The sequence below is a fragment of the Aeromonas sp. 601039 genome (assembly GCF_049174415.1).
In the GTDB taxonomy this organism is placed as follows: Bacteria; Pseudomonadota; Gammaproteobacteria; order Enterobacterales; family Aeromonadaceae; genus Aeromonas; species Aeromonas veronii_A.
The window spans coordinates 1-56269 of record NZ_JAAKTL010000025.1; the positions used below are offsets into that span (position 1 = coordinate 1).

Here is a 56269-nt window from a genome sequence, read left to right on the forward strand (position 1 = left end):
CCCGATGCGGTACATAGGGGGTTCTGAGTAGAGAAATGCTAGTTGAAAATGTGTAAACCTATTTCAGGACTAGACATGTTTTTCTCCTCTGCGGAATGATCCACTGGCCATTCCCCGACATCCTTCCCTTTTGTCTCATGGTCGCAGCGGCAAGTCATTGAATGTTAATAGCTGGTTGAAATGTATGACTGTTCTGGTCAGATAAAGCCGTGGACAAGCGTTATGAAGCGGGTTAAGTTGTTTTTTCACCCGATTTTCGGGTCAATGATGGAAAAATCCTTTTTTTCTACTGTCGACGGGGCTGAATTGGGCCGATCTGCATTCAGATAACAACAAGAAACGGATCGGGCCGTGCCGGGAAGCACGGCATCGTCGGCGGGATTCGCTAAACGGAGCAAAGCCTGGAGGGCTTTATCATGGAGATGTTATCAGGCGCCCAGATGGTGGTTAGAGCGCTGGAAGATCAGGGAGTTGAGCACGTCTTCGGCTACCCTGGTGGCTCAGTGCTCGACATCTATGACGCTCTCTTCGAAAACGGCAAGATGGAGCATGTCTTGGTGCGGCATGAGCAAGCCGCGGTTCACATGGCGGACGGTTACGCCCGTTCCACCGGCAAGGTGGGGACTGTGCTGGTGACCTCGGGCCCGGGAGCGACCAACTGCATTACCGGTATTGCCACCGCCTATATGGATTCCATTCCGCTGGTGATCCTCTCCGGCCAGGTGCCGACCAGCATGATCGGTGAGGATGCGTTCCAGGAGACCGACATGATCGGTATCTCCCGCCCGGTGGTGAAGCACAGCTTCCTGTGCAAGAAGGCGAGCGATATTCCCGAGGCCATCAAGAAGGCCTACTACATTGCCGCCAGCGGCCGCCCGGGGCCGGTGGTGGTGGATCTGCCCAAAGATGTGCAGAACCCGAAAGAGAAATTCCCCTACCAGTATCCCGAGACGGTCTCCCTGCGCTCCTACAACCCGACCAAGTCTGGTCATAAGGGGCAGATCAAGCGGGCAGCCAAGCTGCTGGTGGATGCCCAGCGCCCGGTGATGTACGTGGGCGGTGGCGCCATCAATGCCAACGCGGATCATCTGGTGACCAAACTGGCGGAGCTGCTGAACCTGCCGGTGACCACCACCCTGATGGGGCTGGGGGCCTTCTCCGGCGTCCATCCGCAATTTATCGGCATGCTGGGGATGCACGGCACCTTCGAAGCCAACAAGACCATGCACAACGCGGATCTCATCTTCGCTGTCGGTGCCCGCTTCGATGACCGCGTCACCAACAACGTGGCCAAGTTCTGCCCCAATGCTACCGTGGTTCATATCGATATCGACCCCACCTCCATCTCCAAGACGGTGCAGGCCCATGTGCCCATCGTCGGCTCGGTGGAAACCGTGCTGGAGCAGATGCTGGAAGTGATCCGCGAGTGTGGCTTCGATAACGACAAGGAGGCGCTGGCGGACTGGTGGAGCCAGATCAACCAATGGCGCTCCCGTCACTGTCTGGCCTACGAAAAGTCGGCCACCCAGATCAAGCCGCAACAGGTTATCGAGACCCTCTACAAGGTGACTCAGGGTCAGGCGTTCGTTGCCTCCGACGTGGGCCAGCACCAGATGTTTGCTGCCCTCTACTACCCGTTTGCCAAACCGCGCCAGTGGATCAACTCAGGGGGCCTCGGCACCATGGGCTTCGGCATTCCGGCCGCCATGGGGGCCCAGTTTGCCAACCCGGATGCGGTGGTCTGCTGCGTCACCGGCGATGGTTCGGTGCAGATGAACATTCAGGAGCTCTCTACCTGCATGCAGTACGGGGTGCCCATCAAGATCATCTCCATCAACAACCGTGCGCTGGGCATGGTCAAGCAGTGGCAGAAGATGTTCTACGGCGGTCGTCACAGCCACTCCTACATGGAGTCCCTGCCGGACTTCGTCAAACTGGCGGAAGCCTACGGCCACGTCGGTATCGCGGTGAGCGATCCGGCCGAGCTGGAGAGCGCCATGGAGAAAGCCTTCGCCATGAAGGATCGGCTGGTGTTCATGGATATCTCGGTCGACCCGGATGAGCACGTCTATCCGATGCAGATCAAGTTTGGCGCCATGGATGAGATGTGGCTGAGCAAGACGGAGAGAACCTGATGAGACACATCATTTCAGTACTGCTGGAGAACGAATCCGGCGCCCTGAGCCGCGTGGTGGGTCTCTTCTCCCAGCGCGGCTACAACATCGAGACCCTGACGGTAGCGCCGACCGAGGATCCCACCCTGTCACGCATGACCATAGTCACCATGGGGGACGAGCGGGTGCTGGAGCAGATCCAGAAGCAGCTGCACAAGCTGGTGGATGTGCTCAAGGTGTGCGACCTGAGTGAAGGGGAGCATATCGAGCGGGAGATTGCGCTGGTCAAGGCGCGCGCCGCCGGTGGGGCCCGTGACGAGCTGAAACGGCTGGCGGATATCTTCCGTGGCCAGATCGTCGACGTCACCCCCGAGCAGTACACGGTACAGCTGGTGGGCACCAGCGAGAAGCTGGATGCCTTTATCAAGACTGCCGCCCAGACCAACGAGATCATCGAAGTGGTGCGCTCCGGCGTCTGCGGCATCTCGCGGGCGGACAAGGCGCTGCGGCCCTGATGGCTGGCGGAACAGCTGATGACGCGTCAGCTGCCGCAGAGTGAAAGAAAAGAGGGCTCTGCGGAGCCCTTTTTGTTTGGTTTTTCTTTACGAGGGGAGGGGTGATGTTCGGTATTCATGATCTTGCACTGTTTATGGTCTCGGGGCTGCTGCTCAACATCATGCCGGGGCCGGATTCCCTGCTGGTTATGCTGCGCAGCGGCTCGCAAGGGTGGCGTGCCGGTTCAGTCACGACGTTGGGTATCGGCACAGGTGTCATGGTGCATGTGCTGGCGGCGGCCCTCGGTCTGTCGGCCCTGCTTAGCGCGTCGGCCGAACTGTTTGCCCTCATCAAGCTGGCTGGTGCCATCTACCTCATCTATCTGGGGTTCTCCCTGCTGCGCCAGCAGGCTACGGGTGCAATGGAGAGAGGGGCCACCCTGCCTGCCCTCTCATATGGCCAGATTTACCGGCAGGGAGTGCTGACCAATGTGCTCAACCCCAAGGTGGCGCTCTTTTTCCTCGCCTTCGTGCCCCAGTTCATCGCACCGGATGCCCCCGACAAGGCGTTCGCTTTTATCCTGCTCGGCTGCATCTTCAACCTGGGCGGTATCATCTGGTGTCACCTGCTGGTCTTTACCACCGTCTATGCCAGCCACAGGGTACGCTTGTCACAGCGTCTCGGCCGCTGGCTCAACCGGGGCATCGGCACCCTGTTTGTCGGGCTCGGGATCAAGCTCGCCAGCGACTAGCTCGCCGCTTTCTGACCTGAGGCAGATTATCGTGCACCGCGCTGTGGTATGGTCGGCAGTCAGCTGCGGGGCCAGCCCCGCTCTCTCTTTTTCAGGTCAGCCCCACTGGCCGCAGCAGCGAGATCCCTTGCCCAGATGAACATCGCCCGGCTCAAGAACTTTACCGAGATCGTGAAGAACAACTTCAACATCTCGGCGACGGCGGAGAAGCTCTATACCTCCCAGCCGACCCTCAGCAAGCAGATGAAGATGCTGGAAGATGAGCTGGGATTCGCCCTCTTTACCCGCAAGGGGAAGAATCTGGTCGGCTTGACCAGCGCAGGCGAGCAGGTGATGGAGCTGGCCAAGGGGGTAGTGGCGCAGGTGGAGCAGATCAACCAGCTGTCGCTCGGGGAGCAACTGGCTACCAGCGGGGTGCTGCGTATCGCCACCACCCACACCCAGGCGCGCTACAAGCTGCCAACGGTGATCACCGAGTTCAGCCGTCGTTATCCCGATGTGGCGATCCAGCTCCATCAGGGGGCACCTGCCCAACTGGCTCAGATGGTGCAAAGCGGCGATGTGGATATGGCGATCGCCACCGAGTCCATGTATTTGTTCGACGAGCTGGCCGCCGTCCCCTGTTATCGCTGGGGGCGCAGCGTGGTGGTGCCCCATGGTCATCCGCTGATCGACTGCCAGCCGCTGTCGATGGCAGATCTGGCCCGCTATCCCCTCATCACCTATGTGTTCGGTTTCACCGGACGCTCCAAGATGGACAAGGCCTTCAGCCGCCACGGTCTCTCGCCGAAAACAGTGCTGACCGCCACCGATACCGATGTGATCAAGCACTACGTCCGGCTTGGTATGGGGGTCGGGGTGATCGCCAGTGTGGCCTTCGACGAGGGGGATCGGGAGGATCTGGTGAGTTTCAACATCGACCACCTGATCGCCTCGAGCGCCACCCACATCTGCCTGCGCAAGCATGCCCATCTGCGTGACTACATGTACGACTTTATCCACCTCTACGCCCCCCATATCAGCCGGGAGACGGTGCAACTGCACCTTATCAACCAGCCGCCGACTGCCAATATGGCGGAGTTGCCGTGGCTCTAGCCGCGGGTTGTTTGTCGTACACAGAGCAAGAATGCAGAGACAAAAAAGAGAGGCTGTTGCCTCTCTTCTGGTTTTATCGGGATGCGAGATTAAGCGCTGCGGGTCGCTAGGTTGATAAAGATCTGGGCTCCGACCAGCAGGCAGTCGTCATCGAGGTAGTAGGGGTTTGCATGCAGATAGTTGCAGATCCCCTTGGCCTGACAGCCGCTGCCGAGGAAGAACATGGCCCCCTTGCGGCCACGGCAGGCGTTGACCATGTAGCTGAAATCCTCGCTGCCGGTCATCGGCTGACCCTGAGCGTTGATCCCCTCAGAGGGCAATACGTCGGCGGCCGCTTGCAACAGGCGGGCACAGGCATCGGCGTGGTTCTCGACCGCCGGATACCCGGCATAGACCATCTTGGTCTTGAAGCCGCGCAGCTCGCTCTGGGCCACGATCTCCTTGAAGCTGTTCTTCAGGATCTGGTCTGTCTCGGCATCCATGGCACGGATGGTGCCGCGCGCCTGCACATGGTCGGCGATGGCGTTGGGGATGGTGCCGCCGTTGATCATGCCGCAGCCAAACACCGCCGGGCTGAACGGGCTGGTGCGCTTGGCGACGATGTAGTCCATGTCTTCGATGATCCGCACCGCTTCGCGGATGGCATCCAGCCCCTTGTGGGGGGTGGATCCGTGGGCGGATATACCGTGCACATCCAACGTCCAGGCGGAGCCCCAGGAGGACATGACACCGTGGTTGAACTTGATGGTGCCGGTCTCCATGGCGCCGTCGTTATGGAGGGCATAGATCTCGTCCACCCCCTTCATGCAGCCCAGTTCGACCATCTTCTCGGCGCCCGGCACCCGCATATCCTCTTCCGCCATCTGGAAGATAAAGCGGACGTTGTACTGCAGGCGATCGCGGTTGGCGGCCAGAAACTTGGCTGCGGTCAGGGCGATCGCCATATGGGAGTCGTGACCGCAGTTGTGGGCCATTCCCTCGTGGGTCGACTTGAACGCAACCTCGCTCATGTCGTGCATCTCGAGGCCATCCATGTCGGCACGGAAGGCGATGGTCGGCAGCACAGGATCAACTACCAGATCGCCGTGGAAACCGGTGAAGCCCGGGTAGTCGGTGAGACGGTAGCCAAAGCCTGCCATCAGCTCGCGGCAGTAGGCCGAGGTCTTGAACTCGACGCCGGAGGCTTCCGGAATGGTGTGCAGATGGTGGCGCACTTCCTGACTGAAGTCGCGCAGGGCCAGCAGGGCCGGTTCAATGTGGATGTTGTTCATCAGATGATCCCTTGAATGGAGAAGCCGAGCTGGGCCACCAGCGAGGCGCCGAAGAAGCAGCAGGTGGAGACGATCATGAAGATCAGGATCACTTTCCAGGACATCTTCTTCAGCTCTTCCAGCTGACCGCCCACCGAGAGACCGGCAAAGGCCAGCAGCGGTACGCAGCAGGAGAGGAAGGAGATCTTGGCTACGGCGTCAATGAAGAGGCCGCGCACCGGGGTTTCCGGCAGGCAGATGAGAATGCCGATGATGGTGGCATAGGCAAATGCCGGCAGGGAGGAGGGCAGGTAGCGCTTGGCAATCAGCGAGGCGAACACCACCAGCGACATGGCGATAAAGCTGTCACCCATCAGCCAGAGCGGGGTGCCGGTGGTCAGGGTCTGGGTAAACATAGCCAGCAGGATCGCCAGAAAGACGAATCGCATATCCATTACGATGCTTTTCATGCTTTCTCTCCTTTGGCAGTCAGGGCATAGATTTTTTCAGCGAGCGGCAGACCCAGATAGGTGAGGGAGAGGGCGCCGAGGGCAGACGAGAGCAGGTTCGAGGCTGCCGCGATACTCAGCACCTGCTGAGCCAGTGCTTCGTCGAGACCGTTGATCAGGGCGCCGGAAGCGGCACTCAGCATGGAGCCTGAGCCCACACCGGAGCCGGCAGCCAGCGCCAGCGGGTGCAGACCGGTGAGCGGGGCTATACTGCCCAGCACGCTGAACCAGAGGGTACCGATGACGGAGCCGCACAGGTAGATGGCCAGCACGCCGATGTACTCCTGGGAGCCGGTGCCGAACTTGCCCTGAATTACCGCAACGGACGGCTCACGGCTGATGGAGGAGCAGGCCCCGATGGCGCGGCGGCCAAAGCCGAACTTCACCGCCAGCGGAATGGCGATCAGGATCGGCAGCAGGTTGCCAATCTCCTGCAAGAACAGCGGCACGCCGACGCTCAGGATCATCTTCAGGTTAGGGATGATCATCCCCGCGTACTGGGTACCCAGGATCAGCAGGCTGAAGCCCACCATCTTGCCGCAGAAGCCCTCTTCTTTTTCGGTGAAGAGCTGTTTCCAGCCGGGGATGCGATCCTTGACCGGTTTGGCGGAGACAATCATGCCGATGATGACGGCAAAGAGCATCGGCAGGATCGGGATGATGGCGATGCCTATCTTGATCTCCTGTTTACCTATCAGGTACTGGGCCACAAAGATCAGCATGGCGGTTGCCAATATGCTGACCGTGACCGTCTTGAGGGGGCTGGTTTGCTGCATAGTTTTTTCTCTTGTTATTCCCATGTGTGGCCATCGTCAGGATTGTCCAGACCGATGATGGGGGCATCATAAGGAGCGAAGAGGGGCAGGAATGTGACCTTCATCAAGCTGGCCATATGGCATTTTTTCATGGGGTATGCCCTTTAACCCTCTGGATACCAAGGGTTAAAGGCCGTTAACAGAACGTCAGCATTGGCAGGACAAGATAAGCAAACAGGAGGGAAATGGTGACACCGCCCCGCAGGGCGGTGACGCGGATCAGACGGGCGTTTTGAGCCGTGCACTGCGCAGCAGCAGGGGGAGCTGGTAGAGCACCAGGGCGCCGAGTACCAGTCCGGCACCGGCCAGTTTGGCGCCGCCGAGGGGTTCGTTGTAGAAGAGGGTGCTCAGCAGCAGGGTCCAGACCGGTTCCAGCAGCATCATCAGGGCGGCGTGGGCGGTGGTCATCTTGCTCAATGCATGGGTGAGCAGCCAGTAGCGCAATGTGGTGGCGATCAAGACGCTCGCCACAAACCAGCCCCAGATGCCGTGGCTGACTCCAGCCTCGGGCCACTGTTCGGTCAGCAGGGAGAGCAGGGTGCCGAGCAGGCCGGTCATCGCCAGCTGGATGCAGGTGAGCCAGGTGGGGGCAATGGATTGGGCGAAGTGGCGATGGACGGCAAGCTGGATACCGAGGGTGGTGGCCGCCGCCAGAAACCAGAACAGCGAGAGCGACACGCCCCAGTGGGTACTGCTGGAGAGCAGCAGCAAACCGGCGATGGCGATGGGCAGGGTGAGCCAGTAGTGGCGGCCGGGTTTGGCCCGAAAGGCGGCCCATGCGGCCAGCGGGGCCATCAGGGTCGCAACGCTCATGATAAAGGCGCCGCTGCCGAGCGCATTGCTCTGGCTGATGGCGGTGACCCACAGCAGCAGGCTGGCACCGAGCAATGTGCCGCAACCGGCGGCGCGCACCAGTTGGGCGCGAGTCGGCGGCGGTTCACGCAACCAAGCCAAGGGGAGCAACAGCAGCGCCGCCAGCAGGAAGCGGCTGCCGATAAAGGCGGCAGGGGGCAGTTCGCGGATCGCCTCTTTCGAGAAGAGCCAGCCAGCGGCGGCCAGCAGGGTGACCAGTACCATCAGCAGCAGGGGAGTGCGGTTCATCGGGGTCATCATGGTGAAATGGAGAGGAGAGCATAAAGGAAAGGCGCCAGGTATTGCTACCTGGCGCCTTTCGCATCTGCCTTGAACCGCCGTCGCGGCTCGCGGCCAGCAATCAGTTCATGCCGTAACGCTTGAGCTTCTTGCGCAGGGTGCCACGGTTGATACCCATCATCACGGCAGCGCGAGTCTGGTTACCACGGGTGTACTGCATGATCACGTCCAGCATCGGCGCTTCGACTTCGGAGAGAACCATATCGTACAGATCAATCACTTCCTGACCGTTCAACTGGGCCAGGTAGTTACGCAGGGCCTGTTGCACAGAGTCACGCAGGGGGCGCTGGGTCGGCTCGGCAGCGTGATTGTGAGTAGTTGTTACCAATGCATCAGAAGTCAGGGTTTGTTCGAACATATTCGGTCGGCTCTTTAGTTATCTTGTTAACCTAATCCATCGAAATACGCTTCGAGTGCCTCAAGTTGCGCGTCTGCGCAATCCAGGGCATTGAAGTGCTTACGGAATTCTCGGCCCGTCTCTTCTTCATCCAGATACCAGCCCACGTGTTTACGGGCTATGCGCGCTCCCAGATATGCACCATAAAACCGGTGCAGGTTGGTTACATGCTCGTTCATCAGGGTGCGAACCTCTTCCCTCTCGGGAGGCGGCAGCTTGGTGCCCGTCTCAAGAAAATGACGGATTTCCCGGAAAATCCAGGGTCGTCCTTGCGCAGCTCGGCCGATCATCACGGCGTCAACACCGGTATAGTCGAGGACATACCGGGCTTTCTCCGGGCTGTTGATGTCACCATTGGCGACAACAGGAATCGATACGGCCTGCTTAATCGCCCTGATCGTGTCGTACTCCGCTTCGCCCTTGTAGAGGCAGGCACGGGTACGACCATGCACGGCAAGGGCCGCGATACCGCAATCTTCGGCGATTCGGGCGATCTCCACGCCATTGCGGTTATCCGGATCCCATCCTGTGCGGATCTTCAAGGTGACAGGCACCTCCACTGCATCCACCACGGCCCGGCAAATTGCTTTGACCTGATCGGGGGCACGCAGCAGGGCAGAACCTGCCAACTTCTTATTCACTTTTTTTGCCGGACATCCCATGTTGATGTCGACGATCTGTGCGCCCTGCTCCACGTTGTAGCGGGCAGCAAACGCCATCATCTCGGGGTCGGCTCCGGCAATCTGGACCGATCGCAATCCGCCTTCTGCAGAGTGATCCATCCTCATCCGGGTTTTCTGGGTATCCCAGACATCCGGGTTGGCCAGCAGCATCTCGGAAACGGCCATGCCAGCCCCCAATCGCAAACAAAGTTCACGGAATGGTCGGTCAGTTACACCGGCCATGGGAGCCACAATCAAGGGAGTTTCAAGCGTGTGGGGACCTATCTGCATTCCACGGTTACCATCGGCTTAGGGCGGCGTATATTACGCATTTTTTAGGCAGGAGAAAAGGTTAGTATTTGAGCGTCAGCCATTTTTTTCTGAAAAAAACGTCGCGCCAAGGCTTGCAAATTCTGGAGTTATTGAAAAACGGCCAGATTGCCGGAGAGTGAGCGCTGTACCATTCGGGTCGGACGCCTGCATAATTGTCAGTCCACTTGCAGGCCCGCTTTGCGTTATGATAGCGGGCTTAAGTCGAGCAAATGCTCCAAACATTTATGCAACAAAAGCGGATTGGGGATCTATGACGTCAAGGTTCATTAAATCACTCTGGCCGTGTCTGATGGGGGCCGTGCTGGGGTCGGCGCAGGCGCAAACTATCAGCTTCGGTGAAGCCTGGACCAGGGTCATCCAGCAGGATGAAGGGCTGGCTGCCGAGCAGGCCGGGGTCGATCGGGCCAAGCAGCTGCGCGAGGCGGCCAAGGATATGTATCTGCCCAAGGTGGATCTGGGGGCCAGCTATACCCATCTTGATCAGCCGATTGAACTTGATGCCCTCGATCTCAATCCGCTGGCCAAGCAGAAAGATCTGATCCTGGCACTCGGCAGCCTGTTCGGGGTCGGGGCCAACGCATTTGTCACTCCCCTGACCAAACAGAATGTGGTGACCAGCTCGGTCAAGATGCTCTGGCCGCTCTTTGCCGGTGGCCGCATCGATGCGGCGCAGGATATCCGTCAGGCGCAGGTGAGCGAGGCGCAGCAGCTGCTGGTGCTCAAGCAGCAATCCACCTTCGAGAGCCTCTCCCAGACCTATTTCGGTGTGGTGCTGGCTGCTCAGGTGGTGCAGACCAAACAGGAGATCGAAGAGGGGCTGGCCCACCATCTGGATCACGCCAAGAAGCTCGAAGCGCAGGGGCAGATAGCCAGGGTGGAGTGCCTCTCCGCCCAGTCGGCCTATGATCGGGCCCGCATCGATACCCAGAAGGCGCGCCGCAGCCTCGAGATCGCCGAGCTGGCCCTTGGCCGCATGCTGAAGTTGCCAAATGCCCAGCCGGGCAGCGGCCTGTTCGTCAACAAGGAGCTGCCGCGCCTTGAGGGGTTGGTGAGCCAGACCCTGGAGGTGCACCCCGGTCTCAAGCTGCTCACTGCCAAGAAGGAGCAGGCCAAGGGGCTGATCCGAGTCGAGCAGGGCAAATATGCCCCCGAGGTGTTCCTGTTCGGCAACTACAACCTCTATGAAGATGATTCACTCGCCTCCAAGACTGCGCCGGACTGGCTGGTGGGGGTGGGGGTCAGCATGCCGCTGGTGAGCCGCGATGGCCGCTCCGAGACGGTGCAGGCCGCCAAGAGTGCCGAGTTGCAGGTCAATCTGCTGCAGGCCAAGACCCGTCAGGATCTGGAGTTGCTCGTTGAGAAGACCTGGCGTGAAGCGGCGCAGGGGCTGGAGGAGTATCAATCCCTCTCTTCCACCCAGGCGCTGGCAGAGGAGAACGTGCTGCTGCGGGACAAAGCCTTCGGGCAGGGGCTCTCGACCTCCCTCGATGTGGTGGATGCCCAGAACCAGCTGGCGGGGGTCAAGACCCAGCGTGCGGCGGCGGCTTATCAATATGTGGTGTCTCTGGCCCGTCTGCTGGCGCTCTCCGGCCAGATGAACAGTTTCAATCAATATCAGCACGGTCAGGTGATCGAGGTGAACTCATGATCGCACTCCAGCCCGTTCCTTTTTCTATCTCTGTTTCGACCGCCAAGGGTCGCCCGTTTGTCGAGGTGAAGTGATGAGCCATCCCCCCATCAAAAAGAAGATGAGCCAGGGTAAACCGCTGTTGTTGCCGCTGGTGCTGGTGATCCTGGTGGTCTGGCTGGGCTGGCGCTTCTGGCTCGCTTATCAGCCGGAGCCGGTGCATCTGCAAGGGCAGATTGAAGCGCAGCAATATTCGGTCTCCTCCAAGGTGCCGGGTCGTATCGACGAAGTGTTGGTGAAAAAGGGTGATCAGCTGACCAAGGATCAGCTGGTCTTTACCCTGGCGAGCCCCGAGATCGAAGCCAAGCTGAGCCAGGCCAAGGCCGGTGAGGCCGCTGCGGGGGCGCTGGCGCAAGAGGCAGAGAAAGGGGCCCGAGCCCAACAGATCGCTGCCGCCAAGGATCAGTGGCAAAAAGCCAAGGCTGCCGCCCAACTGCGTGGCAAGACCTATGAGCGGGTCGCCAGCCTGCACCGCGACGGCGTAATGCCGCTGCAAAAACGCGACGAGGCCTGGACCGCGTGGCAAGCTGCACGCTACAGCGAAGGGATGGCGTGGCAACAGTACCAGATGGCGTTGGAAGGGGCGCGGGAAGAGACCAAGATCGCCGCTCGCGAGAAGGCCAAGATGGCGGCGGGTTCTGTTGCCGAGGTTGAGGCCTATCTGGCCGACACCCGCATCACCAGCCCCCACAATGGTGAAGTGAGTCAGGTACTGCTGCGTAGCGGCGAGCTGGCGCCACAAGGCTTCCCGGTGGTGACCCTGCTCGACATGAGCGATGCCTGGGCCCAGTTCCACGTTCGCGAGGATCTGCTGCCCCGCTTCCCGGTCGGTACCGAGTTTGATGCCCGCATCCCGGGCCTTGGCGATCAGACCGTGCGCTTCAAGGTGACCCATGTGGCCGTGATGGGGGATTTCGCCACCTGGCGTGCCACCGATACCCGTCAGGGCTTCGACATGAAGAGCTTCCTGGTGGAGGCTCGCCCGCTGCAACCGGTTGAGGGGTTGCGGGTTGGCATGAGTGTGCTGGTTGAACTCTGATGGGACGTGAATTTCGGCTGCTGTGGCAGGATCCCTTCAGTCGTGCCCTGATGAGCTGGGTGCCGCTGCTGCTGATGGGGATCCTCTGCTGGATCTTCTCGGCAGGATTGGCCCGCGACCTCAAGGTGGGGCTGGTGGATCTCGACCACAGCATGCTCTCGCGCCAGCTCGCCTTCTCGCTGGATGGCTCGGCGGGGCTCAAGGTGGCGCAACAGTTCGACTCCATCGATGCCGGTGCCCACGCCCTGCGCGGTGGCGACATCTATGCGCTGGTGGTGATCCCCAACCATCTGGAGCGGGATGCCCGTCAGGGCACCCAGCCGCAGGTGACGGTGTTCAACAACGGCCAGTTCATCCTGATCGCCAAGCTGGTCAACTCTGCGCTGGCGCAGGTGGTAGGCACCCTTAACGGTCAGGTCGGCGTGCTGGAGGCGATGGCCGATGGCAAGGCGCTGCCCGGCGCGCTCGGGCAGTCGGTGCCCATCAGCAGTCAGGTCACTGCGCTCTATAACCTCAACTCCAGCTATGCCCAATTTCTGCTGAGCGCCATTCTGCCCGCGGTGTGGCAGATCCTGGTGGTGCTGTTCGGCCTCAATGCACTGGCCCGTAATGATCGGCTGGGGCTGGACTGGACCACTCGCGGTGTCTGGTTTGGCCTCTGGCGCACCCTGCTGCCCCACATGCTGATTGGCTGGGGCTGGGGAATTGTCTGGACACTGCTGCTGTTCAAGGGCTTCTCCTACCCCATGCACGGTAGCTGGCTGGTATTGCTGGTGGGGCTGGGGCTCGCCTCGGCAGCCTGCGTCACCATGGGGGCTTTTTTCTACGGCATCATTCGGGATCCGGCCCGCGCCCTGTCGCTGGCGGGGGCTTACACTGCGCCCGGTTTTGCCTTTATGGGGGTCACCTTTCCGGTGAGTGCCATGGGGGATTTCGCCCGCTTCTGGCGCAGCCTGTTGCCGGTCTCTCACTATGTCGAGCTGCAGATTGGTCAGAGCAATTATGGTCTGCCCCTCGCATCCGCCCTGCCGCAACTGGGGGCGCTGCTGCTGTTTCTGCTCCCCCTGCTGCTGGTGGTACGTCGTTACAAGCAGCAGGCCGAGCTGGCCCGTCAATCAGCCGCAGTGGCAGTCGCCGAAAAGGAGCCTGAGTGATGCTGGGATTTGTCGATCTGTTGCGCCTAGAGCTGCGCACCCTGCTGGCGGATCGCGCCATCATGCTGACCCTGTTTGGCGGGGTGATCTTCTACTCGTTTCTCTATCCCCAGCCCTATCTGCATCAGCTGCCGCGGGAAGAGGCGGTGGTGATGGTCAACGAGGATGGCAGTCAGTTGTCCCGTCAGCTGGAGTTTATGGCCGATGCCACGCCGCAGGTGAAGCTGGTGGCGCGGGCCAATTCACTGGATGAAGCGCGGCAGCTGATGATGGCCGGGAAGGCGAGCGGGATCCTGCATATCCCCAACCACTTCTATCGGGATCTGATGCTGGGCAAGAGCGTCACCCTGAGCTATGCCGGTGATGCCTCCTACTTTCTGGTCTACGGTACCATTGCCGAGGGATTGGCGCAGGCTGGCGGCACTCTCGCCGCGCAGGTGAAGGTGGCGCGGCTGTTGAGCCACGGCGAGGCACTGCCACAAGCGGCCATGGGCTGGAATGCGGTGGCCCTCAACGTGGTGCCGGTGTTCAACCCCACCATGGGCTACGTCAACTACGTGGTGCCGGCGGTGTTCGTGCTGATCCTCCATCAGGTGTTGCTGATGGGGGCGGGGATCCTGGGTGCGACCCAGAACCAGCGCAGTTGCCGCGGCGAGCACGGTTACTGGCAAAGCGCGCCGGTGTTGCCGCTGCTGCTGGCCAGAACCCTGGTGCTGGCGGGGTTGTTTCTGTTACCGGTGAGCTACTTCCTCGGCTTCTGCTTCGATCACTACAATATCGCTCGTCATGCAGACCCTGTGCAGCTATGGCTGTTCGCCCTGCCGTTCCTGCTGGCGACCTGCTGGTTCGGTATTGTGCTGGGGGCGATCTTTACCCGGCGGGATCTGCCCACTCAGGTGGTGTTGATCTCCTCCCTGCCGCTGGTCTTTCTGGCGGGCTTTATCTGGCCGCTCGAGCTGATCCCGGCGCCCCTCAACTGGCTGGCTCAGTGGGTGCCCACTATCCCGGCCATCGAGGGTTTTCTGCGCCTTAACCAGATGGGGGCCGACTTCGCGCAGGTTTCCCGTTACTGGTGGCAGCTGTGGGGACTGGCGCTGCTCTACGGCGTGCTGGCTTGCCTGCTGCTGCGTTGGCGGCAGCAGTCGCTGCCGGTGGCCAGTCAGCCGGTCGTACAGAGTGAGACGACCGCCGGTTAAGCGGGATGGTGCAAGCGCGAGCAAGATGGCGTGTGCGGTAAGGCGAAAACGGTCAGCCCTTGGGCTGACCGTTTTGCTATGTGGTGGGGTTAAGCGGTTTTACTGCTGCTTTAGCCACGCTGGAGCGTGGGATCCCCGATGGCGTAGATCTGCCCCACCGCCGTCTCATCCGCCAGCAGACGCAGCCCTTGGGCGGCCACATCGGCACGGCGCACCAGTCCGTGTACTTCCTTGCCCTGACTCAGTTCGGCGCGGCCGGTGGCGTCGCCATCCTGCAGGCCCGCCGGGCGCAGAATGGTCCATGCAAGGGCGCTGGTCTGCAGCCAGCTCTCCGCCAGACTCTTGAGACGTACCTCGTGACCGAAGGCGGCGCGGGCCCGCTCCGGCAGATACTGCCAGCTGTCGCCACAGCCGAGGGAGGTGACCAGCAGCAGCCGTTTCAGGCCTACCTGCTCCATGGCATCGATCACATGGCGGTTGCCCTGATAGTCCACCGGCGCGGCTTGACGGAAGCTGCCGAGGGTAGAGACGACCTGTGCATCTTGTCCCGCCAGAACACATGCCTGCTGCACCGCAGCCAGATCCAGCGCATCCCCCTCGATCACCTCAACTCCCAGCGCACCTAGTTCTGTGGCCATCTCGGGGTTGCGTACCAGCGCAACGACCCGGTGACCCTGGCTCAGGGCGTGATGAGTAAAGGCGCGGCCCAGCCCGCGGCTGGCTCCGAAAATCAGTGTGGTTGGCATAGCTGAGCTCCCTTGGCAAAAGGGGCTAGCCTAGTGGCTTGTTCGCCTGCTGTAAATGAGAGTTTTTTCTATTTGTGAGCTGGCAGGGAGGAGAGAGTGCGAGCCGTCAGCGACTCGCACTCTTTGAGAGGGATCAGCCGTTGTAGTTGCCGATGCTGGGGCGACGGCTTGGGCCGCTCAGGTGGATATCCACCGGATTGAATGCCTTGATCGCCTCATAGCTGAAATCACCGATCGCCTGATGCAGGCTCTGGGGCGTGTGGTTGGTGATGATGATGACGCTCTTTGACAGGTTGCGACGGCGGCGCAGCAGGTGGCCGAGGAAGCTGGACTGGCTCTCCGCCATCTTGGCGCGGTTGGCCGATACCTCGTCGATGATCAGCAGATCCACCTCTTCCAGTGCGCGGCGGTACTGGTTGCGCTCGTCCTGATCGGGGATGACGTTGAAGAACAGCCGATCGACGATGGAGGCCCACTGCTGGAAGATCACCGATTTCTGGTGACGGGCGATCAGCTCATGCGCTACCGCCCCCGCGAGGGTCGACTTGCCGGTGCCGTAGTCGCCGTAGATCAGCATGCAGCCGCCACCGCTCTTCTCCCAGTGCTCGAAGCCGCTGATAAAGTAACGGGCGGTTTCGATAGGGTATTGCAGCGCCGGGTCACCGGCATCCATTTTGTCGAACACCCAGTCGGGGTTGAGGTCGGCCTGGGCGATCAGTTTCTGAATCCGTTCCTGGCGGGCTGCCTTCTGCAGCTCGCGCACCTCGGCGTTGGCCTTGGCGTCGTACTCCTTGCGCAGGGTCTCGTAGTCATACTGGCCGCCACCGGTCTCTTGTTGCAGGCGACGAATGCGCTCCAGCAGGCCACCCACATGGCGACTCAATTCCGGGTCGTGAATGCGGTGATCCTGCTTGGCCTTGGCGATCTTCTGGCGCTTGGCTTCGATCTCTTCCAGCTCCTGGCGCAGGGGATCTTGCGGGTCAGTCATGGAATGCTCCTTCTGCTCGATCAGGGATGGGTAGACAAGGGGTTGATTCTGCCTGCAGGCGGGGGCCGCTATCAATCATTATCCGGCTCCTGCTGCGCTGCGGGTTCTTGCGTCTGCTGTTGGGCCAGTCGTTTGGCCTCTTCAATCATCTGTTGGGCCCGTTTGCTGGGGCCCGACTCTGCCGGGGCCGGCGTCACCTGCTGGTAGCCCTGCACCTCCATCGGCTTGCGACGGGTATAGCGGCGGGTCTTGAGGGCGCGAATGAACTTGAGCATCCATTGATGCTGGGAGTCGAACACCTCGGGGCGCCCCAGCCAGTAGGCGATAAACTCCCCCAGATCCTCTTCGCTGTAACTGGCATCGATCACCCCGCACAGACGGGCGAGGGCGGGCAGCTCTTCGTCCGGTCGCCACTGCAGATGCATCTGGAAAGGGCGCTCCGGCAGCGGGCTGCGCAGTTTCTGGGTCAGCAGCGGCAACTGAAACGGGCACTGGTGGTAGTGCTCACTCTCGGGCTGAGCCTCGACTTGCAGCAGGCCCGCCTCCATCAATTCATCGAACAGCTCGGTGAGCTGGCGGGCATTGACCTGAAACGAGAAGCCGCAGGGATCGCCCGGGTCGACCACTGCCAGCGCCCGACCCAGCTCGGGATAGTTGAGCCGGGCCGCCTGATTTTCCAGCACCAGTCGGCGCAGCTGCAGGGTATAGAGACTGCGAGCCGGATGGGACAATCTTGGGTGGGCAAGGGCGCTGTATTCGGCTGGGGTCATGGTCTTCTTCACGAGCTGGAGTGGGGGGCATTATCCCCTATGGTGCTCTCCTGCACAATTCGTCACACTGCAAGTGAGTGCCCTGCATGGTCGGGTGGTGAAAATTGAGCGTACCGCGGAGCGTTGAGCAGGGAGAGCGGGATTGTGTCGATAATCCAGCAGCTTGCACTATTTTGGTATGCAGATTAGCCAATCCGGCTATTTGTGACGCAAGGCACGCGGCATTTCTGCTGATTTAGACTAGTCTTATTACTTAAATAAACAATTGACTCATAAGGTTTTTGTCAACATGCCAAAACCCGGACTGCGGATCCTGGTGGTGGAAGACGAAGCAGTTTTTCGCCATTCGTTAGTGAGTTACCTCGCGCGGGACGGGGCAACGGTGTTTCAGGCTGAGGATGGAATTGAAGGGTTGTCAGCTGCAGCGATTTATCATCCCGACGTGGTACTGTGCGATCTCAATATGCCCAATATGGATGGCCGCGAGGTAATCGCCTGTCTCTCTGCGCGCTATCCCCATATTCCGGTTATCGTCATTTCGGCCCAGAGCTCCATGGAGGCGGTCGCCAGTGCCTTGCGTGCCGGTGCTCGGGACTACCTGCTCAAGCCCCTCGAGAACTTCGCACTGGTCGATCGCAGTATCGACCAGTGCCTGAATGGGAGTTCCACGCGAGCTCAGCAGCTCGAATTGATGGCGCATATGGATTACTTCAGTGCGCATGATCGGGCTGCCAGCCGTTTGCTCGCCGGGCTGAAGCCACCGGGATTGCAGGAGTGGGGCCCCTGGCAGGTCACGTTCAAGGGGCTTGGGCACCTCTTCATTCCCGATACCTTCAAGGTGGAAGACAAGCTGCTGGTGCTGGTGATGGAGATGCCCATCATGGGGACGGATGCAGGATTTTGCGGGGCGCTGGTGCGCTCTCTGATGAACGTGCCCTATCGCCAGTTTCAGCAGAACGAGAGCCGTTTGCTGAGCCAACCGCACCGGTTGCTCGACTACCTAAACCATCAGTTGATGGAGTCCGGGTTGCGCCACGCTTTTGCCATGGCTGCTCTGCTGTTTGATCAGCACGATGGGCTGGTATTTGCCAATGCCGGGCTCACTTCCCCCCACTGGTTGATGCGCTCGGGTGGATTACCGCTTGGTCTGATGCGCAACAGCCACTACGCTCTGCACAAACGCAGCTGGCATGAACCATTCGATCTGCAGTTTCGCAGCGACAGCGGTAGTGCGCTCAATGTGCAGGTGCGTCATCACTGAGGCTGCTTGACTAGAGACCAAAACAGACAAGGCGCCCGATGGGCGCCCTGTCTGTTGTCTACAATCCTGACCGTTTAGACGGTGGCGGAGTGTAGTTTCTTCTCTTGAGCTTGCGGCTCTTTGGCCGGGCCTTCGGCACCGTGCATCCAGTAAACCAGACGATTAGCCATGGTCAGCAGCAACAGGGCGCTCAGCACCGCAGCCAGGGCGATGCCACCGAAGATGGCGATCGGGCCGGCTTCACCAACAATGGAGCCGATAAAGCCCGCAGCATAGTTGGCGATGGCGATAAAGCCCATCCAGGCACCCATCATGAGGGAAGCCAGACGCAGCGGAGCCAGTTTGGTCACCATGGAGAGGCCGATCGGGGAGAGGCAGAGCTCGCCCAGGGTGTGGAACAGGTATGCGCCAACCAGCCAGAACATGGAGGTCTTGACGGTGTTGTCACCACCCTGCTGTAGCACGGCACCCACCATGAACAGGAAGCCGATAGCCAGGAACAGCAGACCCATGGCGAATTTCACCGGAGAGTTCGGCTCTTTCTTGCCGAGCTTGATCCAGATGGCCGCAACGACCGGTGCCAGAGTGATGATGAAGAAGGGGTTCAGGGACTGGAACCAGGCAGTCGGCACTTCGAAGCTGCCGATCATGCGGTCGGTATACTCCTGGGTGTAGAGGTTCATCAGACCACCGGCCTGCTCGAAGCCGGCCCAGAAGATGATGGTGAACAGACCCAGTACCAGAATAACCTTGATGCGATCCACTTCCTGCTTGGTCAGCGGTGCTTTCTGCTCGGTAGTACGCAGGGCGGCTGCGCGCTGGGCGGCAGTGACACGACCGATGTCACCCAGGAAACGTTGGGCCATGGTGGCCTGGATCACCAGAGAGAGCAGCATGCCGATACCGGCGCCGACGAAGGCTGCTTGCCAGCCGTAGGCGGTGGCGGCAGCACCACAGATCACACCTGCCAGCAGGGAACCCAGGTTGATGCCCATGTAGAAGATGGTGAAAGCACCATCACGGCGGTGATCGCCCTCTTCATAGAGGTCACCCACCATGGTGGAGATGTTCGGTTTGAACAGGCCGTTACCCACGATCAGCAACGCGAGGCCCGTGTAGAACATGGTGTTGACCATATCCGGGAACATGGCGTGGGGCAGTGCCAGAGTGAACTGACCTGCGGCCATCAGCACGGCACCGATCAGGATGGCGCGACGTTGACCCAGGAAGGTGTCAGCCAGCCAGCCGCCGATCAGCGGAGTGATATAAACCAGACCGGTATAGATACCGTAGAGTTTGAGGGCATCTGCCTGACTCCAGCCCAGACCGCCGTTGGCAGTCAGGTCGGTCAGATAGAGCACCAGTACGGCACGCATGCCGTAATAGGAGAATCTCTCCCACAGTTCGGTACTAAAGAGCAAAAAAAGCCCTTTAGGGTGACCTAAAAAGGTCCCTTTTGACGGGTTATTCATTGGAACTTCCACCTGTGTCTTATATTTTTTTGAGTTTTTTATGCAAGGGCGAGAAACACGCCTCAACCCTTATAGAACATGCGTGAATAAATTACAACATTATGATTTGCTGAGAGTTTATTTACTCTTGATTGATTTTTTGTTGCGCAAATGAAAAAGGAGCATCATTTGATGCTCCTCGAATACCTCTACAAAAAACAGATTTTTTAGCGATTACAACTGTTTGACGAACTGCTTCAGCCAACCGATGAACTCGCCGTTCAGCTCACGATGGCGTACGGCATATTCCACATTGGCTTTCATATAGCCGAGTTTGCTGCCGCAATCGTGGCTCTTGCCCTTCATGAAGTAGGCGTTGACCTGCTCCTGCTCCATCAGCATGGCGATGGCGTCAGTCAGCTGGATCTCGTCACCGGCACCGGCCGGGGTCTTCTCCAGCAGCGGCCAGATATTGGAGGAGAGGACGTAACGACCCACCACCGCCAGATTGGAGGGGGCTTCGTCACGGGGCGGCTTCTCGACAATGGCCTGCATTGGCAGGGACATCCCCTCGCTCAGGGCCTCGCCCTTGATGTCGGCGATGCCGTACTTGTCCACTTCGCTTTCGGGAACCGCTTCCACCATGATCTGGCTGATCTGGTTCTCTTCGAACATATGCACCATCTCGGCCAGGTTGTCTTTTTTCGGGTCGCTGGCCACTTCATCAATCAGCACATCAGGCAGCAGCACGGCGAAGGGGTTGTCACCGATCAGCGGGCGGGCACAGAGGACCGCGTGGCCCAGCCCTTTGGCCTCCCCTTGGCGGACGTGCATAATGGTGACGTCTTTCGGGCAGATCTGTTGCACCTCTTCCAGCAGCTGACGCTTGACTCGCTTCTCGAGGGTCGCTTCCAGTTCGAAACTCTTGTCGAAGTGGTTTTCGATGGAGTTCTTGCTCGAGTGGGTGACCAGCACGATCTCTTTGATACCGGCGGCGATGGCTTCGCGCACTACGTACTGGATCAGCGGTTTGTCGACCACCGGCAGCATCTCTTTCGGGATGGCCTTGGTGGCTGGCAGCATACGGGTACCCAGACCGGCTACCGGGAGCACGGCCTTGCGAACTGTCAGAGGAGTCTTTTTCATGGAAAACTATCCAGCGGGATTAAAGTGCGGCCATGATACTCCAAGAAAAATGGGGCAGCCACAGGCTACCCCATTCGTATATGCAGAGCTCGGACGTTATTTGACGATGATCATGTCACGGTTGGCTTCCAGCGTGGCAGGGCCAATTCCATTGACATCTGCCAGCTGATCGACCGAGGTGAACTTTCCCTGTTTCTCCCGATAGTCGACGATGGCTTGTGCCTTCTTGTCGCCAATCCCTTTCAGGCTGGTGAGTTCGGCAAGGGTGGCCGTATTGATATTCAGCTTGCCGGCTTCCTTGGCGACCTCGGCTGTGGTGGTTTGCTTCGGCGCTGCTTTATCAGCGGCCAACACAGGTTGGCTGAACAGGGGCAAGCAGGCTAACAGCATGATTGCAGAGAGCTTCTTCATCAGCATTTCCATTCCTCCATGATGTTGGATTTTGCCGAGTAGGCAGTTTGAGAAATAGCGTATCGAACGGGTCTTTTTCACTGCTATTTCTAACAGGTCAAATTCTCATGCCGATGGTGGCGGATTTGCTATAAGCGCTTAGCCATGAATGCCGCCGTATAGCCAACCTTATGATCTGGAATGTATTTCAGATGCATCTTTGATTTGACGAGCAAACTTCTCCGAGATGCTCTGCTCAAACCGTTGTGGAGGTGCCGGATGGAATTATTCTGCGCAACAAAGTGCGGATGGCATGTTTCACTGGTCTTCAAAGAGAGAACCAATAAAAAAGGCTGCTCACCTGGGGTGAGCAGCCTTTGTGATCGGTTTTTTCAGGCGGATGCTGATTAGGCTTGTTCGTCAGCCTGAGCAGCCTGGATACCGGTCAGGGCGATGGTGTAGACGATGTCGTCAACTAGGGCACCACGGGAGAGGTCGTTGACCGGCTTGCGCATGCCTTGCAGCATCGGGCCGATGGAGACCAGGTCAGCAGAACGCTGCACCGCTTTGTAAGTGGTGTTACCTGTGTTCAGGTCAGGGAAGACGAACACGGTAGCTTTACCGGCAACCGGTGAGTTCGGTGCCTTGGACTTGGCTACGTTCTCCATGATGGCCGCATCGTACTGCAGCGGGCCGTCGATGATGAGGTCGGGGCGCTTGGCCTTGGCCAGCTCGGTCGCTTCACGCACTTTCTCTACATCGGCACCGGCGCCGGAGGTGCCGGTAGAGTAGGAGATCATGGCGACGCGCGGCTCGATGCCGAACGCGGCTGCGGAGTCGGCGGACTGGATGGCGATCTCGGCCAGCTGCTCGGCAGTCGGGTCCGGGTTGATCGCGCAGTCACCGTAGACCAGCACCTGGTCAGGCAGCAGCATGAAGAAGATGGAGGAGATCAGTGAAGAGCCCGGAGCGGTCTTGATGATCTGCATCGGCGGACGGATGGTGTTGGCAGTGGTGTGCACCGCGCCGGATACCAGGCCGTCAACTTCATTGCGCTCCAGCATCATGGTACCCAGTACCACGTTGTCTTCAAGCTGCTCGCGGGCAACCACTTCGGTCATGCCCTTGTTCTTGCGCAGCTCGACCAGACGCGGCACATAGCGCTCGCGCACAACGGCCGGATCGATGATTTCGACGCGATCGGTCAGTACCACACCCTGCTGTTCGGCAACGCGACGGATCTCTTCCGGGTTACCCAGCAGCACCGGACGGGCAATGCCACGCTCGGCACAGATGGCGGCAGCCTTGATGGTGCGCGGCTCGTCACCTTCCGGCAGCACGACACGCTTGTTGGCCTGACGGGCCAGCTCGGTCAGCTGATAACGGAATGCCGGCGGGCTCAGACGACGGGAACGGGTAGAGCTGACGGTCAGTGACTCGATCCAGTGTTTGTCGATGTGGCCAGCGACGTAGTCCTGTACCAGCTCGATACGCTCGCGGTCATCTTCCGGAATATCGACGTTGAAGTTCTGCAGGCTTACGGCGGTCTGCCAGGTGTTGGTACCGGTCATCATGATCGGCAGGCCGGTGGCCATGGCCTGTTGGCACAGCGCCATTACCTGCGGCTCCGGATGATAGTTACCGGTCAGCAGCAGGGCGCCCAGCTTGACGCCGTTCATGGCGGAGAGGCAGGCGGAGACGATGACGTCAGAGCGGTCGCCGGAGGTCACCAGCAGGCTGCCCGGACGGAAGTGCTCAACCATGTTGTGGATGGAGCGGGCACAGAAGGTCACGGTCTGCAAACGGCGGCTGTCCAGCTCGCCTTTGTGCAGGATCTTGGCGGCCAGATGCTTGGCAAGATCCTTGGCGCGCGGGGCGATCAGCTGGGTGTTCCAGGGGATGCAACCCAGGATGCGCAGCGGGCTCTTGCCAAACACTTGCAGCACTTCCAGGTTGTGAGCCGCGTCAGAAGCGTGGTGATGGGCCTCGAACATCTCGGTCAGGTCAGGGCGGGTTACGCCATGCTCGTCAACCGGCGCGCCCACCTTGTTGATCACGCAACCAACGATGCGGGGGTTGTTGACACCACCGAAGTTGGAGCAGGCCAGCTCAATGCGCTCTTTCAGCTTCTGGCTGGAGTCATGGCCCGGGTGGGTCACGAATACCATGTCAGCGTCCAGCGCCTTGGCGACGTCGTAGTTCAGCTTGTTGGCAAAGGGCTGCTTGTCGGTCGGCACCATACCTTCGACAACCAGCACTTCGGCACCACTGGATTTCACGTGCTCTTCGAAGCGGGCAACGATCTCTTCCAGCAGGATATCGGTGTTGCTGGAGCTGATCATGTTCTCGGCGTAGGAGAGGGTGAAGGGCTCGGGCGGGTTGATGTTGGCAGCTGCGCGGATAACGGCGGTTGAGCGCTCTGCGCCGGTTTCACCCGGACGCGGCTGGGCAACCGGTTTGAAGAAGCTGACATTGACACCGTGACGCTCCATGGCGCGAACAACGCCAAGACTCACGGAAGTTACGCCGACACCAGTGCCGACCGGGATAAGCATAATAGTGCGTGCCACTTTATACCCCTTGTTCATTTTTTGGGATCAGGAAAAGGCCGCCCTGTGGGCGGCCTCGAGTTACTGCGTCAATTAAGCGCCGACCAGTTCCAGCGCGTCGTGGGCGATAACCCACTCTTCGTTGGTCGGGATAACCAGGGCCTTGGTAGAGCCAGCCTTGGTGATCTCGCCACCCTTGCCGAAACGAGCCTTCAGGTTGGCGTCGTGATCAACGTCAAAGCCCAGCAGACCCAGCTTGTTCAGGGTGATTTCACGGATCGGGGCGGAGTTTTCACCGATACCACCGGTGAAAACAACGGCGTCCAGACGACCGTCCATGGCGGCAGCGTAGGCGCCGATGTACTTGGCCAGGCGATAGCAGTAAACGTCCATAGCACGCTTGGCTTCTTCTTTGCTGTCGTAGTTGTCTTCAACGAAACGGCAGTCGGAGGTCACTTCAGTCAGACCCTGCAGGCCGGACTCTTTGGTCAGCATGGTGTTGATATCGGCAACGCTCATGCCCAGCTTGTCGTGCAGGAAGAAGATGATGGCCGGGTCCAGATCACCGGAACGGGTACCCATCACCAGACCTTCCAGCGGGGTCAGGCCCATGGAGGTATCAACAGACTTGCCGTTCTTGATGGCGCAGACGGAACCGCCGTTGCCCAGGTGGCAGTTGATGATGTTCAGCTCTTCAACCGGCTTGTTCAGCTGCTTGGCAGCTTCCAGGCTGATGTAGTAGTGGCTGGTGCCGTGAGCGCCGTAGCGACGGATGCCGTTCTCTTTGTAGAGCTTGTACGGCAGGGCGTACAGGAAGGCTTCTTCCGGCATGGTCTGGTGGAACGCGGTATCGAATACGGCCACGTTCTTGTCAGCCAGCGCCGGGAATACGCGGCGAGCTTCACGGATACCGATCAGGTGAGCCGGGTTGTGCAGCGGAGCGTACGGAACAGCAGCTTCGATGCCGGCAATCACGTCTTCGCAGATGACCACGGAAGAGGTGAAGCGCTCGCCACCGTGAACAACACGGTGACCGATGGCGATCAGGTTCTTGGACAGTTCCGGATTGAGCGGCAGGATCTTGTTGACGATGAAGTCCAGCGCTTCCTGGTGAGCGGCACCCGCGCCCAGATCGGCACTGCCTTTCTCGCCATTCAGTTTCCACTTGATGCGGGCGTCGTCGAGGTTGAAGCACTCGGCCAGGCCGGACAGCAGGTCATCACCGGTGGTTGCGTCAATGACGGCAAACTTCAGGGAAGAGCTGCCACAGTTAAGAACAAGAACCAGCTTACTCATGAATAAATCCTATCGCAGATTGGGTTGTGTAGGCGGATGCGTTGGACGCGGTGCGACCAAAAACTTTCAACTTATCCTTATGAGGGTTGGCAATCTGTTGCTTGCCCCTTGTATAGTGATACAAGACCCGAAATCCAGACGTCCCTGACAGGTCAATAGCAAGAAGCTTTTGACGCAAAAATGGGCGTACAAAGGATAACCCGATTGTTGAAAAATAACAAAGTCATCCTCAACCTTTGTTACTTTGCATCAAATTTTGTCGAGGTTTTGCCGTTAGTACGTTCAAAAAGCGCTCGGAGGTAGTATGAGCATGAACATTTTTGGAACTAAGTTACAGCAAGGCCGCCATTATATGACGCTTTGGCCGCGCCGTCCCGAGCTCAATTCGATGTTTCCTGAAAATCGGGTGATCAAGGCGACCGAGTTCGCCCTCAAGGTGATCCCCGCGCTGGCGGTGCTGAGCGTGATGTTGCAGTTCCAGTTTGGGGAGCAGCACTACTGGCCTTCAGTCATCACTTCCGTGCTGTTTCTGCTCAGTTTGCCGCTGCAAGGTTATTACTGGCTCGGCCAGCGCGCCGACACCCGCTTGCCCCCGTCGCTGGCGAGCTGGTATCGGGAGATCAACGGCAAGATGAACGAGCAGGGTGGCCGTCGTCAGCTGGTGTCACAGCCGCGCTATGAAGAGCTGGCCGATACCCTCAAGGCCGCCTTCCAGCAGCTCGATAAATCCTTTCTCTACGAATAACCCGTATCAGATGCAAAAAGGCGCCAGTGGCGCCTTTTTGTTGCGGTCGGTGTGTGGATCAGGCCGCCAGCACCTTGCGGATCTCCTGGATGGAGAGCTTGTACTGACGTGGACACTGACGCCACACCTGCAGCATCCGCTGGTACTTGTCGCGCATGGCGATGTCGCTGGAGAGCTCGTCGCACGGGCACTTGAGCTCGGGGAAGCGCTTGTCCACCTCCAGCAGGAAGCAGACGTAGTCAGCCAGCTCACGCTCTTGGCTGCGGCTGTAGCCGTTGAACTCCAGACGGCTGGCGTTGATCTCGCCCTGATCGGCGGCATCCAGATTACCCCATGAGATGGCCAGTGCGTGATGCAGCTCCAGGGTGTCGATCACCTCCTGGCAGGTCGCCAGATCCAGATGGCCGAAGCTCTTCTCCAGCTCGAGGATCTGCAGGCAGTAGCCGCGCTCGATGATGGTGCTGGCGCGCTGGTAGATGTCCGCCTTCTCCGGGTTGAGTTTCGCCAGAATTTCGTACTGGTTGCTCAGGATCAAACGTTCTGTGTTGCTCATGTTCATGGGATATCTCGCTGGAAGATGATTCTGGGGTCACGTTAACCCATATATAAAATGAATTTTTTGATCTGGGCGGGGGAGTTGGTGAGAAAAATCCACTGGCAAGGGCTTGCTGGCCAGACAAAAAAGGCCTGCATGGCAGGCCTTTCAATGACGCAGGGGAGGGTTATCCCTTGAGGAAATCCAGTACCACCTGATGGTGATCGCTGGTTTTGAACTTGTCGAAGTGGTGGGCAATCTTGCCCTCTTCATCGATCAGGAAGCTCTGACGGTGAATGCCGTCATACTCTTTGCCCATGAATTTCTTCGGGCCCCAGACGCCAAAAGCATCGGCGACGGCGTGGTCTTCATCGGCCAGCAGGGTGAAGTTGAGCTGGTCCCGCTCTTCGAACTTTTTCAGCCGTTTGGCCGGATCCGGGCTGATGCCAAGCACCACCACATTGAGGGCGGCCAGCTCGGCGTTCACATCGCGCATGCCGCAGGCCTGGGTGGTGCAGCCGGGGGTCATTGCCTTGGGATAGAAATAGACCAGCACCTTCCTGCCGCGCAGGCCAGCGAGGCTGACCTGATTACCATTCTGGTCGGGCAGGGAGAAATCGGGGGCGGGGCTGCCAGCTTGTAGTGGTTGCATGGGGTCTCCTCGGGTAAAACGCCCTCAGGCGTGTTTGCGATTGACGATAAACTCGAACGATTCGGCACCCAGTTGACGACAGAATTCGGCGAAGGCGGTTTGCGAACCTTCCACTTCACCCTCTCTGGCCAGATTGAGCTGAAAACTGATCTTCAGCAGGTTGAACGGCTGCTGCTCCAGGGTCATGGATTGCATCGCCTGAATGTTCCAGCCATGTTCGCTGAAGAACTGGGTGCACTGGCTTACGATGCCGGGCTCGTCGCGGATCAACAGGTCGGCACTGGCGCGGATGTCATACTGCAGGGACTGGTGGCGTTCGGTGCGTTTCATCATGGTGATGAGATCCCACTCCTGGCTACGCAGGGGCAGGCTGATTTCGAGTTGCATCATGCTGTTCCAGTCGCCCGAGAGCAGCATGATAAAGGTAAATTCATTGCCGAAGATGCCAAGGCGGCTGTCTACAATGTTGCAACCACAGCCACTGACGTGGCGGGTCACTTCATTGACGATGCCAGGCCTGTCCGTGCCGATGGCCGTTACGACCAGGTAGTGAGTCATAAATCTTCTCTCGTCCGTTATTTCGTTGCGAAAGCCGCGCTGGCAAGCCAACCCTCCGGCCCTGATGACCACTCCCTGAGGGACGCTGCCGACTTTCGTCCATTACTTTTTGTTCCGGATGGTATCACGGCTTGCCCCCTCTCTCCCTTGTTTTTCAAAGGGGTCAGCTTTACCATTACGCCCCTGAAAATCGGGAGAAAAGTCCATGTTACGCGGTAGTATTGTTGCGCTCGTTACCCCCATGCTGGCTTCAGGTGAAGTCGATTGGGCCAGTCTGGCCAAACTGGTCGACTATCATGTCAGCGCCGGGACCAGCACCATTGTTGCGGTGGGTACCACGGGGGAATCGGTGACCCTGAGCGAGCAGGAGCATATCGCCGTCGTTGAAAAGACCGTTGAGTATGCCGCCGGACGCATTCCCGTCATCGCTGGTTGCGGCTCCAACAATACCGCTCACGCCATCGAACTGAGCAAACGCTTGGCCAAAACCGGCGTGGTGGCGGGCCTCTCGGTGACTCCTTACTACAACAAGCCCACTCAGGAAGGTCTCTATCGCCACTATTGTGCGATCGCCGAGGCTAGTGGTCTGCCCCAAATTCTTTATAATGTGCCCGGTCGCACTTGTTGCGATCTCAAACCGGAGACCGTGGCCCGTCTGGCCAAGGTTCCCGGCATTATCGGTTTGAAAGAGGCAACCGGCGATTTGAGCCGCACCCCGCTGCTGCGCGAGCTGTGCGGGCCGGAGTTTGCTCTCTACAGTGGCGACGATGCCACTGGTTGTGATTTTATGCTGCAAGGTGGCGATGGCGTGATTTCGGTCACCACCAATATTGCAGCGGCCCAGATGGCCGACATGTGTCGTGCTGCGCTGGCCGGTGATGCCGGGCAGGCGCATGACATCAACAATCTCTTGATGCCGTTGCACAAGACTCTGTTCTGCGAACCGAGCCCCACCCCGGTGAAATGGGCCTGTGCCCAACTGGGGTTGATTGCAACAGCCACCTTGCGCCTGCCGCTGGTTGACCTCACCCCCGAGGGCGAGCAGCTGATGGCGCGAGCACTGACCACAGCGGAGTTGATGGCGAGTGTTTAAATCTAATGGAAAGGGAAATAGAGCCCGTCTGGTGCTGAGCGTTGCGACTGTGGCCGTCTTGGCCGGTTGCAGCACCCCCCAGGATCGCAAAATGGCCAACCGCGACTTCGGTTATGAAGATGCCCGCCTCGAGGGCCGCGCGTTCTTGATCCCCGCAGGATTGAGTGCCCCCACCTTCAACAGCCAGTACGATATTCCGCCGCTTCCCGAGAGCAGCCGTGAAGGTGCCCTCGGCGCTCAAGTTGATGTGCGCCCACCCGCTCAACTGCTGACCGTGGTACCGGGCAGCCAGGTGGTGCAGAGCGCAACCGAACCGACCGTTGCCTTCTATGCCCTGAGCACCAGCCAGAGCGTGGAGCGCGATACCTGGTCGTTCCTGATGAACTTCCTGGCCAAATACAAGGTCACCACCGAGAAGCTTGATCAGCAGGATGGCGTATTGCAGACCGGCTGGTTTGACAACACTGTCGCCCTCGATGGCTGGGGTGAAGATGACGAAGACTTCAAAATCCGTCAGCGTTACCAGTTCACCGTACGCAACGATGCCCAGCGCCACGCCGTCAACATGTCGGTCCGGGTACTGGATCACGAAGAGACCATCGACGGCGAGACCAGCAACAAGCTGACCCCTGCCGATGCCCAGCGCTATGCCGCGCGAGTGCTGAACCAGTTCTCTCTCTATTACGACAGCCAGCTGAAAGCCCGCGAGCAGCACAAGTCCAACGATGGCATGGGTCTGCAACTGGGTCTGGACAACAACGAGCTGAGCGCCTGGATTGCCGAAGGTTCCTTTGATCAGGTGTGGCGTCGCCTTAATCAGGTACTGCCTGCTTACGGTTTCACCATCAAGGATACCCAGCAGTCTCTGGGCTGGATCGACGTCGAGTACGAAGAGCCGGGTGCCGAGTTCTGGAAGGCGAAAGGGAGCGAGCCGTTCAAACTGGAGGAGGAGAAATACCGCTTCCAGCTTGGCGAAATGGCGGGAGGCAAGACCTCCATCACCCTGTTCGACAAGGACAAGAAGCCGGTATCGTCCGGGGTTATCTCCCAGATGTATATCAGCCTGTCCGAGGCGTTCGCCAAGGGGCTGGCCGATCAGGCAGCAGCAAAAGCAGAATAAATACAGGGGCCTTGTGCCCCTGTTTTGTTATCAAAATCCCCCTGAAAACGCGGGGATTCCGAGCGGTTTTCGATGATGCGAGCCCCCTTGCCAGTCCGTTGCAAACAGAGCGCGCGGGTGAGGGACTCGCGATGTTTACCCCCCACAAACAGGAAGTGTTATTAGCCATGAGTCTTGCAGATCAAGTATTGGCGGTGAATGACGATTTGCCGATCCGTACCGATAAACCTGTCCATTCCGGCAAAGTGCGCAGCGTCTACTGGTTGACCCCCGAAGACAGTGCCCGGCTCATAAAAGAGAAAGGCTATGATGTGCCGGCCGATGCGCCCCTCGCCCTCATGGTGATCAGCGATCGCATCTCGGCCTTCGATTGCATCTGGCAAGGTGTGGATGGCCTGAACGGCGTACCGGGCAAAGGGGCTGCGCTTAATGCCATCTCTAGCCACTGGTTCAAGCTGTTCAAGGAGAAGGGACTGGCCGACAGCCACATTCTGGATATTCCGCACCCCTTCGTTTGGATCGTGCAAAAAGCTCGTCCGGTGATGATCGAGGCGATTGCCCGTCAGTACATCACCGGCTCCATGTGGCGTGCCTACAAGGATGGCGAGCGCGAGTTCTGCGGCATCACCCTGCCGGAAGGGCTCAAAAAGGATCAGAAGCTGCCGGAAATTCTCATCACTCCCTCCACCAAGGGCGTGCTGAAAGGGCTGGATGGCGTGCCGGAAGCTGATGACGTCAACGTTTCCCGTGCCGATATCGAGCGCCACTACAAGGGCTTCAACTTCAGCAAACCGGCTGACATCGACCGTTACGAAGTGCTGCTCAAAGAGGGCTTCAACGTCATCAGCGACGCGCTGGCCGGGCTGGATCAGATCTTCGTCGATACCAAGTTCGAGTTTGGCTACGTCCACGATGCCGCCGGCAACGAAAAGCTCATCTACATGGATGAAGTGGGCACCCCCGACAGCTCCCGTATCTGGGATGGCGCGGCCCTGCGCGACGGTCAGATTGTCGAGAAGTCGAAAGAGGGTTTCCGTCAGTGGCTGCTCAACCACTTCCCGGATCCGGACATCCTGCTCAACAAGAACCGCATGCCGGAACGTTTCGCCCTGGCCCGCGACAACAAGCTGCCGACCGAAGTAATGATGGACATATCCAACACCTACGTCGGGATCGCCGAGAAGATCATCGGCCACAAGCTGGCGCGTTCTGCCAATCCCAAGCAGGAGATCATCGAGGTGCTGCGTGATCAGTACGGTCTGATCGACTAAGGGTTGCTCTTTTTTTGTCGCCTATAAACAAACGTTTGCTGGTGGTGAAAGATAGAGGCAAATAAACAGACGGGCCCCATTGCGGGGCCCGTTTTTATTGCTGGTCTGGCGGCAAGCGAGCGGCGATCAGCCGTTGACCCTGAACACCTGACCGGTCTGGATGCCCAACACCGACTTCTTGTAAGCCTGCGCTACCTTGGCGGCAGGCACCGGCACGAACCCCGGGAAGAAGTCGGCGTATTTGTCCATCGACTCCGCCAGCACGGTAGGGCTCACCACGTTGATGCGAAGGCCGCGGGGCAGCTCGCAGGCGGCCGCTTTCACAAAGTGATCGATGGCGCCGTTGACGGTGCTGGCGCTCACGCCCCAGTTGATCGGCTCCTCGCTCAGGATGCCGCTGATCAGGGTGATGGAACCTTTGTCGCTCAGGTGGGGGATAGCGGCACGGGTCAGGTTGATCTGGCCCATCAGCTTGCTCTGAAGCCCCACCTGCCACTGCTCGTCGGTCATCTCGGTCAGGCCGTTGAAGGCCACACTGCCGCTGGCGACGACCAGCGCATCGAACTGCCCCAGCTTGGCAAACAGCGCCTTGATGGAGGCGGGATCGCGCATGTCGACCGTGGCATCGCCACGGCTGTGGCCGACCCGGATCACCTGATGATCTTTGGCAAGCAGTTCACTGACCGCGGAGCCGATGGTGCCGGAGGCACCCACAATCACAATTTTCATCTGCATCACTCCTGGTTGGGATGTATCGATTCTAGCGCAACAGAAAATGCGAAAAAGCGCGTAAAATAAACCCATTGTTTCCATATTGGAGCTAATGATGGATATCGCCCATCTGGCCAGCTTTTACGAGGTGGTGCTGCGCGGCAGTTTCTCGGCTGCTGCCGATACGCTGGGAGTGAGCAAGGGGATGCTGAGCCGCCACGTCAGCGCGCTGGAGTCCTCCCTCAATGCGCAACTGTTGCAGCGCACCACCCGCCGCCTCAGCCTGACCGAGGCGGGCAAGACCCTCTACCAGCAGGCGGGGGAGATCTTCGCGCTGGCGCGGCAAGCGGAGCAGGATATTCAGGCGCTGACCGAAGAGGATGGCGGTCGGCTGCGTTTTACCTGCCCGGTCAGTACCGGTGATCGCATGGTGAGCGAGCTGCTGACCAGCTTTGCCGCGCTTTGCCCGGGAGTGGAGGTGGAGCTCAACTTCACCAACCAGATGGTCGACATGAGCCAGGGGGAGAACGACATCGCCCTGCGCGCCATGAACGAGGTGCCGGACAATCTGGTCGCACTTCCTCTTGGCCGACTCAAGGATGTGGTGGTGGCGAGCCCCGCACTGGTGGCGCGAGAGGGGCGTCCTGCCACTCCCTATGAGCTGAGCGGGCGCAGCTGCCTGTTGCAGGGGCACAATCCGGCCTGGGAGCAGTGGCACTTTATCCGTGAGGGTGAAGAGGCCCACATTCTGGTGCAGGGCAGGGTGCGAGCCAACCACTACAGCACAGTGTTGCAACTGGCGCGTGCCGGTATGGGCTATGCCAAGTGCCCGCTGATGCTGGTGGAATCGCTGCTGACGGCTGGGGAGTTGGTGACCGTGCTCGACGACTGGCAGAGCGGTCTGCATCAGCTTCATGTGTTGCATGCCCAGCAGCGACGGGTGCCGCGCAAGATCCGGCTGTTCAAGCAGGTGTTGGCCCAGTGGTTTGCCGAGCGACCCCACTACCTGCTCTGAGCGGCGTTATTTTTCTGTCATCTTCGGCTGCTACCTTGCGCCCATCATCGGCATCAGGAAGATCAGCGGGAATGAAGAACAATAGAGGGTTGACCGGGTTTGTGCTGCTCTGTGCAGTGTTGGGGGCTGGCAGTGTGCAGGCCATGGTGGAAGTGAAGGTGCCGGAGAATTTCCGCATCCTCGCGGTGAGCAACGGCACCTTGCAGGATGAGCAGCATGCCACCCTGGCGGATGGCGAACAGCAACTGCTGGTGCGTTTCGAGGGGGTGATCCCCAGCCGCAGCAGCAGCGAGAATGATCGGCAGGTACGCTCCGAGCCGCAGGTGGTGCGCTATCAGGGCAGCAATCAGCATTTGCAGCTGACGGCCAGCGTACCGGGAGACGAGCGGGGGATGCAGGCGTATGCCAAGGCTCCTGTGGTGACGTTGCAGGAGAATGGCCGCGCGCTTGCCATCCAGCAGGATGCGCTGGTGACCAGCGGCATGCTGCTCGGGGTGGATTGGAACGGCAAACTGGCTGAATACAACCGCAGAGGCGGCAAGGCAGCGCTGACGGCGGGAGCAATATCCGCACAGCCAACTGCCACGATCGCCAGCGGGGCGAAACCCGTTGTGGTTGCCAGCGAGCTGGAAGGGCAGTTGCAGCAGCTGTTCCTCAAGGCAGACCCGGCCCTGCGCAAGCGCTTTATCGGTTGGGCCGTGCCGCAGCTTTAAGTTTGTCGCCCGTTGCAGTAACGTGGGCATCCCTGTCGGATGCCCTCTTCATCGTACTCAACGAGGTGTTCATGTTTGAATTGCATTCCCGCCTGCAGGCAGATACCTGCTGGCTTGGCGATCTACCGCTCTGTCGCGCCCTGCTGGCCAAAGACAGTCAATACCCCTGGCTGATTCTGGTGCCGCGAGTGGCCAACCTGCGCGAGATCCACCATCTGGCACCGGAGCAGCAGCAACAGCTGATGCAGGAGTCCTGCGCCGTCGCCGCCCTGATGGAGCAGGCCCTCAGTCCGGACAAGATCAACATAGGGGCGCTGGGCAATCTGGTGCCACAGCTGCACATTCACCATGTCGCACGTTTCGCCACCGATGCTGCCTGGCCCGGCCCCATCTGGGGGGCTCATCCGATCGTGCCTTATGAGCCACAGGTGCTGGCGCAGCAGGCCGACAGATGGCGTGACCGGCTCGCCAAGCTGAGCGGTTTTACCCCTGCGGCTGCTGATAACGGCGTCAACTGAGAGGCGTGTCGCTATTTCAGTCTTCGGGCCGCGCCATCTGTTAGAGTTATGGTATAGATAAGCCCATTCTCGATGTTCAGGAAGGTCCCATGATAGTGACAAGAGCCGATGATGACGTCGTGTTGACGACTGAGGATGTACTGCTCAGCCTGTGCAACTCGGTGACCGATGTGTTGAGTGCCGCGACCATGAGTCAGGTGCGGTTTTCCGGCATGGTGCAGCGGATCAGCAAGACCTGCCTCAAGCCGGATATCGGCTGCTTCGTGCTGTTCGATGGCGGTTTTTCCGGTCTGGTGGTGATCAACTTCTCCGCCGCCGCCGCCATGGAGCTGTACGAGAGCTACATGCTGAGCATGGGACTCTCCAAGGAGGATCTCGCCATTTCCCACACCTCTGACGAGGTGAGCAACGTGATGGGCGAGCTGATGAACCAGATCGTCGGCAGCTTTACCGTCAAGGTGGGCCGCGATCTGCAGACCCACATCACCCAGAACCAGCCGAAGATGCTGGCCCTCAACAAGCAGGTGATGCTGAGCGTCGATACCAATCTCGACAGCCCGGAGTCCCGCCGCGTCACCTTCTTCACCGCCCGCAACAACATCTTCTATCTGGAGCTGGCGATGGACAAAACCGAGTTCATCCGCATCCACAATGAGGGGATGGAGCATGAAGAGCTGGATCCCGATGCCCTGATCGCCCAGGCCAAGCAGGATGCCGCCAAGCCGGTTCAGGCTGCGGCCCCGGTCGCCAACGATCACGACGATCTACTCGACTCTCTGGGTATTTGAGGCAAATGCCGGATAGCAACAAGGCCACCTTCGGGTGGCCTTGTTGTATCGGTGCGCACAACCGTTATTAGAAGTTGTAGAGCAGGCCGGTGTTGAACATCACGGATTCAGAATCGTAGAAGTTGATGTCGGAATCGGACTTGGCGTAGCCAGCGGTAAAGGTTGCCGAGAGCGGTGCAATACCGAACAGGCGGTGCCAGAAGAAGGTACCGGTCAGGGCAAACTCGTCGGAGTCGGCTTTTTTGTTACCAAAGTCAGGGATTGGGTTGGCTTCATCATATTTGGTCTGACCCAGATAGAGGTTGCTGACGAAGGACCACTGGGATGCCCGCTTGCCGTAGGTCAACTGGAGGCCGTTGCTCTTGTAGCTCTGGGCGCTGCCGTCCAGGTCAGCCTGACGGTGGATGAAAGCCGGCTCCAGCACCTGACCGGCTGCCAGCTGCCATTTGTAGGAGAGGTCGAGGGCGTGGATCTTGCCGTTGCGATCCAGCTTGGCCGCCGTGTCGGCACCATACTGGCTGCCACTGCGCTCTTCATCGACTTCGATGTTGCGGGTGGTCAGGCTGCCGAAGAAGTTGCTGCCCCAGATATTGTCCCAGGCGAAGCGCACCCCTTTTGACTTGATATCGGTCGACTGGCGATCGACGCTTACGGCGAAGGGATCGCTCCACTGCTCGGTTGGCATGGCATTGAAGACCACGGAGCCGGCCACTGTGCCCTTGTTGCTCATCTCCTGGCGGATACCGAGTTGCTGGGTGAAGTCGAAACGGATGGCATCCTGGATCAGGTTACCGAGGAAGACCTGGGTGCGGGTATCGGCAAAGGTGTAACGGATATCTGCGTTGAGCAGCGGGGCGACGGCGGAGCTGCTCTCTGCACTGCCCAGTCCGCTCAGTCGACGATTTTCGTCGTCACCGCTGTAAAAGTTGGATTCGTAATTGATGACGTTGACGCCGCCAAGCAGGAAACCGGACCAGCCCGATTCGTTGGGAATGGTTCCCAAATCCGCATATGCACTATTTGCGACCAGCAGGCCCAGACCAAGCAGGGTAGTGTTGCGCATCAGATAACTCCTAAATTAAACGCGTTTAAATTACCAGGTGGGCGATTATAGGGGGCCACCCTTAATGGCAACTGACAGAATTTCATCAAATATCCTAACTCACTCATTTCACTAGGCGAATCGTTAATTAATTGTGCGAGATAAGAAGAGTTCAATTCTCTGTGCTGGTATTCTGTTCGCGGATATGGGGGAGAAAATAACAAGATGAAGCAGATTAAATCCTGGGCACAATATTACGTCGATCTGATGACCAAGCTGGGACTGGTGCGCTTCAGCATGTTTCTGGCGGCTGGCATCATAGTGCTGGCTGTCGCCATCCAGATGGGGGTGACCCTGTTCCTGCGCGGCAATATTGATGTGATCGACTTCGTGCGCTCGGTCTTCTTTGGCCTGCTGGTGACCCCCTGGGCGGTCTATTTTCTCTCCATCGTGGTGGATCAGCTGGAGGATTCCCGTCAGCGATTGAGCCGGATGGTGCGCAAGCTGCAGGATATGCGCGAGCGGGATCTGGAGCTCAACAGTCAGTTGCAGGAGAACATCAGTCGCCTCAATGCCCAGATTGCCGAGACCAACCGGGCCGAGGCACTGCGTCTGCAGGCCATCGAGGATCTCGAGAACGAGGTGTTCCAGCGGGAGAAAGCCCAGCTTCATCTGGGGGAGCGTACCGCTCTGCTGCGCTCCTTTATCGACTGTTCCCCGGATCTGGTCTACTACCGCAATGAGGATGAGCAGTTCTCCGGTTGCAACCGCGCCATGGAGGAGCTGACCGGCAAGGCGGAGAGCGAGCTGATTGGCCTCACACCTTTCGATGTCTACAAGCAGGAGATTGCCAACAAGGTGGTGGAGACCGACAAGCAGGTCTTTGCCAGCAATGAGCCCCTCACCTATGAACAGTGGCTGGAGTATCCCGATGGCCGCAAGGCCTACTTCGAGCTGCGCAAAGTGCCCTTCTTCGATCGCTTCGGCAAGCGGCTGGGCCTGCTCGGCTTTGGCCGCGACATCACCGAGCGCAAGCAGTATCAGGACAAACTGGAGAAGGCGAGCCGCGACAAGACTACCTTTATCTCCACCATCAGCCACGAGCTGCGCACCCCGCTCAACGGCATCGTGGGCTTAAGCCGGATGCTGATGGATACCCCCCTCGATCCCAAGCAGCACCAGCAGCTCAAGACCATTCACCTGAGTGCGGTGACCCTTGGCAATATCTTCAACGACATCATCGATTTGGACAAACTCGATCGGCGTCGCCTCGAAATTGCGCCGACCCGCATCGATCTGCCTGCCTTCCTCGACGAGCTGGAGACCCTGTCGCGCATTCAGGCGGAGCAGAAGGGGCTCTATCTGCATTTCGATCGCGATGGCGACATGCCGCAATTCGTGATAGCCGACGGTACCCGTCTGCGTCAGGTGCTGTGGAATCTGGTGGGCAATGCGGTCAAGTTTACCGACGAGGGGGGCGTCACCGTGCGCTGCCTCTCTCATCCTGCCGACGAGCCGGGCAAGCTGGCCCTGCACTTCGAGGTGGAGGATACCGGCATCGGCATCCCGCGCGCCCAGCAGGAGAAGATCTTCGCCATGTACTATCAGGTGCAGGGCAAGAAACACGCCACCGGCACCGGTATTGGCCTCGCGGTCTCCCGTCAGCTGGTGCAGGCGATGGGCGGCCAGCTCTATGTGGACAGTGAGCCGGGCGAAGGCTCCTGCTTCACCGCCGAGCTGGAGGTAGCTTGCGCCGAGCCAGTGCCGCAGGAGCAGGAGGAGGAGATGCCCTCCCTCGATATCCTGCTGGTGGAGGATGTGGAGCTCAACGTGACGGTGGCCTGCGCCCTGCTGGGCAAGCTGGGTCATCAGGTGCAGGTGGCACGGGATGGCACCCAGGCGCTGGCGATGGCCAATCCGGATGATTTCGACCTCATTCTGCTCGATATCCAGCTGCCGGACATGACCGGCTTCGATGTGGCGAAAACCCTGCTGGAGCGTTATGGCGACAGCCTGCCGCCCATGGTGGCACTAACGGCCAACTCTACCGGCGATCGCCAGTACTATCTGGAGCGCGGGATGCGGGATGTGATCAACAAACCGCTTGGCTCGAAGGCTGTGCGGGAGGTGATTGGCCATCTGTTTGCCGGTCTGGCCGAGGATGAAGCGGACGAGCAAGCTGATGCGGGCAATCAGGATGCCCTGCTGGATATTCCCTTCCTCACTGATTACGCCGATACGGTGGGCAAGCCGGTGCTGCTCTCCAGCGTCGAGCTGTTCGAGAAGATGATGCCGGACTACATGGCGGTGCTCGACTCCAACATGATCGCCCGGGATCAGGCGGGGGTGGTAGAGGAGGCGCACAAGATAAAAGGGGCGGCAGGCTCCATTGGCCTGCGTCGTTTGCAGCAGACGGCTCAGCTGATCCAGAGCCCGGATCATCCCGCCTGGTGGGAGAACGTGGAAGACTGGATTGAGACGCTGCGCCGGGAATATCCGGGCGATATCGCCCGGCTGCGGCGCTGGTTGCTGTCTTGAGGCTGGAGGTTGTCTTGAGTCTGATGGAAGTGGCTGGCAAGGAGCTGCAAGATGTATAGCCGTTTGATTACCCCTGCGCGCATCCACCCTTGGGGGGACGAGGATTTGCTGGAGGCGACCGAGCAGGATCGCGCCCGTATCGTGCAGGCGGCGCCGGTGCGCCGGTTGCAGCAGAAGACCCAGGTCTTTCCGCTCGATGTGAAGGCCTCGGTGCGCAGTCGCCTCACCCACTCGCTGGAGGTGCAGGAGACCGGTCGCCAGATCAGCCGCCGTATTCTGGCCGCCTTGCCAGCCGGGATGGTCTGCGAAGGGGCCTTTATCAATCTGGTGGAGATGTCCTGCCTGCTTCATGACGTGGGCAACCCGCCGTTTGGCCACTTTGGCGAGCAGGTGATGAGCCAGTGGCTCGGCGAGATGCTCGATCCCCTCTATCAGCAGGCGCTGGCGCAGCCACCTTCGGCCCAGTGGGCTGAATTGCGTCAGGATCTGCAATTGTTTGATGGCAACGCCCAGAGCTTGCGGCTGGTGCACAGCCTGCACGAGCTCAATCTGACGCTCGGGCAACTAGCGGCGCTCTGCAAATACCCGCAGCAGCCTCAACCCGGGGTGAGCTATGGCCAACATCATGGCTGGAGCAGCAAGCGGGGCATCTTCTTTAGCGAGCAGCCGCTCTACCGTGCCCTCGGCCAGAGTCTGGGATTGGCCCCCGGCTGTCGCCATCCGCTGGTCTACATCATGGAGGCGGCCGATGACATCTCCTACTGCATCGCCGATCTGGAAGATGCGGTAGACCGGCGGATCCTGACACTGTCAGAGCTGCTGGTGGCGCTGCGGGCCGCTGACCAGAGCGACTATCTGGCTGCGTTGCTGGATGAGGCGCTGGTCAGTGGCCGGGGCTTTTTCCCCCATTTTCGCCAGCAACTGACCCGGGATCTGGTTGCGCTGGCGGCGCAGAGCTATGTCAGCGAACATCAGGCCATTTTGCAGGGCTCCTATCCGCAAGCGTTGCTGCATGGCCAGGCGCCAGCGGCGCGGGTGCTCGATATCCTCAAGCAGGTGGCCCGCGAGCTGGTCTTTATGTGCCCCGAAGTCGAGGCTCTCGAACTGGAAGGGTATGCGGCGCTGCGCGGGGTGCTGACCAGTTATGCCTGTCTATTGGCGCTGCCAGCGCCACAGTTTGCTCGCCTGCTGGCCGGGGAGGGGAGTCAGGCGCTGTTCTTTGCGCGCCGTCTCTATCACCGCCTCTCGGCCCGCCATCTCAAGGCCTATCGATTGGCGATCGCCACCCCGGATCCGCGTTTTGCCTGCCAGAACGAGCAGGAGTGGTATTACCGGGTGCGGTTGCTGCTCGATTATGTCAGCGGCATGACGGATACCTATGTACTGGAAGAGTACCGGCTACTCTCGGGGATCTGATGTGCTGGCATCGTTGCCAGACGGACAGCATAAAATGCCGTAAAAACGTTTAAAAAGGAGCCGCAAGAGGCTTGTTTTAAATTCGGATATTTTTTAGACTTCTGCAACCTGTTCAACTTTTACTCGGTAAGGAGATGAAAATGCAACATCTGATGCTCAATTTTGCATTCTCTCGCGGCACTGCGTGCGGCGTGAAATCTCGTGCTCTTTTACCGCGTGGCGTAAACAGGTAACCCCTGTCTTTTTATCACCCGCGGTTCGTCCCGCAGGGTGATATCCACTTTCTCCGGGAGAACCGCATGTTCAACTGGAGAATGTCATGTCTATCGAACGGATTTTACTGCGTGGTGTCGAGTCTTTGGTTCAAAAACGGATCGCCCGGGTTGAGCGTCGCCTCGCCGTGGTCAGTCTGTCACCTGCCCTGCTGAAAGATATTGGTCTGGAAGGGTTTGAGGGACAGATCGCCCATATCCGCGAAAGCGAGTATCAAACCGGCTTTCGGCTCGGGAATCGAATAACCTGATCCATAGGGGAGGGTAAACGCTCTCCCCGTGGTGATGTGGCAGGTGTAATGCCTGCCATTTTTGTGTTTGCAGGTTGATTTTTTATTCACTTTTCTGTGCCCCGGCACTATCCTCTCTGCCCCGTTTGTGACAGATGCGTATGTTTTCTCGCCTTGTTCCGCCAGGATCGGCAAGATTAGATATGGTGGCCTATCTGTTTTACTCATCAGGACAAGACTTCATGTCACTCTTTCGTCAGCTTTTTCTCCCCCTGTTGCTGCTGTTTTCCGGCCTGCCTGCTGTTGCTGTTCCCCAGTTGGAAAAGGCAGTGGCGGACCACCAGAGTGCGGCTGATGAAGAGTTGGTGGTCGGGGTGCCCCGTGGTGGTTATCCTCCGTTCCTCTATGAACTGCCCAATCAGCGCTATGCCGGTCCGCTCAAGGAGCTGGCCTCGCGTATTGCGGCAGAAATGGGGGTCTCCCTGCGCTATGTCTCCTACAACTCCTATGTGGATGCCCATGGTGCGCTGAACAGACGCCAAGTTGATGCCTTGATCGGGGTCGAGCTCGATGCGCTCGAGCTGGAGGGGATGAATCATATTGGCTATCTGGGCTCCTACGCCCGCGCCATCTTGATGCGCCATCCGGATCAACGTTTGACCCTGGAACAGGCGCGCAAGCTTCGCTGGGTCTGTATTCGCGGTTTTGGCAGTTGCAATGAGCTGGCGCGACTGGGGATGCCTCATGTGACCGAGCTGGAGAGCCGTGACGAGGCGACCTATATGGTCAAACTGGGGGCGGCCGATGCTTATCTGGCTCTGGGGCCGATCATTGCCATGGAGATGGAGCGGTTGCCTGAGTCGATGGGGATTGTGATCCCGGACTGGATCCCCGGTAGTGCATTGACCATTGCAACCAGTACCCATGACCCGGCGCTGACGGATCGCATCTGGCAGGCCTACCAGCGGATCCCGGTGGCTGATGCCCGGTTGCGGCTGAATCAGGAAGACAGCCGTTTCAAGGCGGGTTTGTTGCTGGAACCAGACGAGGTAGCCTGGTTAAAGAAGAAGAGCAAGGTGGTCAGGTTTGCCGTTGCGCCGTCGTTTGCCGGTATCAGCGAGATTGATGACGAAGGGGTGTTGCACGGCTATGCGGCAGATTTGATGAAGTTGTTGAGTCTGCGCTCGGGGATCCGCTTTGAACTTGAGCCGACCAGCACCTGGCAAGAGTCTCTGGCTCTGCTGAAACAGCACAAGGTGGATCTGATCCCCCTGATGACACCGCTCAGGGATCGCGAGGCATTTGCCTCCTTCAGCTCCTCCTACCTTAAATTCGACAGCTATGTGGTATCCCGGCGCGGCGCACGTCCGTTGAAGTCGCTGGCGGAGCTGAAAGGGCGCCTGATTGGTGGCGTGACCGGTTCTTATGAGGCTTCTCTTATCAGCGCCCATGGTGGCAACGTCATTGAAGTGGGCAAGGATACTGAGCTGCTTACCCTGCTTGATACGGGGAAAGCCGAGTATGTGCTGTTGACCATGACCAATCTGGGGCAGCAGGCCATGAAGGGCTTCAACGAAAAGTATCAGGTGGTGCTGAGCTCCCCCGAGTTTTCCGTGCCCATCAGCATGGCCGTTGATATCAGGCAGCCCGAGCTGCTGCGGATCATGGACAAGCTGTTGCTGACCATCACGGATGAGGAGTGGCAACTGCTGGAGCGGCGCTGGCTCAATGTTTCGGTAAATGTCGAATCCGATTACAGCCAGTTCTACAAGTGGCTGGCGCTGGGCGGAGTGGCCTTGTTGACCTGCGGTCTGCTGGTGATGTTCTGGGCCCGCAGCCTGCGTCGCCAGATTGCGCAGCGGAAAATCGCAGAGAGCAAACTCAACGAACAGTTGCTGTTTGTACAGACCCTGCTCAACTCATTGCCGACCATGGTGGCATTGCGCGACAGCGAGCAGCGTATAACCCTCTGCAACCGGGCTTATCGCGATGCCTTTCTCGTTGATGTCAATGGCGAGGCGCTTGACGACCTGCAAAGCATCCCCGAGCCCCTGCGTGCGAGCGTGCTGGAAGAGGAGCGCAGGATATGGCAAAGCGGCCAGGAGCTGGAGGGGGCCGGCAATAGCTTGCGTGCCGATGGCACCCCTTTTCATGTTATCTATGCCAAGCGCCCTTACCGGGACCCCGATGGCAACATGCGGGGTGTGCTGACAGTGCTGACCGATGTCAGCCGTATCAAGGAAGCCGAGGAGCGTGCTCGTCAGGCTGAAACTCGCCTGACCCAGATCACCGACAGCATGCCCGGCGTAGTCTACCAGTATCTGTGGCTGGGGCCGGGCAAGGGACGCTTTCTTTATGCCTCTCAGGGGGCCAACGAGATCCTGGGGGTATCTCATCAGGATTTATTTAACGCTGAATCGGGTGGTGAGGTATTTGGCTTTACCGAACAGGCCCTGCAGGAGTTTGTCAGCAAGGTGGCCAACCATGCCGAGACCCTGGCCCCCCTCGATCTGGAGGTCAAGGTGGAGCGCCCTGACGGGGATCGCTATCTGCAGGTACGCGGCAATTTTGTCCGTCAGGAGCAGCAGGCGCTGATCCTCAACGGGGTGATTCAGGACATCACGGCCCTCAAGCAGCAGGAGCATGAGCTGCGCGAGGCACGTGCTTATGCCGAGCAGGCGATGCAGGCGCGCAGCCGCTTTCTGGCCACCATGAGCCACGAGTTACGCACCCCCATCTCCGGCATGCACGGCATGCTCGAGTTGTTGCAAATGAGCGAGCTCAACGACGATCAACGTTACATGGTGCGTAATGTGGTCACCTCGACCAACAACCTGCTCTATCTGGTCAACGACATACTCGATTTCTCCAAGATCGAGGCGGGTCAGTTGCAACTGCATTGTCAGGTCAGCCGGTTGCAGACGGTGATCTGCGATGCGATCCGTGGCCACGCTACCCTGGCCCATAGCAAAGGGCTCAACGTGACGCTGGAGTGGGGCCAGCATGTACCTGATTGGGCCGATATCGACGGGGTACGGGTCGGTCAGGTGATCTCCAATCTGCTCAACAATGCGGTAAAGTTCACCGAACAGGGGGAGGTCTCCATCCGGGTCAGCTACCTGCGCGATCAGCTTGCTATCAGTATCCGCGATACCGGTATCGGGATTGCCGAGGAGAAACAGGCATTGTTGTTCACTCCGTTTGAGCAGGTGGAGTCCGACATCAATCGCCGCTTTGGTGGTACCGGGCTGGGGCTGGCAATCTGTGATCAGCTGGTGCGCAAAATGGGGGGCGAACTCACCCTGACCAGCAAGGCGGGAGAGGGATCCCGTTTCCGCTTTACCGTGCCGCTGACCAACCCTCAATGGGATGCGCCCCCGCTGGCTGGCACCGAATGGTGGTTTTTCAGCGCCGATGCCAGCCTCGAGGCGGCCATGCGGCGGTTGGGCGCCAAGCTAAGGCATCTGGATGCCAGCCAGCTCAACCGCTCACTGGAAGGGTTGCTGCTGGCTGATCAGCTGTGGTTGGAGCAGGCCCTCGGCGGTGAGTGGCAGGGATGGTTGCAGCATGTCTCATTGAGAGGGATCATAGCGTCACCGAACGAGGCCCTTCGCGGCCGGATCGGCGGTCAGTTGTGGTGGCGATTGGGGCTCTCTCCTCTCTACCCGGACCTGCTGCTGGAGAGTTGTCTCGAACTGCTGCAGGAACGGGTCGCCCCGGTTTTGCCTGCGCTGGCCGACAAGCTGGGAGGACGGGTGCTGGTGGCCGATGATCATCCGGTCAATCGCGCCCTGCTGGCACGACAACTGGCTATCCTCGGAATTGAATCCCTGGTAGTGGAAGATGGCGAAAAGGCGTTGCGGGCCTGGCAGGGACAGCAATTCTCGATGCTGCTGACTGATTGCCATATGCCGGTGATGGATGGTTATGCTCTGACCAAGGCGCTGCGGGCTGCGGGAGTGACGGCCCCCATCATAGGGGTAACGGCAGATACGTCGGAAGAGGCGAGTGCTCGTATGGTAGAGGCAGGCATGAGTGACATGTTACTGAAGCCCTACCCGCTGGATATCTTGCGCCAGATGCTGGCCCATTGGCTGGCAGAGAGGACGCCAACCAGAAGCGCGGTTGCGCCCGTTGTTGGGGCTACAGGCATTCAGGCTGAGCGCTGGTTGGCGCTGTTTGGTGACGAGCTGACCGCGCGAGCCATGGCGGTGGAGTATCTCGATTCCAACCGGCAGGATGGCGAGGCCATGATGGCAGCACTGATTTGTCATGATGCCAGCGCCTTGGTTGAGACCGCCCACCGGATCAAGGGGGCTGCCCGAATGGTCGGGTTGGAGGGGCTTGCCAGCCAGGCTGCCATGCTGGAATCGGCTGCGCGATTGAAGCGGCTCGACGAGCTCGACGATCTGGTCAGCACAGTGCAGAGGTTGATGACGGCGATTGCCCACGACATTGGATTATGGCTCGATGAAAAAAGCACAACATGAGTTGGTCATCATGGTCGTGGAAGACCATGGATTTCAGCGCAAGGCGCTGCTGCACCAGATCCGCAGCCTGGGTTACCAGAATCTGCTGGAAGCGGTTGATGGTATCGAGGCGTTGGCGCTTAGCCAGCAACACAACGTCGATATCCTGTTTTGCGATCTGCGAATGCCCGGAATGGATGGCATGGCGCTGTTGCGCCGCCTGTCACTGGGCGGTTTTCGCGGGGGGATTATCCTCTCCAGCGCACTTGAGGGGGATGTGGTGGAAGCTGTATTGCGTATGAGTACCGCTTATGGCTTGCAGGTGCTCGGTCGCATAGAGAAACCCTCAACGCCGCAGCAGCTCCAGCGGCTTATCCAGGCTTGGTCACCCCGGCAGGAACCAGTCAGAGAAGAAGATGGGCACAGAATAGGACTCGATGAGTTGCGTCGGGCGATCGAGCAAGATCAATTGTTGCCCTGGTATCAGCCCAAGGTGAGTTTTGCATCCGGCGAATGGGTCGGGATGGAGGCGTTGGCCCGCTGGCAACACCCCGAGTTTGGTCTGATCCCTCCCGGGCGTTTTATTTCACTGGCGGAGAGCAACGGGCTTATCGATCCGTTGACCGAGGTGATAATCAGCAAATCTCTGAGTGATGGTCATTTATGGGAGGAAACTGGGTTGTCACTCAATCTGTCGATGAACCTCTCCACCACCTCACTCATTGAAGGGGACCTCTGCAACTTATTGATTGATCAGTGCAAGCGCTGGAGTATCAATCCTGAGCTCATCACTCTGGAGGTGACCGAGAGCGCATTCGTACAGGATCTGGGCAAGTCTCTGGAGGTGCTGACCCGGCTAAGAATGCATGGTTTTGGCCTCTCCATCGATGATTTTGGTACCGGCTACTCCTCGATGCAGCAGCTGGCACTGTTGCCGTTCACCGAGCTCAAGCTGGATCGCTCTTTCGTCGATCGCTGCCATGCCGATCCGTCACGTTTGGCTATCATCGAGTCCAGTATCGAGTTGGCCCGCAAGCTGGGGCTGAAGTCGGTGGCGGAAGGGGTAGAGGATGAGGCAACCTGGCGAGTGCTGGCCCAACTCGGTTGCGACCTCTGTCAGGGATTTTTCTCTGCCCGCCCGATGCCGCGCAGTGAATTGGCTAATTGGCACCGGACTTGGCAAGATAGATTGCCTACACTGATATCTATCTGATTCTGTTGGCTGGATCCCTCCGTTTGAACAAGGATGTTCATGAAAATCTCAAGCAAGTTGCTGCTCAGCTTCGGTTTTATCAACCTGCTGATCCTGCTCTCCTCCACGCTGGTCTATTACCGGCTGACCCAGATCAATCAGGCCCAACACACCCTGCTGGAGCAGGCGCTGCCCGCCTTGCAGCGGGATGAGGCGAGCCAGAAGGCGCTGGTGGCCACCGTTTCTGCCCTGCGTGGATATCTGATCCTCGGCAAGGATCCGGCTCAGGCCTCCCGCCTCAAGCAGGAGTGGGAGTCGGCCTGGCAGGCCATTGCCCATCAGGCCTTCAGCCCGGCGCTCGCCAAGTCTCTCGAGACCTTCAAAAGCCATCAGGAGAAGGTGTGGACCATAGCCCAGAGTGAAGAGAATCTGCCCGCTCACACCCTGATGCTGCAGGAGGCGGGGCCGCTGGCGGAGGCTGCGCTCGATCAGCTGCAATCCTTTGCCAATGAGGAGGTGGCGACCTCGCAGGATCAGCTCGCGGGCGATCGCCGCATGCTGCTCAAGCAGGTGGGAGATGCCTACAACAGCCTCGCCAATTCCCTCTCTGCCCTGAGGGATTTTCTCATCTCAGGCGATCCCGAATACCGCAGCAAGTATCAGGATTACTACCAGTTTCACCAGCAGCGGGTGGCTGAGGTGAAGCAGCAAGCCGCGCTCTTTACCGATACCCAGCAGAGCCTCTGGCAGCTGTTTGAAGAGATGGCGACTCCCTTCTCCGAGCTGGTGGGGCAGGTGATCGAGAAGCGCCAGGCGCCGGATTGGGATCAGGCCAACTACCTGATGGCCACCGACATCGAGCCGATGCAGTCCAGCCTCAGCGAGCAGTTGGTCCAGCAGGTGAATAAAACCCGCGCCGAGGTGGATCAGATTTCGGCGCAGATGACCGGAGCCGGAAGGGCCATCAACCAGACACTGATGTTGGCCACCGGCAGTGCCATCGTGCTTGGCATGCTGGTCGCCTGGCTCTTTAGCCGTCGTCTGACCCGTGACATTGCCAGTCTGGTGATCCGGGCGGGGCTGGTTGCGGATGGTCGGTTGGCGGCCGAGCCCTTGCCGATAACGGGTCAGGATGAGCTGGGTGGATTGACCGGCTCCATCAACCGGATGTCTGCCCAGTTACGTGATCTGGTCGGCGAGTTGCAGGGCGCAGTGGGACAGGTCGAAGAGGCCTGTCTTGATGTGGGCAACACCACCAGAGCCATAGTGGCGGATCTGACGGAGCAGGATCAGCGGGTCGATGCGGTGGCGGCAGCTATCGATCAGATGTCAGTGAGTGCCCGTGATGTGGCTGGCAACATTGCCGGTGTGGCGGATAGTGCCCAGCAGGTGCAGCAGCAGACCCGTCAGGGAGAGGCTGCGCTGGCGCGAATGAGCGATACCATGCAGCAGATTGCCGCCATGATTGGGCAGGCCAACGAGGCCATGGGGCTGCTGGAGCATCAGAGTGAACAGGTGGGGCAGATCACCGAGGTGATCGCCACTATAGCCGAGCAGACCAATCTGCTGGCACTCAATGCGGCGATAGAAGCGGCACGGGCAGGCGAGCAGGGGCGCGGTTTTGCGGTGGTGGCCGACGAGGTGCGCCAGCTGGCGACCCGCACCCATCAATCAACCGCCGAGATCAGCCAGACTATTGCAGCCATCTCCCGGCAGACTCGCCAGACGGTGAGTACCGTCAGCAGCGGCACCCGGCTGGTGGAGCAGGGGCGGGATGCCGTTGGATTGGTGACCGATACCCTGAGTGCCATGAACGAGCTGGTGCACTCGCTGTCGGGCCAGCTGCAGGCCATTTCGGTGGCAACCGAGCAGCAGTCGCGGGTGGCCGCCGAGGTAGCCGGAACGGTCGATGACATTGCTGCGCTCAGTCGGCAATCCTGTCTGCGCAGTCAGCAGGGGGAGGAGATCGTAGCCAGACTGGCTGGCGATACCGGCAAGCTGAAGGCGGTCATCGCCCGCTTTGATCTTGACGCGTGAGATGGCGGGATCATCCCGCCATTGCGATTTATCGTGCCGTCTGGCCCGTGGGTTTAGTCCAGACGTCTGAAGGTGTGGTTGTCGAAGCTGCTGGTGGTCTCCCGGTTGAGCAGGCTGACCAGCAAAATCGCACGTTTCTCTCCATCCGGCTCCATATAGATGGCTTCGAAGCCGGCAAGCGGCCCCTCTTCAATCAGCACCTTGTCGCCCGAGCAGGGCAGGCTGGCGTAGCTGGCTCTCGCCTCGTCGCTGTCATCGCGGCTCATCAGCTGATAGACCAGCTTGCTGCTGATGGGGGTCCATTCACTGCCAAAGTGGATGATTCTGCTGATGCCGCGGGTCGATTTCAGGGTGACCGGTGTCACCTCTTCCAAATCGACAAAGATAAACAGGTAGTTGGGGAACATGGGTTCCCGTACCGGAACTCGCTTGCCCCGGCGCAGCTTCTCGATCTCCACCATGGGGTAATAGGATTCGATACCCTGGGCATCGAGGTGGGCGCGGGCGCGGGCCTCTTCTTTTGGCTTGCAGTAGGCCAGATACCATTTTTTCATGTTATGAGTATGTTCGTGTTGCCGTGCTCGCGGATATGATAGCGGCGCCAATAAAAAAGGCCACGCATTGCGTGGCCTTTTTTGCCGAGTGAGCAATTACCAACCTTTTACCAGGCCACCTTTGAACAGCTCGAGACCTTTCTTGTAAACATCATCGGTCTGGAAAGCTTGTACGAACTGTTTGACCTTCTCGTCATCCTTGTTGTTGTCGCGGGCGACGATCAGGTTGACGTACGGGGACTCTTTGTCTTCAACAAACAGGCCGTTCTCGGTCGGGGTCAGACCAATCTGGCCGGCGAAGGTGTTGTTGATGATGGCCAAGTCCACGTCTTCCAGCGAGCGCGGCAGCTGGGCTGCTTCCAGCTCGACAATCTTGAAGTTGCGCGGGTTGCTGGCGATATCCAGTACGGTGGCTTCCAGACCTGCACCATCCTTCAGGGTGATCAGACCCTGTTTGGCCAGCAGGATCAGGGAACGACCCAGGTTGGTCGGATCGTTCGGTACCGCGATCTGGGCGCCATCTTGCAGCTCGCTCAGCGCCTTGATCTTCTTGGAGTAACCGGCAATCGGGTAGACGAAGGTGTTGCCAACCGGCTCCAGCTTGAAGCCGCGATCACGCACCTGCGCATCCAGATAGGGTTTGTGCTGGAAAGCGTTGACGTCGATGCTGCCATCGTTCAGCGCCACGTTCGGGGTGACGTAGTCGGAGAAGTTGACCACCTCGACTGTCAGACCGTATTTCTCTTTGGCGACCTTGGCAGCCACTTCAACCAGTTCGGTCTCGGGGCCGGCAATAGCGCCCACTTTCAGAACCTTGCTCTCTTCTTTTTGACCGCAACCGGCCAGAACCAGACCAGCCAGCAGGGCAGCCGCAACGGATTTGATGCCAAATTTCATAAAACCTCCTGTCAGAAATCGACGATTAACGATGATCACATTTGTTGACCAGGCGCTCACCCGCGCTCTGGATAAGTTGAACCAGTACTACCAGGATAACCACGGTCACCAGCATGACGGTCGGGTCAAAGCGCTGATAACCATAACGAATACCCACATCCCCCAGACCGCCGCCACCGATGGCCCCGGCCATGGCCGAGTAGTTCACCAGCGTGACTAGGGTAATGGTGACGCTGTTGAGGATGCCGGGCAGAGCCTCGGGCAGCAGCACCTTGGTGATGATTTGCAGCGGTTTGGCGCCCATCGCCTTGGCCGCTTCCAGCAGGCCGTCCGGCACTTCCATCAGGGCCCCTTCCACCAGACGGGCAATGAAAGGGATGCAACCGACAGTCAGCGGCACGATGGCAGCGATGGTGCCGATACTGGTGCCGACAATCAGCCGGGTTAGCGGAATGATGGCGACCAGCAGGATGATAAAGGGCACCGAGCGACCCACGTTGACCACCATACCCAGAGTACGGTTGAGCAAGGGGTTGGCCAGGATCTGGCCCGCCTTGGTCACGTGCAGTGCCACGCCGAGCGGCAGACCCAGCAGGCAGCCGAACAGAGCGGAGGCAAACACCATGATCAGGGTGTCGCCCAGGGCCGTGATGAGCAGATTAATCATGGCTTCGGACATAACCCATTACCTCCAGCTGAATGTGGTTGTCGATAAGGAACTGCTGGGTGGCCTCGCATTGGGCTTCATCCCCGAACAGCTCGGCCAGCAGGAAACCGAATTTGACGCCACCGGCGTACTCGATGTCCGCGCTCAGAATGCTGATGTCGATATTGAACCGGCGGCTCGCCTCGGAGATCAGCGGCGTATCGACTGTGCTGCCGGTAAAGCCGAACTTCACCAGCGGGTAGCTGCCCGGCACCCGCTCACTGCTCATCCGATCCTGATACTCCTGCGGTACCTCCAGATGGATGGTGGAGTGGATGAAGTCACGCGCCAGCTGGGTTTTGGCGTTGCTGAAGAACCAGGCCACTTCGCCCTGTTCGATCAGACGGCCGTCGCTGATGATGGCCACTTCGTCACAGATCCCTTTCACCACGTCCATCTCGTGGGTGATGAGCAGGATGGTGAGCCCCAGCTTGACGTTGATCTCCTTGAGCAGGGTCAGGATCGAGCGGGTGGTCTGCGGGTCGAGAGCAGAGGTGGCCTCGTCGCAGAGCAGCACCTTGGGGGCCGGTGCCAGTGCGCGGGCAATGGCGACGCGCTGTTTCTGGCCGCCGGAAAGCTCGGACGGATAGGCCTGGGCACGGGCTTCCAGCCCGACCAGTGCCAGCAGTTCGGCAACCCGTTGCTGGATCTTCTCTTTGCTCCAGCCTGCCAGCTCCAGCGGAAAGGCGATGTTGGCAAACACGGTGCGGGAGGCAAGCAAGTTGAAGTGCTGGAAAATCATCCCGATCTGGCGGCGAGCTTGGGTCAGATCCCGTTCGCTCAGGGCGACCAGATCCTGGCCATCAACGATGACTTGTCCTTCTGTCGGGCGTTCCAGCAGGTTGACACAACGAATGAGGGTACTCTTGCCGGCACCGGAGGCACCGATCACCCCGAAAATTTTGCCTTGGGGTACATGCAGACTCACATCACGCAGGGCGTGCACGGCGTCACTGCCTGTACCGTAGACTTTGTTGAGACCGATCAACTTAATCATGGATTCTTCCGTGCTAACAGCCTTAAAGCACAGGGCGCTACAGGCGGGGAAATTGGGCAGAGGTTCCACTGGGTTACTCTGTCATCATGGAGGATGATGCTAAGATGTCTGGATGGCCATGTCAACGCATGTTTTTACGTCTAGACGTCTAAAAAGTGATAAGGATTTCTGTCAGGCGGATAACGATCAGGATGGTATTGTTGCTCTTCCAGATCCTGTTTCGTTCCTGCGGCAGATAACCGAATTAAAGATGGTTTATATCGGGTAAATGCTGGTTTTATTAGTGTGCCAGCTTGTTTCTGTTCACATCTGCTGTCGAGCTTAATGCTCCTCCATCGTTGCACAAATTGCTGCACAAATCGTTCCCTATTCGTGACCGGAGCACCTGATCGCCACTTTGTCGGCGTCAACCTTGATGCAGCGCAAGGGGGGCTCGGATAGGGATTGGGTCGGTAGCGCCGGTTTTTTATACTGATGATGTCGACAAGCATGGAGGGCAGTGCGATGAGATTCCAACAGATCAAACAGTTGCTGCACTATCTTGAACAGGTGCATCACCAGCTCGGCCTTTGTTACCGGCGTTTGAGCAACCAGGTGGATAGCGAGCGCAGCCGGATGTTGCTGGTCTATCTGCAAGGGCGTGAGGATGCGGCCAGTGCCCATCTGCACGAATATGCCGCTCAGCTGGGAGAGGCGGTCAGGGAGACCTGGCTGAACCAGAGTTTCAGCGAGGACATGCTGCCTGCCATTACCCGCTTCGAGCTGCCGGCATCAGTTCAGACTCAGGATATCGTCACTCAGGTATGCCGCTGGGAAGAGCAGCTGGTGGGCGAGCTGAGCCATCTGGCCCGGGAGTGCCCGACACCGGCCACCACCGCTTTGCTCGAGAATCTGGCCGGGCTGGAGCAGACCCGCCTGACTCGGCTGGTGCACGGGGTGCATCGACTCGACGACATGTAGCGGGTGATAAGCACCAAACACGCAAGATGGCCGCAAAACAAAAGGGCCCGGCAGCAGTGCCGAGCCCTTTCCATTGGTATCTGCTGACTTGCAGTGAGCGTCGGTTAGCCCTGCTGCTCGGCCGCGTAGAGGGCGGCCCCGATAATGCCCGCCTGATTGAGGCTGGCCGCCGGAATAAGCGGCGCCCGGGTCTCGATGCGATCGACAAACTTATCCAGCTTGGCTGCGCTGCCGCCCCCCAGAATGAAGAGGTCGGGGGAGAAGAGAAACTCGAGGCGCGCCAGATACTTGTTGAAACGCTTGCCCCAGCGGTTCCAGGAGAGATCTTCCCGTTTGCGCGCCGCATCGGAGCAGTAGTGCTCGGCGACCATTCCTTCCAGCATCAGATGGCCCAGCTCGGTGTTGGGCAGCAGATGGCCGTTCACGAAGATGGCGGTGCCGATGCCGGTGCCGACCGTGATGAGGATGATGACCCCCTTGCGATCCTTGCCGGCCCCAAAGCGCATCTCGGCCAGACCGGCGGCGTCAGCATCATTCAGCACATAGCAGGGCTTGCCGGTGACATCGGCAAACAGATGCTCGGCATCGGTTTCGATCCAGCTCTTGTCGATGTTGGCGGCACTCTTGGCAACCCCGTTGTGGATGGTGGCAGGAAAGCCGCAGCCTACCGGTCCTTTCCAGTCGAAGTGTTCGACCAGCGCCTTGAGGGTATGGGCGATGGCAGCCGGGGTGGCCGGTTGCGGTGTGGCAATGCGATGGCGCTCGCCAATCAATTCGCCGGTTTTGGTATCGACCAGACAGCCCTTGATCCCTGAGCCTCCAATATCCACTCCCAACATTTGCATCTGTGTTGTCCTTGTTGTGTGCCGACCAGTTTGCAGGGACCACGCTGTTATGGGCACTGCAGGTCGGCAGAGCATGAAAAAAGTGCTGCAATCCGGCAAGGGGCAGATCACTTATGCGTGATCCGACAGACCTTTTTCGATGCAGCGGATCAGCAAACGGGTCTTCTTGTTCTCTTCATCCTGACGCCGGGCAAGGGTGGCCAGCGCCCATTCGATATGTTCGGCCACCATGGGTTCGGCGGTGGTCAGCCCCAGTTGCAGGGCCGCGATCACCTCGGGGGTTGCCGGTCCATTGCCAAGGGCTACTGCCAGATTGCGGCGCCAGCGTTGATAGCCGATGCGGCGGATCGGGCTCCCTTCGGTCTGTTTGAGGAAATCGCTCTCGCTCCAGCGCCACAGCGCCAGCAGGGGCGGGCGGTGCAGGCTGGGGCGGGGGCTGAAGTCGGGCTCCGGGCTGGCATCGGCGTAGCGATTCCAGGGGCAGATAAGCTGGCAGTCGTCGCAGCCGTAGATGCGGTTGCCCATCAGGGGCCTGAACTCTTCCGGAATAGGGCCGTGATTCTCGATGGTGAGATAGGAGATGCAGCGGCGGCCATCTACCACATAGGGGGCGACAATGGCGCCGGTCGGGCAGATGTTGATGCAGGCGACACACTTGCCGCACTGCTCCTTCTCCACTGGCTGGTCGAGCGGTAGCGGCAGGTTGAGCAACAGCTCACCGAGAAAGAAGAAGGAGCCGGCTGATTCGTTGAGCAGCAGTGAGTGTTTGCCAACCCAGCCTAGGCCCGCCTTGGCTGCCAGTGGCCGCTCGAGGATGGGGGCGGAGTCGACGAAGGGGCGCCACTCACCCAAGGCATCTTCAGTGCCTTGAAACAGCTCGGCGCAGCGCGCTTCAATGCGATCACCCAGCTGTTTTAGCCGGTTGCGCAGCACCTTGTGGTAGTCGCGACCAAGAGCGTAGCGGCTGATATAGCCCAGAGTCGGATCGCGCAGGGTAGCGGCAAAGCCCGCCTCGAACGGCAGGTAGTTCATCCGCACCGACAACACTCGCACCGTGCCTGGCAGCAGCTCGTGGGCGCGCGCGCGCATCATGCCGTGGCGTGCCATGTAATCCATGCTGCCGTGATAGCCCGCATCCAGCCAGGCCTGCAATCTCGGCTCTTCGATACGCAGGTCGGTGTCGGTGATGCCCGTCTGGTCAAATCCTAGCTCCCGTGCCCAGAGCTTGATATCGTGGGCCAGCTGGTGGAAGTCAGGAGCGCTCATGCGGCTTGGCCTGGCCGGCGTTTGCTGGTGTGGGTCGATTGATAAGAGGCGGGAGCCGTCATGGTAGAGATCATCAGGGGCGCGTTGGGCACAAAAGAGGGGGGCAGTTTACCACAGGGGTTGTGGCAGACTGAACAGATCCGCGCACTGGAACGCAACTGGGCCACGCGTGAGGGGCAACCTCTCTATGCCCTGATGGAGCGAGCCGGTGCTGCGCTGCACACCTATGCCACTCTGCATTGGCCCGACAGTCGCTGCTGGTGGATTTTCGTCGGCCCCGGCAATAACGGCGGTGATGGCTATGTGCTGGCCCGCCTTGCCCGCCAGATTGGAATCGAGGTGGTGGTGATTGCCGCCAGAGCACCCGACCAGCTGAAGGGGGATGCCAGACGGGCCGCCGATGAGTGGCTGGCGGCCGGTGGCCGGGTCTGGCTGGCCGAGCAGTTTGATGGGGCCCGGCACTCAGCCCCGGATCTGGTGGTCGATGCTCTGCTTGGCACCGGCGTCAACACGCCCCTCTCGCCACTACTGACAAAGATCGTCGCAACAATCAATGGCTTGGTTGTGCCCGTGCTGGCGGTGGATCTCCCCTCCGGCCTCAACGGCGATACCGGCCGTGCCATGGGGGCCGTGGTGCAGGCCACTCGCACCCTCACCTTTATCGGTATCAAGCAGGGGATGCTTACCGGCGACGGGGTGGATTGCGTCGGCCAGCTCGACTGTGATCCCCTTGGCGTCACGCCGGATGACACTATGCTGCCCGCCATCTGGCGTATCGATTATCCGCTGCTCAGCACGCAGCTTACCCCGCGCCCGCGCGCTTCCCACAAGGGCTCTTATGGCAAGGTGCTGCTGGTGGGGGGCAATCGCGGCATGCAGGGGGCCATCGTGCTGGCGGCCCGCGCCTGCCTGCGGGCGGGGGCCGGGCTGGTGCGGGTGTGTCAGCATCCGGAACATCCGCCGGTCAGTCTCTATCAACCGGAGCTGATGAGCCTCACCAGCGCTGATGACAAGGGGTGGGCGTCGGTGCGGGTCATCGGCCCCGGCCTCGGTCAGGATGAGTGGGGAGGCGCGCAAATCGCCCGTTATCTCACCGAACGGCTGCCACTGGTTTTGGACGCCGATGGATTGAATTGGCTGGCGCAATCTCCCCGCCATCAGGATAATTGGGTGCTCACGCCCCATCCCGGCGAAGCTGCGCGACTGCTGGGATGCACCATTGCCGACATTGAAACCGACCGGTTTTCCGCCGTGCAGGCGCTGCAGCGGCGCTATGGCGGTGTGGTGTTGTTAAAAGGGGCGGGGACACTTATTTATGACGGCGAGCGGGTCGCACTCTGTTGTGAAGGCAACCCAGGCATGGCAAGTGGCGGCATGGGCGATCTGTTATCTGGTATAATCGCCGCCCTTTTGGCCCAGGGCTGGTCTGCCACCATGGCAAGCTGGCTGGGCGCCGTGATCCACGGCGAGGCTGCAGATCAGGCCGCCGCTGACGGCGAACGGGGCATGCTGGCGTCAGATCTGCTGCCGCTGATCCGCAAACTGGTTAATCCCGACACCATTACAAGTTAAAAAGAAGAACATGGCAAAACAGTTGATGATGACACTGCCGGACGAGGCAGCAACCGTGGCACTGGGTGGCCGTCTGGCACAGGCCTGCCAGCAGGCGACCACAGTGTTTTTGCATGGCACGCTTGGTGCTGGTAAAACCACTCTGACCCGCGGCTGGGTGCAGGGCCTTGGCCATCAGGGCAAGGTAAAAAGCCCGACCTATACCCTGGTCGAGCCCTACGAACTCGATGGCTGGCAGGTCTATCACTTCGATCTCTATCGTCTGGCTGATCCGGAAGAGCTGGAGTTCATGGGCATTCGGGACTATTTTG

General features: G+C 59.3%; 51 protein-coding genes (1 of these 51 cut by a window edge). 26 read left to right on the top strand and 25 right to left on the bottom strand.

Annotated elements, in window-relative coordinates; all coding sequences use genetic code 11:
- Nucleotides 1-416: 416 nt before the first annotated feature.
- The 4 genes from G5195_RS17175 (at nt 417) to G5195_RS17190 (ending at nt 4455) form a co-directional block, all read left to right on the top strand.
- Nucleotides 417-2135: an acetolactate synthase 3 large subunit gene (locus G5195_RS17175; RefSeq protein WP_043823044.1), complete on the top strand. Its 1719-nt coding sequence runs from the start codon at nt 417-419 to the stop codon at nt 2133-2135.
- Entirely contained in the window at nt 2135-2629 is a 495-nt protein-coding gene (gene ilvN / locus G5195_RS17180; RefSeq protein ID WP_005311605.1) for an acetolactate synthase small subunit, read from the top strand. Before G5195_RS17175 ends, ilvN begins: the two co-directional genes overlap by 1 nt.
- A 104-nt stretch (nt 2630-2733) precedes the next feature.
- On the top strand, nt 2734-3360 hold the full coding sequence (locus tag G5195_RS17185; RefSeq protein ID WP_421222437.1) for a LysE family translocator: 627 nt from the start codon (nt 2734-2736) through the stop codon (nt 3358-3360).
- A gap of 135 nt (nt 3361-3495) precedes the next feature.
- The gene (locus G5195_RS17190) at nt 3496-4455 is read left to right on the top strand and encodes a LysR substrate-binding domain-containing protein (RefSeq protein ID WP_421222439.1); all 960 of its coding nucleotides are present in this window, start codon (nt 3496-3498) and stop codon (nt 4453-4455) included.
- 89 nt (nt 4456-4544) lie between these two features.
- Here the strand turns inward: G5195_RS17190 and G5195_RS17195 are convergent, their stop codons facing one another.
- From G5195_RS17195 to dusB, 6 genes are all read right to left on the bottom strand, one after another.
- Complete coding sequence (locus tag G5195_RS17195) at nt 4545-5726, bottom strand: M20 metallopeptidase family protein (protein WP_421222441.1); 1182 nt, start codon at nt 5724-5726, stop codon at nt 4545-4547.
- Nucleotides 5726-6175: a hypothetical protein gene (locus G5195_RS17200; RefSeq protein WP_033114935.1), complete on the bottom strand. Its 450-nt coding sequence runs from the start codon at nt 6173-6175 to the stop codon at nt 5726-5728. Before G5195_RS17200 ends, G5195_RS17195 begins: the two co-directional genes overlap by 1 nt.
- The gene (locus G5195_RS17205) at nt 6172-6990 is read right to left on the bottom strand and encodes a DUF3100 domain-containing protein (protein WP_005339140.1); all 819 of its coding nucleotides are present in this window, start codon (nt 6988-6990) and stop codon (nt 6172-6174) included. The genes G5195_RS17200 and G5195_RS17205 overlap by 4 nt, the downstream gene beginning before the upstream one ends.
- Nucleotides 6991-7248: 258 nt before the next feature.
- Nucleotides 7249-8130, bottom strand: a complete 882-nt coding sequence (locus G5195_RS17210; protein ID WP_337073361.1) for a DMT family transporter — start codon at nt 8128-8130, stop codon at nt 7249-7251.
- A gap of 112 nt (nt 8131-8242) precedes the next feature.
- A complete protein-coding gene (gene fis, locus G5195_RS17215; protein WP_005309538.1) occupies nt 8243-8539 on the bottom strand; it encodes a DNA-binding transcriptional regulator Fis in 297 nt (98 codons plus the stop codon).
- 26 nt (nt 8540-8565) lie between these two features.
- Entirely contained in the window at nt 8566-9531 is a 966-nt protein-coding gene (gene dusB, locus G5195_RS17220; RefSeq protein ID WP_019445016.1) for a tRNA dihydrouridine synthase DusB, read from the bottom strand.
- A gap of 292 nt (nt 9532-9823) precedes the next feature.
- On the opposite strand from dusB, the gene G5195_RS17225 reads away from it, so the two are divergent.
- The 4 genes from G5195_RS17225 (at nt 9824) to G5195_RS17240 (ending at nt 14649) form a co-directional block, all read left to right on the top strand.
- Nucleotides 9824-11221, top strand: coding sequence for a TolC family protein (locus G5195_RS17225; protein ID WP_199258709.1), 1398 nt, complete (start codon nt 9824-9826; stop codon nt 11219-11221).
- A gap of 73 nt (nt 11222-11294) precedes the next feature.
- A complete protein-coding gene (locus G5195_RS17230; protein WP_158111906.1) occupies nt 11295-12299 on the top strand; it encodes an HlyD family secretion protein in 1005 nt (334 codons plus the stop codon).
- Entirely contained in the window at nt 12299-13453 is a 1155-nt protein-coding gene (locus G5195_RS17235; protein ID WP_421222443.1) for an ABC transporter permease, read from the top strand. Before G5195_RS17230 ends, G5195_RS17235 begins: the two co-directional genes overlap by 1 nt.
- The gene (locus tag G5195_RS17240; RefSeq protein ID WP_421222445.1) at nt 13453-14649 is read left to right on the top strand and encodes an ABC transporter permease; all 1197 of its coding nucleotides are present in this window, start codon (nt 13453-13455) and stop codon (nt 14647-14649) included. Before G5195_RS17235 ends, G5195_RS17240 begins: the two co-directional genes overlap by 1 nt.
- 110 nt (nt 14650-14759) lie before the next feature.
- Here the strand turns inward: G5195_RS17240 and G5195_RS17245 are convergent, their stop codons facing one another.
- From G5195_RS17245 to G5195_RS17255, 3 genes are all read right to left on the bottom strand, one after another.
- A complete protein-coding gene (locus G5195_RS17245; protein WP_421222447.1) occupies nt 14760-15395 on the bottom strand; it encodes an NAD(P)-dependent oxidoreductase in 636 nt (211 codons plus the stop codon).
- Nucleotides 15396-15528: 133 nt separating this feature from the next.
- On the bottom strand, nt 15529-16383 hold the full coding sequence (locus tag G5195_RS17250; RefSeq protein WP_005349200.1) for a DnaA ATPase domain-containing protein: 855 nt from the start codon (nt 16381-16383) through the stop codon (nt 15529-15531).
- 71 nt (nt 16384-16454) lie between these two features.
- The gene (locus tag G5195_RS17255; RefSeq protein WP_005349201.1) at nt 16455-17153 is read right to left on the bottom strand and encodes a DnaT-like ssDNA-binding domain-containing protein; all 699 of its coding nucleotides are present in this window, start codon (nt 17151-17153) and stop codon (nt 16455-16457) included.
- 289 nt (nt 17154-17442) lie between these two features.
- On the opposite strand from G5195_RS17255, the gene G5195_RS17260 reads away from it, so the two are divergent.
- Nucleotides 17443-18414 carry a response regulator gene (locus G5195_RS17260; RefSeq protein ID WP_421206036.1) on the top strand — a complete coding sequence of 324 codons (972 nt, stop codon included), beginning with the start codon at nt 17443-17445 and terminating at the stop codon, nt 18412-18414.
- 74 nt (nt 18415-18488) lie between these two features.
- Here G5195_RS17260 and G5195_RS17265 read toward each other — a convergent pair whose 3' ends face one another.
- The 5 genes from G5195_RS17265 to G5195_RS17285 all read right to left on the bottom strand — a co-directional run bounded on the left by G5195_RS17265 (nt 18489) and on the right by G5195_RS17285 (nt 25246).
- Entirely contained in the window at nt 18489-19886 is a 1398-nt protein-coding gene (locus G5195_RS17265; RefSeq protein ID WP_227341975.1) for a peptide MFS transporter, read from the bottom strand.
- 213 nt (nt 19887-20099) lie between these two features.
- Entirely contained in the window at nt 20100-21011 is a 912-nt protein-coding gene (galU, locus tag G5195_RS17270) for a UTP--glucose-1-phosphate uridylyltransferase GalU (protein ID WP_227341976.1), read from the bottom strand.
- Between the two features lie 96 nt (nt 21012-21107).
- Nucleotides 21108-21428, bottom strand: a complete 321-nt coding sequence (locus G5195_RS17275; RefSeq protein ID WP_021231962.1) for a ComEA family DNA-binding protein — start codon at nt 21426-21428, stop codon at nt 21108-21110.
- A gap of 380 nt (nt 21429-21808) precedes the next feature.
- The gene (gene pta, locus G5195_RS17280; protein ID WP_005339119.1) at nt 21809-23989 is read right to left on the bottom strand and encodes a phosphate acetyltransferase; all 2181 of its coding nucleotides are present in this window, start codon (nt 23987-23989) and stop codon (nt 21809-21811) included.
- A gap of 54 nt (nt 23990-24043) precedes the next feature.
- Nucleotides 24044-25246, bottom strand: coding sequence for an acetate kinase (locus G5195_RS17285; RefSeq protein WP_005349210.1), 1203 nt, complete (start codon nt 25244-25246; stop codon nt 24044-24046).
- A gap of 304 nt (nt 25247-25550) precedes the next feature.
- On the opposite strand from G5195_RS17285, the gene yfbV reads away from it, so the two are divergent.
- Nucleotides 25551-25991 (top strand): terminus macrodomain insulation protein YfbV, encoded by a 441-nt coding sequence (gene yfbV, locus G5195_RS17290; protein WP_043851809.1) that lies wholly within the window; start codon nt 25551-25553, stop codon nt 25989-25991.
- Between the two features lie 58 nt (nt 25992-26049).
- Here the strand turns inward: yfbV and G5195_RS17295 are convergent, their stop codons facing one another.
- The 3 genes from G5195_RS17295 to G5195_RS17305 form a co-directional block, all read right to left on the bottom strand.
- A complete protein-coding gene (locus tag G5195_RS17295; protein ID WP_042059885.1) occupies nt 26050-26550 on the bottom strand; it encodes a YfbU family protein in 501 nt (166 codons plus the stop codon).
- A 163-nt stretch (nt 26551-26713) separates the two neighbouring features.
- The gene (gene bcp, locus G5195_RS17300) at nt 26714-27178 is read right to left on the bottom strand and encodes a thioredoxin-dependent thiol peroxidase (RefSeq protein WP_216980162.1); all 465 of its coding nucleotides are present in this window, start codon (nt 27176-27178) and stop codon (nt 26714-26716) included.
- Between the two features lie 24 nt (nt 27179-27202).
- Nucleotides 27203-27736, bottom strand: a complete 534-nt coding sequence (locus tag G5195_RS17305; protein WP_064337273.1) for a glycine cleavage system protein R — start codon at nt 27734-27736, stop codon at nt 27203-27205.
- 205 nt (nt 27737-27941) lie between these two features.
- Here G5195_RS17305 and dapA point away from each other — a divergent pair, with 205 nt between their 5' ends.
- From dapA to G5195_RS17320, 3 genes are all read left to right on the top strand, one after another.
- Nucleotides 27942-28829, top strand: a complete 888-nt coding sequence (gene dapA, locus G5195_RS17310; RefSeq protein WP_376890098.1) for a 4-hydroxy-tetrahydrodipicolinate synthase — start codon at nt 27942-27944, stop codon at nt 28827-28829.
- Nucleotides 28822-29949, top strand: a complete 1128-nt coding sequence (bamC, locus tag G5195_RS17315; protein WP_005349235.1) for an outer membrane protein assembly factor BamC — start codon at nt 28822-28824, stop codon at nt 29947-29949. The genes dapA and bamC overlap by 8 nt, the downstream gene beginning before the upstream one ends.
- Before the next feature lie 167 nt (nt 29950-30116).
- Nucleotides 30117-31220, top strand: coding sequence for a phosphoribosylaminoimidazolesuccinocarboxamide synthase (locus G5195_RS17320; protein WP_040065098.1), 1104 nt, complete (start codon nt 30117-30119; stop codon nt 31218-31220).
- Nucleotides 31221-31346: 126 nt separating this feature from the next.
- Here G5195_RS17320 and G5195_RS17325 read toward each other — a convergent pair whose 3' ends face one another.
- A complete protein-coding gene (locus G5195_RS17325) occupies nt 31347-31949 on the bottom strand; it encodes a short chain dehydrogenase (protein ID WP_421222451.1) in 603 nt (200 codons plus the stop codon).
- Nucleotides 31950-32046: 97 nt separating this feature from the next.
- Between G5195_RS17325 and G5195_RS17330 the strand changes: the two genes are divergently transcribed.
- From G5195_RS17330 to G5195_RS17345, 4 genes are all read left to right on the top strand, one after another.
- Nucleotides 32047-32946: a LysR family transcriptional regulator gene (locus G5195_RS17330; protein ID WP_421236334.1), complete on the top strand. Its 900-nt coding sequence runs from the start codon at nt 32047-32049 to the stop codon at nt 32944-32946.
- Nucleotides 32947-33017: 71 nt separating this feature from the next.
- Nucleotides 33018-33659: a DUF2057 domain-containing protein gene (locus G5195_RS17335; RefSeq protein ID WP_216959274.1), complete on the top strand. Its 642-nt coding sequence runs from the start codon at nt 33018-33020 to the stop codon at nt 33657-33659.
- 71 nt (nt 33660-33730) lie between these two features.
- Complete coding sequence (locus tag G5195_RS17340; RefSeq protein WP_216952913.1) at nt 33731-34177, top strand: HIT domain-containing protein; 447 nt, start codon at nt 33731-33733, stop codon at nt 34175-34177.
- A gap of 89 nt (nt 34178-34266) precedes the next feature.
- On the top strand, nt 34267-34965 hold the full coding sequence (locus G5195_RS17345) for a DUF3334 family protein (protein WP_421222455.1): 699 nt from the start codon (nt 34267-34269) through the stop codon (nt 34963-34965).
- A gap of 67 nt (nt 34966-35032) precedes the next feature.
- Here G5195_RS17345 and G5195_RS17350 read toward each other — a convergent pair whose 3' ends face one another.
- Entirely contained in the window at nt 35033-36028 is a 996-nt protein-coding gene (locus G5195_RS17350; RefSeq protein ID WP_216952915.1) for a DUF2860 family protein, read from the bottom strand.
- A 204-nt stretch (nt 36029-36232) separates the two neighbouring features.
- Between G5195_RS17350 and arcB the strand changes: the two genes are divergently transcribed.
- The 6 genes from arcB (at nt 36233) to G5195_RS17380 (ending at nt 48161) form a co-directional block, all read left to right on the top strand.
- On the top strand, nt 36233-38545 hold the full coding sequence (arcB, locus tag G5195_RS17355; RefSeq protein WP_216952916.1) for an aerobic respiration two-component sensor histidine kinase ArcB: 2313 nt from the start codon (nt 36233-36235) through the stop codon (nt 38543-38545).
- A 51-nt stretch (nt 38546-38596) separates the two neighbouring features.
- Nucleotides 38597-39961: a dGTPase gene (gene dgt / locus G5195_RS17360; RefSeq protein ID WP_421222456.1), complete on the top strand. Its 1365-nt coding sequence runs from the start codon at nt 38597-38599 to the stop codon at nt 39959-39961.
- Between the two features lie 319 nt (nt 39962-40280).
- On the top strand, nt 40281-40484 hold the full coding sequence (locus G5195_RS17365) for a hypothetical protein (protein WP_421222458.1): 204 nt from the start codon (nt 40281-40283) through the stop codon (nt 40482-40484).
- Between the two features lie 221 nt (nt 40485-40705).
- On the top strand, nt 40706-44953 hold the full coding sequence (locus G5195_RS17370) for an ATP-binding protein (RefSeq protein WP_421236335.1): 4248 nt from the start codon (nt 40706-40708) through the stop codon (nt 44951-44953).
- Nucleotides 44934-46145: an EAL domain-containing response regulator gene (locus G5195_RS17375; RefSeq protein WP_421236336.1), complete on the top strand. Its 1212-nt coding sequence runs from the start codon at nt 44934-44936 to the stop codon at nt 46143-46145. The genes G5195_RS17370 and G5195_RS17375 overlap by 20 nt, the downstream gene beginning before the upstream one ends.
- A gap of 39 nt (nt 46146-46184) precedes the next feature.
- Nucleotides 46185-48161 (top strand): HAMP domain-containing methyl-accepting chemotaxis protein, encoded by a 1977-nt coding sequence (locus G5195_RS17380; RefSeq protein ID WP_421236337.1) that lies wholly within the window; start codon nt 46185-46187, stop codon nt 48159-48161.
- A 53-nt stretch (nt 48162-48214) separates the two neighbouring features.
- On the opposite strand, the gene rfaH is transcribed toward G5195_RS17380, so the two are convergent.
- From rfaH to metN, 4 genes are all read right to left on the bottom strand, one after another.
- On the bottom strand, nt 48215-48715 hold the full coding sequence (rfaH, locus tag G5195_RS17385) for a transcription/translation regulatory transformer protein RfaH (RefSeq protein ID WP_005339074.1): 501 nt from the start codon (nt 48713-48715) through the stop codon (nt 48215-48217).
- A 96-nt stretch (nt 48716-48811) separates the two neighbouring features.
- Complete coding sequence (metQ, locus tag G5195_RS17390; protein WP_421222463.1) at nt 48812-49612, bottom strand: methionine ABC transporter substrate-binding lipoprotein MetQ; 801 nt, start codon at nt 49610-49612, stop codon at nt 48812-48814.
- Nucleotides 49613-49637: 25 nt separating this feature from the next.
- Nucleotides 49638-50291 (bottom strand): methionine ABC transporter permease, encoded by a 654-nt coding sequence (locus G5195_RS17395; protein WP_005339070.1) that lies wholly within the window; start codon nt 50289-50291, stop codon nt 49638-49640.
- Nucleotides 50272-51315 (bottom strand): methionine ABC transporter ATP-binding protein MetN, encoded by a 1044-nt coding sequence (gene metN, locus G5195_RS17400; RefSeq protein WP_421222465.1) that lies wholly within the window; start codon nt 51313-51315, stop codon nt 50272-50274. The genes G5195_RS17395 and metN overlap by 20 nt, the downstream gene beginning before the upstream one ends.
- A gap of 504 nt (nt 51316-51819) precedes the next feature.
- Between metN and G5195_RS17405 the strand changes: the two genes are divergently transcribed.
- Nucleotides 51820-52275, top strand: coding sequence for a hypothetical protein (locus tag G5195_RS17405; protein ID WP_307895440.1), 456 nt, complete (start codon nt 51820-51822; stop codon nt 52273-52275).
- A gap of 104 nt (nt 52276-52379) precedes the next feature.
- Here G5195_RS17405 and ppgK read toward each other — a convergent pair whose 3' ends face one another.
- On the bottom strand, nt 52380-53120 hold the full coding sequence (gene ppgK / locus G5195_RS17410) for a polyphosphate--glucose phosphotransferase (RefSeq protein WP_111900698.1): 741 nt from the start codon (nt 53118-53120) through the stop codon (nt 52380-52382).
- A gap of 111 nt (nt 53121-53231) precedes the next feature.
- Nucleotides 53232-54386, bottom strand: coding sequence for a tRNA epoxyqueuosine(34) reductase QueG (gene queG / locus G5195_RS17415; protein WP_421222467.1), 1155 nt, complete (start codon nt 54384-54386; stop codon nt 53232-53234).
- Nucleotides 54387-54446: 60 nt separating this feature from the next.
- Here queG and G5195_RS17420 point away from each other — a divergent pair, with 60 nt between their 5' ends.
- Both G5195_RS17420 and tsaE read left to right on the top strand, forming a co-directional pair.
- Nucleotides 54447-55958: an NAD(P)H-hydrate dehydratase gene (locus G5195_RS17420; protein WP_421172864.1), complete on the top strand. Its 1512-nt coding sequence runs from the start codon at nt 54447-54449 to the stop codon at nt 55956-55958.
- A 10-nt stretch (nt 55959-55968) separates the two neighbouring features.
- On the top strand, nt 55969-56269 hold the 5' portion of the coding sequence (tsaE, locus tag G5195_RS17425) for a tRNA (adenosine(37)-N6)-threonylcarbamoyltransferase complex ATPase subunit type 1 TsaE (RefSeq protein ID WP_227341987.1). The gene runs 173 nt beyond the window's last position; only the first 301 of its 474 coding nucleotides appear in the window; it begins with the start codon at nt 55969-55971; its stop codon lies beyond the right edge, outside the window.

What these genes read in the sequence shown, in the direction of transcription:
- G5195_RS17175 (WP_043823044.1), top strand. Translation starts at nt 417, where the DNA reads ATGGAGATGTTATCAGGCGCCCAGATGGTGGTTAGAGCGCTGGAAGAT.
- ilvN (WP_005311605.1), top strand. Translation starts at nt 2,135, where the DNA reads ATGAGACACATCATTTCAGTACTGCTGGAGAACGAATCCGGCGCCCTG.
- G5195_RS17185 (WP_421222437.1), top strand. Translation starts at nt 2,734, where the DNA reads ATGTTCGGTATTCATGATCTTGCACTGTTTATGGTCTCGGGGCTGCTG.
- G5195_RS17190 (WP_421222439.1), top strand. Translation starts at nt 3,496, where the DNA reads ATGAACATCGCCCGGCTCAAGAACTTTACCGAGATCGTGAAGAACAAC.
- G5195_RS17195 (WP_421222441.1), bottom strand. Translation starts at nt 5,726, where the DNA reads ATGAACAACATCCACATTGAACCGGCCCTGCTGGCCCTGCGCGACTTC.
- G5195_RS17200 (WP_033114935.1), bottom strand. Translation starts at nt 6,175, where the DNA reads ATGAAAAGCATCGTAATGGATATGCGATTCGTCTTTCTGGCGATCCTG.
- G5195_RS17205 (WP_005339140.1), bottom strand. Translation starts at nt 6,990, where the DNA reads ATGCAGCAAACCAGCCCCCTCAAGACGGTCACGGTCAGCATATTGGCA.
- G5195_RS17210 (WP_337073361.1), bottom strand. Translation starts at nt 8,130, where the DNA reads ATGAACCGCACTCCCCTGCTGCTGATGGTACTGGTCACCCTGCTGGCC.
- fis (WP_005309538.1), bottom strand. Translation starts at nt 8,539, where the DNA reads ATGTTCGAACAAACCCTGACTTCTGATGCATTGGTAACAACTACTCAC.
- dusB (WP_019445016.1), bottom strand. Translation starts at nt 9,531, where the DNA reads ATGCAGATAGGTCCCCACACGCTTGAAACTCCCTTGATTGTGGCTCCC.
- G5195_RS17225 (WP_199258709.1), top strand. Translation starts at nt 9,824, where the DNA reads ATGACGTCAAGGTTCATTAAATCACTCTGGCCGTGTCTGATGGGGGCC.
- G5195_RS17230 (WP_158111906.1), top strand. Translation starts at nt 11,295, where the DNA reads ATGAGCCATCCCCCCATCAAAAAGAAGATGAGCCAGGGTAAACCGCTG.
- G5195_RS17235 (WP_421222443.1), top strand. Translation starts at nt 12,299, where the DNA reads ATGGGACGTGAATTTCGGCTGCTGTGGCAGGATCCCTTCAGTCGTGCC.
- G5195_RS17240 (WP_421222445.1), top strand. Translation starts at nt 13,453, where the DNA reads ATGCTGGGATTTGTCGATCTGTTGCGCCTAGAGCTGCGCACCCTGCTG.
- G5195_RS17245 (WP_421222447.1), bottom strand. Translation starts at nt 15,395, where the DNA reads ATGCCAACCACACTGATTTTCGGAGCCAGCCGCGGGCTGGGCCGCGCC.
- G5195_RS17250 (WP_005349200.1), bottom strand. Translation starts at nt 16,383, where the DNA reads ATGACTGACCCGCAAGATCCCCTGCGCCAGGAGCTGGAAGAGATCGAA.
- G5195_RS17255 (WP_005349201.1), bottom strand. Translation starts at nt 17,153, where the DNA reads ATGACCCCAGCCGAATACAGCGCCCTTGCCCACCCAAGATTGTCCCAT.
- G5195_RS17260 (WP_421206036.1), top strand. Translation starts at nt 17,443, where the DNA reads ATGCCAAAACCCGGACTGCGGATCCTGGTGGTGGAAGACGAAGCAGTT.
- G5195_RS17265 (WP_227341975.1), bottom strand. Translation starts at nt 19,886, where the DNA reads ATGAATAACCCGTCAAAAGGGACCTTTTTAGGTCACCCTAAAGGGCTT.
- galU (WP_227341976.1), bottom strand. Translation starts at nt 21,011, where the DNA reads ATGAAAAAGACTCCTCTGACAGTTCGCAAGGCCGTGCTCCCGGTAGCC.
- G5195_RS17275 (WP_021231962.1), bottom strand. Translation starts at nt 21,428, where the DNA reads ATGCTGATGAAGAAGCTCTCTGCAATCATGCTGTTAGCCTGCTTGCCC.
- pta (WP_005339119.1), bottom strand. Translation starts at nt 23,989, where the DNA reads ATGAACAAGGGGTATAAAGTGGCACGCACTATTATGCTTATCCCGGTC.
- G5195_RS17285 (WP_005349210.1), bottom strand. Translation starts at nt 25,246, where the DNA reads ATGAGTAAGCTGGTTCTTGTTCTTAACTGTGGCAGCTCTTCCCTGAAG.
- yfbV (WP_043851809.1), top strand. Translation starts at nt 25,551, where the DNA reads ATGAGCATGAACATTTTTGGAACTAAGTTACAGCAAGGCCGCCATTAT.
- G5195_RS17295 (WP_042059885.1), bottom strand. Translation starts at nt 26,550, where the DNA reads ATGAACATGAGCAACACAGAACGTTTGATCCTGAGCAACCAGTACGAA.
- bcp (WP_216980162.1), bottom strand. Translation starts at nt 27,178, where the DNA reads ATGCAACCACTACAAGCTGGCAGCCCCGCCCCCGATTTCTCCCTGCCC.
- G5195_RS17305 (WP_064337273.1), bottom strand. Translation starts at nt 27,736, where the DNA reads ATGACTCACTACCTGGTCGTAACGGCCATCGGCACGGACAGGCCTGGC.
- dapA (WP_376890098.1), top strand. Translation starts at nt 27,942, where the DNA reads ATGTTACGCGGTAGTATTGTTGCGCTCGTTACCCCCATGCTGGCTTCA.
- G5195_RS17320 (WP_040065098.1), top strand. Translation starts at nt 30,117, where the DNA reads ATGAGTCTTGCAGATCAAGTATTGGCGGTGAATGACGATTTGCCGATC.
- G5195_RS17325 (WP_421222451.1), bottom strand. Translation starts at nt 31,949, where the DNA reads ATGAAAATTGTGATTGTGGGTGCCTCCGGCACCATCGGCTCCGCGGTC.
- G5195_RS17330 (WP_421236334.1), top strand. Translation starts at nt 32,047, where the DNA reads ATGGATATCGCCCATCTGGCCAGCTTTTACGAGGTGGTGCTGCGCGGC.
- G5195_RS17335 (WP_216959274.1), top strand. Translation starts at nt 33,018, where the DNA reads ATGAAGAACAATAGAGGGTTGACCGGGTTTGTGCTGCTCTGTGCAGTG.
- G5195_RS17340 (WP_216952913.1), top strand. Translation starts at nt 33,731, where the DNA reads ATGTTTGAATTGCATTCCCGCCTGCAGGCAGATACCTGCTGGCTTGGC.
- G5195_RS17345 (WP_421222455.1), top strand. Translation starts at nt 34,267, where the DNA reads ATGATAGTGACAAGAGCCGATGATGACGTCGTGTTGACGACTGAGGAT.
- G5195_RS17350 (WP_216952915.1), bottom strand. Translation starts at nt 36,028, where the DNA reads ATGCGCAACACTACCCTGCTTGGTCTGGGCCTGCTGGTCGCAAATAGT.
- arcB (WP_216952916.1), top strand. Translation starts at nt 36,233, where the DNA reads ATGAAGCAGATTAAATCCTGGGCACAATATTACGTCGATCTGATGACC.
- dgt (WP_421222456.1), top strand. Translation starts at nt 38,597, where the DNA reads ATGTATAGCCGTTTGATTACCCCTGCGCGCATCCACCCTTGGGGGGAC.
- G5195_RS17365 (WP_421222458.1), top strand. Translation starts at nt 40,281, where the DNA reads ATGTCTATCGAACGGATTTTACTGCGTGGTGTCGAGTCTTTGGTTCAA.
- G5195_RS17370 (WP_421236335.1), top strand. Translation starts at nt 40,706, where the DNA reads ATGTCACTCTTTCGTCAGCTTTTTCTCCCCCTGTTGCTGCTGTTTTCC.
- G5195_RS17375 (WP_421236336.1), top strand. Translation starts at nt 44,934, where the DNA reads ATGAAAAAAGCACAACATGAGTTGGTCATCATGGTCGTGGAAGACCAT.
- G5195_RS17380 (WP_421236337.1), top strand. Translation starts at nt 46,185, where the DNA reads ATGAAAATCTCAAGCAAGTTGCTGCTCAGCTTCGGTTTTATCAACCTG.
- rfaH (WP_005339074.1), bottom strand. Translation starts at nt 48,715, where the DNA reads ATGAAAAAATGGTATCTGGCCTACTGCAAGCCAAAAGAAGAGGCCCGC.
- metQ (WP_421222463.1), bottom strand. Translation starts at nt 49,612, where the DNA reads ATGAAATTTGGCATCAAATCCGTTGCGGCTGCCCTGCTGGCTGGTCTG.
- G5195_RS17395 (WP_005339070.1), bottom strand. Translation starts at nt 50,291, where the DNA reads ATGTCCGAAGCCATGATTAATCTGCTCATCACGGCCCTGGGCGACACC.
- metN (WP_421222465.1), bottom strand. Translation starts at nt 51,315, where the DNA reads ATGATTAAGTTGATCGGTCTCAACAAAGTCTACGGTACAGGCAGTGAC.
- G5195_RS17405 (WP_307895440.1), top strand. Translation starts at nt 51,820, where the DNA reads ATGAGATTCCAACAGATCAAACAGTTGCTGCACTATCTTGAACAGGTG.
- ppgK (WP_111900698.1), bottom strand. Translation starts at nt 53,120, where the DNA reads ATGCAAATGTTGGGAGTGGATATTGGAGGCTCAGGGATCAAGGGCTGT.
- queG (WP_421222467.1), bottom strand. Translation starts at nt 54,386, where the DNA reads ATGAGCGCTCCTGACTTCCACCAGCTGGCCCACGATATCAAGCTCTGG.
- G5195_RS17420 (WP_421172864.1), top strand. Translation starts at nt 54,447, where the DNA reads ATGGTAGAGATCATCAGGGGCGCGTTGGGCACAAAAGAGGGGGGCAGT.